The following is a 48,916-nucleotide window of genomic DNA, read 5'->3' on the forward strand; positions in this document are numbered from 1 at the left end:
GCCCCCTCAAGATGAGATTTCCCATAGCGTAAGCTAGTAAGATCCCTGAAAGATGATCAGGTTGATAGGTTCGAGGTGGAAGCATGGTGACATGTGGAGCTGACGAATACTAATAGATCGAGGACTTAACCATATAATATGTAGCAATGTTATCTAGTTTTGAAGGAATATGCCTTCATAGTTTGGTGATGATGGCAGAGAGGTCACACCCGTTCCCATACCGAACACGGAAGTTAAGCTCTCTAGCGCCGATGGTAGTTGGGACCTTGTCCCTGTGAGAGTAGGACGTCGCCAAGCAACTAAAAACACAAGTCATTTGACTTGTGTTTTTTTGTATTGTTAAAAAGAATGGGAAAGAAGTAATGGTAATACAAACACGTTGCCCAAGAGTTAATCATATTATATAAAAGATGGGTGTATATTTTTCTGTAAATTGTTAAGGATTAGAAGTATAAAATAGGTTCACTTAAATAGGGAGGGAAGGTTATGAAATTACAAAGTGAAGTTTGTATTGTTTGTGAGACGAAAAGAAAAGAAGGTATATATGTTTATAATAATTTAATATGCTATGAATGTGAAAAGGATATGGTGAATACAGAGACAGATGATCCGAAATATATACATTATTTAAAGCAGCTTCGAAAATTAGAAGTATCATATTTTTAAATAGGCATATGCCTATTATTTTTTTTGTTCTGTATAATAGATAGAGAATGAATAATAAGGAAGAGATGTAGATGAATCAAAATCGTATGCCTTTATATGAGGCGTTAATAGAGTTTAAAGAAAGAGGGCCGTTATCTTTTCATGTTCCAGGTCATAAGAATGGTTTAAACTTCCCTCAGGAGGCAATAAGAGAGTTTAAAGATATTCTATCTATTGATGTAACTGAGTTAGCAGGACTAGATGATTTGCATAGTCCGTTTGAATGTATAGATGAGGCACAACAATTATTGGCTGAAGTTTATAATACAAAGAGGAGCTATTTTTTAATTAATGGTTCAACAGTCGGGAACTTAGCAATGATTTTGTCTTGTTGCGGGGAACATGATATTGTTCTTGTACAAAGAAATTGCCATAAATCAATTATTAATGCTTTAAAACTTGCCGGAGCAAATCCCATTTTTTTAGATCCATGGATTGATGAAGCTTATAACGTACCGGTGGGAGTTCGTAACGAAATTATTAAGAAAGCAATTGAAAAGTATCCAAATGCGAAAGCGCTCATTTTAACGCATCCTAATTATTATGGTATGGGGATGGATCTAGAGGCAAGCATCGCTTTTGCACATGCACATAAAATACCTGTTTTGGTAGATGAGGCACATGGGGCACATCTGTGCTTGGGAGAACCATTCCCGAAGTCAGCATTAACATATGGTGCAGATATTGTAGTTCATTCTGCACATAAAACATTACCCGCAATGACAATGGGTTCCTATTTACATATAAATAGTCACTTAGTAGACGAAGAGAAGGTTACTACTTATTTAAGTATGCTACAATCTAGTAGTCCATCGTATCCAATTATGGCTTCCTTGGATATAGCACGCTTTACAATGGCGCGTATAAAAGAAGAAGGTCACAGTGAAATTGTTGAGTTCTTACGAAAATTTAAGGAACAATTACGTTCTATTCCTCAAATCGCCATTTTAGAATATCCGTTGCAAGATGAGTTAAAGGTCACCGTACAAACTCGTTGTCAGTTATCAGGGTACGAATTACAGTCTGTATTTGAAAAGGTCGGTATATATACAGAGATGGCTGATCCGTACAATGTCCTATTTATTTTACCCTTACAAGTAAATGGGGGATATATGAAGGTTATAGAGATGATCCGAGTAGCATTGCAACATTATGAGGTGAAAGACAAGAGGGAATCTATTCGTTATACTTATAAAGGTGAGTTCTCTCTTTTACCGTATACGTATAAACAACTAGATGGATATGAAACAAAGATAGTATCTATAGAAGATGCTGTTGGAATGATAGCGGCGGAAATGGTGATTCCGTATCCACCTGGAATTCCATTGATTATGTATGGAGAGAGAATTACTTCAGAGCATAAAGAGCAAATTATGTATTTAGAGAGAGCAGGGGCTCGTTTTCAATGTAATACGAAATATATGAAAGTGTATGATATAGAAAGTAGGTTTTAGGATGAAGGGATTATTTGTAACAATTGAGGGCCCAGAAGGTTCAGGTAAAACAACGTTAATTAAAAGCTTATTGCCATATTTTGAAAAAAAAGCACAAAAGGTAATGGCGACAAGAGAACCAGGCGGTATTGCAATTTCTGAGGACATTAGGACGATTTTACATAAACAAGAATATACGATGATGGAAGCACGTACAGAAGCGCTTCTTTATGCTGCTGGGCGCAGACAACATTTAGTAGAAAAAGTTATGCCAGCACTTAATGAGAACTACCTCGTGTTATGTGATCGTTTTATAGATAGCTCTTTAGCATACCAAGGCTATGCAAGAGGATTGGGTATGGATAAGGTATTTGAAATAAATCGTTTCGCAACAGAGGACTGTATGCCTAGTTTAACAATTTATCTAGACATTGAGCCTGAGGTTGGTTTGGCTCGGATTGAAAAAGATGCAGGACGTGAAGTAAATCGACTAGATATGGAAGATATCTCTTTCCATAAACGTGTGCGCGAAGGGTATTTACAAGTTGTAGAACGTTTCTCGGATCGTATTGTATTGGTAAATGCTGATCAGCCGATGGAAAAACTTATAGAAGAAGTTGTTCAGATTATAGAAGATAAATTGTTATAATAGAAGGAAAGAATGAAATAAGTGAGGTATGCATTATGACGAAGACGTGGGAGCAGCTTTCTGCTATACAACCCATCGGTGTAAAAATGTTGATGAATAGCATTGCAAAAGAGCGTATATCCCACGCTTACTTGTTAGAGGGAGGGAAAGGGACAGGAAAGTTTGCGACAGCAATTCAAATGGCAAAGAGTTTCCTCTGTTCTGAGCGAAATGGGGTAGAGCCCTGCCATGTATGTACAAACTGTAAGCGAATTGATTCAGGTAACCACCCTAACTTACATATTGTAAAACCAGACGGATTATCTATTAAAAAGCAGCAAATTCATGATTTACAAGAAGAGTTTTCAAAAACAGGATTAGAGGCAAATAAAAAATTATATATTATTGAGCACGCAGATCGTATGACAGCAAATGCGGCAAATACACTTTTGAAATTTTTAGAAGAACCAAGTAGTGATACAACTGCTATTTTACTTACTGAACAAAGTCATCAAATTTTAAATACGATTTTATCTCGTTGCCAAGTTGTTACGTTTAGACCGTTACCTACGGAATCTTTAATTAGAAGATTACAGGATGAAGGGATTACAGCATCTTTATCGACACTTGCTGCTCAACTTACAAATAGTTTTGATGAAGCTTTAGCTTTATGTAGTGATGAATGGTTTGCACAAGCACGAGCTTTAGTGATAAAATTATGTGAAGCGCTCGAAAAAGATAAAACCTCTATTTTTTTTGTACAAGAAAAATGGGGAAAACACTTTGGAGAGAAAGAACAATTACAGCAAGGTTTAGATATGTTACTCCTTATTTATAAGGATTTATTATATGTTCAACTTGGAGAAGAAGATCGTCTTGTTTTTCATGATCAGAAAGAGATGTTTGAATCGTTTTCCTATGCTCAGAAGCGCATTGTATCAGCTCTCTTTAATATATTAGAGGCAAAAAATAGAATCAACGCTAATGTAAATGCGCAGCTTGTGTTCGAACAGTTAGTGTTGCGGTTGCAGGAGGGATGACCGTTTTGTATGATGTAGTAGGTGTTCGCTTTAAGAAGGCCGGAAAGGTATATTACTTTGATCCAAATCAGTTCGATATCTCTGAAAATGAGTTTGTCATTGTAGAAACGGTAAGAGGTATTGAATACGGAAAAGTAGTTATTACCAAAAAACAAGTTGATGAAAACGACGTTGTATTACCGCTAAAAAAGGTTATTCGTATTGCAAATGAAAATGATCGTACCATTGTTGAAGAGAACAAACATGCTGCCAAAGAAGCATATCAAGTCTGTCAACAAAAGGTAGTAGAGCATAATCTTGATATGAAACTTGTAGATGTAGAGTATACATTCGATCGTAATAAGATTATTTTCTATTTTACTGCGGATGGTCGGATCGATTTCCGCGAACTAGTGAAGGACTTAGCCGCAATTTTTAGAACAAGAATTGAACTAAGACAAATTGGTGTTCGTGATGAAGCGAAGATGCTAGGTGGTATTGGTCCATGTGGTCGTATGCTTTGTTGTTCTACTTTTTTAGGGGATTTTGAACCTGTATCCATTAAAATGGCAAAGGATCAAAATTTATCATTAAATCCTGCAAAAATCTCTGGTTTATGTGGTCGCTTAATGTGTTGCTTAAAATATGAGAATGATGAATATGAGGCAGCAAAGGAACAACTTCCTGATTTAGATCAACGTATACAAACCCCGCATGGTACTGGCCGTGTTATCGGATTAAATATTTTAGAAAGATTAATTCAAGTGGAACTAGTAGACAAGGAACGGATAGTAGAATATACGTTAGATGAGTTAGTGAATAAAGGGGTCGTTTCGAGTCAAACCACAGATTAATGAGGTGGGTGCTTGTGGAGAAAAAAGATATTTTTGAATCGGTTTCTAGTATGGAAGAGCAAATTGGACATTTATATAAACAGTTGGGAGAGTTAAAACAGCATCTTGCAGAGTTGTTGGAAGAAAACCAGCATATAAAAATGGAAAATAACAATTTGCGACACCGTTTTGAAGAAGTGCAGAATAAAGAAAAACAAAAAACTCAAAAACGTAAAGAAGTGAAGCCGAAAACAGATATTGGTGAAGGCTATGACAATTTAGCGAGACTGTATCAAGAAGGTTTTCATATTTGCAATCTACATTATGGAAGTGTACGTAAAGAGGGAGATTGTTTATTCTGTCTGTCATTCTTAAATAAAAAGTGAAATTACCTTTCCAATTATAATTGGAAAGGTAATTTTTTATACATGAAATAGGGTAGGTTAAGGGTAAGAAAAGGAGCAGTATATGAATTTATATGAAGATGAACGTTTAGATTACTTATTAGCACAAGACATGAAGATTATACAAAGCCCATCAGTATTTAATTTTTCTTTAGATGCCGTTTTACTTGCAGATTTTGCATGGGTACCAATTCAAAAGGGGAATTTACTTGATTTGTGTACAGGTAACACGGTTGTTCCCCTTCTATTAAGTACAAGAACAAAAGGAAATATTACTGGTGTGGAAATTCAAGAACGCTTATATGATATGGGAGTAAGAAGTGTTCAATACAATGGGTTGGAGGAAAGAATTCACCTCATACATGGAGATTTGAAAGATATGCCAGAGAAACTTGGGCGTCATCAATATGATGTTGTTACATGTAATCCACCATATTTTCAAACACCTCAAACTTCAGAGAAAAATATGAATGAACATTTAGCGATAGCTCGTCATGAAATTATGTGTACATTAGAAGATGTTGTATCTGTAAGTAGTCAGTTAGTAAAACAAGGTGGGAAAGTAGCGTTTGTACATCGTCCAGGGCGATTACTAGACATTGTCACATTAATGCGTAAATATAAAATTGAACCAAAGCGTGTGCAATTTGTTTATCCTAAGGTTGGAAAAGAAGCAAATACATTGTTAATTGAAGGAATTAAGGATGGAAATGCAGATTTGAAAATTTTACCGCCTCTCGTTGTATATGAGAACAATAACGAATATACAAAGGAGCTACGTTCGATTTTATATGGAGAAGAATAAGCACTTTTTTTATGTGGTAGAGTGCTCTGATGGAAGTTATTATGCTGGATATACAAACCATATAGAAAAGAGAATTCAGACTCATAATAGCGGCAAAGGGGCTAAGTATACACGCGTCAGGCTTCCTGTTGTTTTAAAATATGTAGAGACCCACGATGATAAGCGTACAGCTATGCAAGCGGAGTATTACTTTAAGCAATTAACGAGAAAACAAAAAGAGGCATATATGCAAAAAGGAGAACGCTATGTGGCAACAAAAAAGCTTTCAACAAAATGAAAAGGGAGTTTTATATTTAGTACCAACTCCTATTGGAAATCTAGAAGATATGACATTTCGTGCAATCCGAATTTTAAAAGAAGTTGATTTAATTGCTGCTGAAGATACGAGACAAACGAAAAAACTTTGTAATTATTTTGAAATTGAAACACCTGTTACGAGTTATCATGAGCACAATAAAGAAGTAAGTGGGAAGAAACTATTAGAGAAATTAGAGGATGGAAAGAATGTAGCACTTGTTAGCGACGCTGGTATGCCGTGTATTTCTGATCCAGGTTACGATATTGTCGTTGAGGCAGTAGCTGAGCAATATCATGTAATTCCGCTTCCTGGAGCAAATGCAGCCCTTACAGCATTAATTGCATCCGGTCTTGAAACAAAGCAGTTTTATTTCTATGGTTTCTTGCAGAGAAACAAAAAGGAACGAAAGATGGAGTTAGAAAAGCTTCGTTATGTACAAACTACAATGATGTTTTATGAAGCGCCTCATCGTTTAGACGATACTTTAATTTCGATGCAGGAAGTGTTGGGAAATAGAGAGATTGTATTATGTCGAGAGTTAACGAAAAAATTTGAGGAATTTATTCGAGGGACAATCGAAGAAGCAATTGAGTGGACGAAGCAAAATGAAGTACGTGGTGAGTTTTGTATTTTAGTAGCTGGTTCAACAGAAGAACCTGCTCCAGAAGAACAATGGTGGGAATCTCTTTCGGTATATGATCATATTGAATATTATATAAATGAAAAAAGTATGAATTCAAAAGAAGCGATTAAAACAGTCGCTAAAGATCGAGATTTGTCGAAAAGAGATGTATATCAAATCTATCATGTCGATAAAAAATAAGCTTCTCATAATTGAGAAGCTTATTTTGCTGTTTCGATATAATCTTGAAGTTCGTTTAAGATTTGCTCAGCGCCTTCTTTGCTTAAGATGATTTTACCTTCAGCTAAAGAAAGGTTACCGTCAGATACTTCACCAGTTACTTGGCAAGTCATGTTTGGTTTATATTTCTTTAAGATGATTTTTTCGTCATCAACATAGATTTCAAGAGCGTCCTTTTCTGCAATACCTAAAGTACGGCGTAATTCGATTGGAATTACTACACGACCTAATTCATCAACTTTACGAACAATACCAGTAGATTTCATAATTTTTTTCCTCCTAAATAAATAGTTTATAAGTTTCGAGTCTATTTTTAGATTCGTCATTTTTCGACAAAATACCCTATGGACATATGATACCAATCATTTACATTTCCGTCAATTCTTAAATTCTATATTTTTTAAAAAGATTTATAGATTTCTTATTTCTTATATATAATAGATTGAGAGGAAATTCCACAATTATTTACATTATTTTCTGAAAAAATAATAAATTAAAAGTGGAGATTGTATATTTTTGTGAAATATGAGCAATAGATGATAAAGATATCGAGCATTAAGACCTAAATTTAAAATTAGGTTGGCGTAAAGAAGATAAGTTAGATTTGGGCTGCTCGTAAAAGCCCAATTAATGTGGGCTAATAATTAGTGGGGAGGAACAAAAACCCTACTGATTAAAGTTTCACTTTATATATGAGTTTTTGATATACTGTTTATAAATACATATGAGGTTATTCGGGAGGTTCAAAACAATGACAGAGGAAAATAAGTCCTTTTATATTACTACCCCAATTTATTATCCAAGTGGAAAATTACACATTGGACATGCTTATACGACAGTAGCAGGAGATGCGATGGCACGATATAAGCGTATGCAAGGTTATAATGTGCATTATTTAACAGGAACTGATGAGCATGGACAGAAGATCCAAAAGAAAGCAGAAGAGTTAAATATTACGCCACAGGCATATGTTGATAACATTGTTGCAGGAATTAAAGAGCTTTGGGAGAAGATGGATATTTCTTATGATGATTTTATTCGTACAACTGAAGATCGTCATAAAGATGTTGTCGAAAAAATCTTTAAGCAATTAGTAGATCAAGGTGACATTTATCTTGATGAATATGAAGGTTGGTATTCTGTACAAGATGAGACGTTCTATACAGAGCATCAATTAGTAGATCCAATTATGGAAGGCGACAAAGTAGTTGGAGGAAAAAGCCCAGATAGTGGTCATGATGTAGAACTTGTTCGTGAAGAATCTTATTTCTTTAGAATGGGTAAATATGTCGACAGACTATTAAAGTTCTATGAAGATAATCCACATTTCATTCAGCCGGAGTCTCGTAAAAATGAAATGATTAATAATTTTATTAAACCAGGATTAGAAGATTTAGCGGTTTCTCGTACTTCATTTGACTGGGGAGTTCGTGTTCCTGGTAACCCAAAACATGTTATTTACGTATGGGTTGACGCATTATCTAATTATATTACGGCGTTAGGTTATGGAACAGCAAATGAAGAGAAATATAAAAAATTCTGGCCTGCAGATGTGCATTTAGTTGGGAAAGAAATTGTTCGTTTCCATACAATTTATTGGCCGATAATTTTAATGGCATTAGATTTACCTCTTCCGAAGAAAGTCTTTGCTCATGGCTGGATTTTAATGAAGGATGGAAAGATGAGTAAGTCAAAAGGAAACGTAGTAGATCCAGTTACATTAATCGATCGTTACGGATTAGATGCATTACGTTATTACCTACTTCGTGAAGTTCCATTTGGATCTGATGGTGTATTCACACCAGAAGGATTTGTGGAGCGTATTAATTTCGACTTAGCAAATGACTTAGGTAATTTATTAAATCGTACAGTAGCTATGATTGATAAGTATTTTAACGGAGAAATCCCTGCATTTAAAGAAAATGTGACGGAATTTGATGAAACGTTAGTAGCGTTTGCACAAGATACTTTGAAAAAAGTAGAAGAAGCAATGGAGAATATGGAGTTCTCTGTAGCGTTAGGATCTATTTGGCAACTAGTTAGTCGTACGAATAAATATATTGATGAAACACAACCATGGGTATTAGCAAAAGATGAGAATGATCGTGAAAAGTTAGCTTCTGTAATGGCTCATTTAGCAGAAGTACTTCGTCAAACAGGTATTATGCTTATGCCATTCTTAACAGTAGCACCAAGCAAGATGTTTGCTCAGCTTGGCCTTACTGATGAAGCTCATAAATCTTGGGAAAGTCTATCTACAATTGGCTGCATTCCAGCTGGAACAAAAGTAGAAAAAGGAAACCCAATTTTCCCTCGTTTAGAAATGGAAGTGGAAGTAGAGTACATTAAAGAACAAATGAAAAGCTCTGCTCCTAAAGTAGAAGAGAAAAAAGAAGAAGAACCGAAGGCAGAAGAAATTACAATTGATGATTTCTTTAAAGTAGAATTACGCGTAGCTGAAGTACTATCTGCTGAACCTGTGAAAAAAGCAGACAAGTTGTTAAAAATTCAACTAGACTTAGGCACAGAAAAGCGTCAAGTTGTTTCTGGAATTGCAAAATTCTATTCGCCGGAAGACTTAAAAGGTAAAAAGGTTATTTGTGTAACAAACTTAAAACCTGTAAAATTACGCGGTGAATTATCGCAAGGTATGATTTTAGCGGGTGAAGAGAATGGCGTATTGTCATTAGCATCAATTGACCAAAATCTACCAAATGGTACAAAAATCAAGTAATTAAGACAAGAAAAGAGATGTTTCACGTGTAACATGTGTGAAGCGTCTTTTTTCTTTTTACACTCTCTATTTTTGCATTAAGATTGTAGTATTGTTATCGTTAAGTTATTAAAGAACTTATTTTTGTAGAATAAACTTGATTTCAATATAAAAGGAGTTATGTATTATGTTGTTTGATACACATTCACATTTGAATGCAGAGCAATTCGAAGAAGATTTGCAAGAGGTTATTGCCCGAATGAAAGAAGCGGGAGTTACTTATACAGTTGTTGTTGGTTTTGATGAAGTAACGATAAAAAAGGCGATGGAATTAGCTGAAGCCTATGATTTTATTTACGCTGCGGTTGGCTGGCATCCAGTTGATGCAATCGACATGACAGAAGAACATTTAGCTTGGTTAGAAGAACTTGCTTCTCATCCTAAAGTCGTTGCACTTGGAGAAATGGGCTTAGATTATCACTGGGATAAGTCTCCAAAAGAAATACAGAAAGAAGTATTTCGTAAACAAATTGCATTAGCGAAAAAAGTAAATTTGCCGATTATTATACATAACCGCGATGCAACTCAAGATATTGTCGATATTCTAGAAGAAGAGAATGCAGCTGAAGTAGGAGGCATTATGCATTGCTTTAGCGGTAGCGTAGAAGTAGCAGAGCGATGTGTTGATATGAACTTTTTAATTTCGTTAGGTGGACCAGTTACATTTAAAAACGCTAAGAAACCGAAAGAAGTTGCTACGGAGATTCCATTAGAGAAATTGTTAATAGAGACGGATTGTCCCTATTTAACGCCGCATCCATTTCGCGGGAAACGAAATGAACCGAGTTATGTAAAACTCGTAGCAGAAGAAATTGCGAATTTAAAAGGAATTTCTTATGAGGAAGTAGCAGAAATGACAACTAAAAATGCAAAAGTTTTATTTGGTGTTGAATAAAAAGAACGGGGGAAACCTGTTCTTTTTTATTTTGAGAAAAACTAGTAGAAGTAATGAAGAAAATAAATGTGAATGATGAAGTGTTACAATAAGGACAGGGAACAAAGATTTTTCTATTCTATTTTTTAAAATATAAGAATGGGGAAAATAATAATGGAAAAGTCGTCATTTTTTTGTTTTACTAAGTAGAGACGAAATGAGTGTGGAGGCAAGCATGAAAATAAAAGAGATTATCGTTGTAGAAGGTAAAGATGATACAGTTGCGATTAAGCGTGCTGTTGATGCGGATACAATTGAAACGAACGGTTCAGCAATCGGTGATCATGTTATTGAGCAAGTTAAATTAGCGCAGCAAAAAAGGGGCGTTATTATTTTCACAGATCCGGATTATCCTGGAGAGCGTATTCGAAAAATTATTTCTGACAAGGTTCCTGGCTGTAAGCATGCTTTTTTACCGAAGGAAGAAGCGCTTGCTAAAAGGAAAAAGGGTGTTGGGATTGAACATGCTTCTAATGAGTCAATTCGCCGTGCTCTAGAGAATATACATGAAGAAATGGAAGCTTACACAAGTGAAATTAGTTGGAGTGATTTAGTCGATGCAGGCTTAGTGGGCGGAGAAATGGCAAAGAGCCGCAGAGAAAGAATGGGTAAGCTATTAAAGATTGGTTATACAAATGCAAAACAGTTACATAAACGATTACAGATGTTTCAAGTTTCAAAGGAATCATTTGCAGAAGCTTATAAGCAAGTAATACAGGAGGAAAAAAAATGAAGGATATCGCAACGCCAAATCGTACAAAAGACATTGTTGAAAAGTATGGATTTTCATTCAAAAAAAGTTTAGGACAAAACTTTTTAATTGATACAAATGTATTAAATCGTATTGTCGATCATGCAGAAATTGGTTCAGAAAGTGGTGCAATTGAAATTGGACCAGGTATTGGTGCATTAACAGAGCAATTAGCGAAGCGTGCTAAAAAAGTAGTGGCTTTTGAAATTGATCAAAGACTATTACCAATATTAGATGAGACGTTAGCGCCATATGGTAATGTTACAGTTATTAATAAAGACGTACTAAAAGCAGATGTACATGAAGTATTTAATGAGCAATTTGAAGAAGGGCAAGATGTAATGGTAGTAGCTAACTTACCGTACTATATTACAACGCCAATTTTATTTAAATTGCTTGAAGAAAAGTTACCAGTTCGTGGATTTGTTGTTATGATGCAAAAAGAAGTTGGAGATCGTTTAGCTGCTAAACCTGGAACGAAAGAGTATGGTTCTTTATCGATTGCCATTCAGTACTATACAGAGGTTGAAACAGTTATGACTGTACCGCGTACAGTGTTTGTACCACAGCCAAACGTTGATTCTGCAATTATCCGCCTTCTAAAGCGTCCTAAACCGGTTGTAGAGGTGACAGATGAAACGTTCTTCTTTGAAGTAGTACGAGCAAGTTTCGCACAGCGCCGTAAAACTTTAATGAATAATTTATCAAATAATTTAAATGGTTTCCCGAAAGATAAGGAGTTATTGGATCGAATTTTAACAGAAGTAGGAATTGATCCAAAGCGAAGAGGCGAAACGCTATCTATTGAAGAGTTTGCAACATTAAGTAATGCATTAGTTCTTCATAAATTATCATAAGAATATGAAAGGGACAGTTCAAGTTGAACTGTCCCTTTTGTCACCTTTCTCTCTCTAAATTCATACTTTAAAAACAGGTAAGATGGCCTAATGAGTTTGGAGGTAGGAGAATGGTTTTACATGTTGGAGAATTAGTGGAACGATATTCTCATAAGAGGGATATTCTTTTTCGTATTATAGAAATAAAAGGCGAGATAGCTATATTGTTTGGAGAAGAAATTAGACTGGTGGCGGATGCGCCACTTGAAGATTTAATTAGTATAGATCAAAGAGAACATAAAAAAAGGGTGAAGCGTGAGAAAGAAACAATGGAGCGCACGTATCGTTTGTTTCAACAAGATTATGTACTGATGAAACAAAGGCATGAACATACTTCAGCTGGTGGATACACAAGTGAGGTAAATTATTTTCAAATGCCGGGACGTGTATTGCATATAGATGGAGACCCTTTATATTTGCGCAAGTGCTTAGATTTATATAATAAAATTGGCGTTCCTGTTCAAGGTATTCATTGTAAAGAAACGGAGATGCATGAAAAAGTAGTAGACTTAATAGATCACTTTCGCCCAGACATTCTCGTTATTACAGGACATGATGCATATACAAAATCAAAAGGAGTGAAGGGAGATTTAGCGGCATATAGGCATTCAAGGCATTTTGTACAGGCTGTTCGTGAAGTGCGAAAAAAATATCCATCATTGGATCAACTTGTTATTTTTGCTGGGGCATGTCAATCACATTTTGAGGCACTAATTCGTGCAGGGGCCAATTTCGCTAGTTCACCATCTAGAATTAATATTCATGCACTAGATCCTGTATATGTAGTTGGTAAAATTAGTTTTACTTCATTTATGGAGAGAGTCAATGTATGGGATGTCGTACGTAATACAATTACTGGTGAAAAGGGACTAGGTGGAATTGAAACGAGAGGGATTTTACGAACGGGATTACCTTTTCAACATTACGAAGAGTAAGCAGGATACATATGTATCTTGCTTTTTGTATGGAAGGATTTAAATGAATTTGGATAAAAAGAGGTAAGAACGTAAAGACTACGTAATGATACTTTTACAATATAGTATTTCTTCTATCTATTCAAACGCAGGATGATATTAACTGTGAATCGCGGTTAATAATTAGGATAGATATATCGTGCTTTAAGTGTTCAATCTAAATTACAGCGAGGTGTAGCGAAGTATATGTCAAAACGTTTAGATGAAATTAAAAGCGAATTAGATCACCATCTTGGACAGCGACTTATGTTAAAAGCAAATAGTGGAAGAAGAAAAACTGTGGAGCAATCAGGTGTACTAGCAGAAACATACCGTTCCGTTTTTGTTGTACAATTGGATCAACAAGAAGATGCGTTGCAACGTGTATCTTATAGTTATGCAGATGTTTTAACAGAGACAGTAGAGTTAACGTTTTATGGAGACCCTCATAATGAGGTCATTTTATAATCTGTATATCATTACATATATTCCCATAAATGAAAAGCTATATTATTTTGCATACTAACTATACCGTAGCAAAATAAGGAGGGACTCTGCATTGAGTAGACGAAGAGGTGTCATGTCAAACCAATTTAAAGAAGAGCTAGCAAAAGAGCTTGGCTTTTATGATGTTGTTCAGAAAGAAGGATGGGGCGGAATTCGTGCGAAAGATGCTGGTAACATGGTGAAACGTGCTATAGAAATTGCAGAACAGCAATTAATGAAACGAAACCAGTAGTTGTAAGATACTTTCTATGCTACGGTAGCCGAGGAGACATTCCTCGGCTTTTTGTACTCTAAAAGGTTCCATCATTTTACATAAGTAGTTTCATTCTGAATGCTTTTCGTTATAATTAGGGAAGTGTCATCGTCTTACTATAAATTTATGGTAAAATAAACGATAAAAGATTGAGTACATAGAGTGGGTGAATAGATTGAAGCTACTAGTGAAAGCACCAGCAAAGATTAATCTGTCGTTAGATGTACTGGGAAAAAGACAAGACGGATATCATGAAGTGAAAATGATTATGACAACCATTGATTTAGCAGATCGTCTAGAACTAACGGAGTTAGCAGAAGACCGTATTGAAATTTTATCCCATAATCGGTATGTCCCAGACGACCAACGAAATTTAGCTTATCAGGCAGCGAAATTATTAAAAGAGAAGTTTAATGTAAAAAAAGGTGTATCTATTACTATTGAAAAAACGATTCCAGTAGCAGCTGGATTAGCAGGTGGAAGTAGTGATGCAGCAGCGACATTACGTGGTCTTAATAAATTATGGAATTTAGGGCTTACAATTGATGAGTTAGCAGAGCTTGGTGCAGAAATTGGATCAGATGTATCGTTCTGTGTATACGGAGGCACAGCAATTGCCACTGGAAGAGGAGAGAAAATTGAGCATATAAAGACTCCGCCTTCTTGTTGGGTTATTTTAGCGAAACCACATATAGGTGTATCTACTGCTGATGTGTATGGAAATTTAAAGTTAAATCGAGTTACACATCCAAATGTAGATAAAATGGTTGATGTCATAAATTCTGGTGATTATAAAGGAATTTGTGATACTGTTGGTAACGTTTTAGAAGATGTAACATTTGGAATGCATCCTGAAGTTGCCCGTATTAAATCACAGATGAAGCGATTTGGAGCGGATGCTGTATTAATGAGTGGAAGTGGTCCAACTGTATTTGGACTTGTACACCATGATTCACGAATGCATCGCATTTATAACGGATTAAAAGGATTTTGTGAACAAGTCTATGCGGTACGTTTATTAGGAGAGCGAGAAACGCTTGAATAAAGACGTATAATACGTTATGATTTGTTTAGAATATTCGTGATTTGAGGTGAGAGTATGAAAATTAGAAGAAGTACAAGATTAGTCGATATGACTTATTACTTGCTACAAAACCCTCGTCAGCTAGTATCTCTCACTTTTTTTGCTGAAAGGTATCAATCGGCTAAGTCTTCCATTAGTGAAGATTTAGTTATTATTAAGCAAACGTTTGAACAACAAGGGGTCGGCACATTGCAAACGATACCAGGAGCAGCAGGAGGAGTGAAATATATACCGTATATAAGTGAAGAAGAGGCAGATCTAATTATTGATGAGCTTTGTGGCTTATTTGAAAACCCAGATCGTATTTTGCCTGGCGGTTACTTATACATGACAGATTTATTGAGTAATCCTCGCCATATTAATGGCGCAGGTCGTTTGTTTGCTTCTGTTTTTGCTAGGCAACCAATTGATGCAGTTATGACGGTGGCAACGAAGGGGATTCCACTTGCTTATGCAGTGGCAAATTACTTAGATGTACCAGTTGTAATTGCAAGGAAAGATAATAAGGTAACAGAAGGTCCGACTGTTAGTATTAACTATGTGTCGGGTTCTTCTAAACGAATTCAAACAATGACGTTAGCAAAACGCAGTCTTCCAGAAGGGTCGAATGTTTTAATTATTGATGACTTCATGAAAGCTGGCGGAACAATTCAAGGTATGATGAGTATGCTAGAAGAATTCAAGGCTAATGTTGTTGGTATTGGTGTATTAGTAGAATCCACAGATATTGAAGAACGACTAATTAATAATTTTGTATCATTAATTCGTCTATCGGAAGTTGATGTGAAAGAAAAAACGATTCAAGTGGAAAAAGGGAATTATTCTCTTGCGCCATTTGATGAAGGGCTTGTAGAGGCGGAATAAAAGATAGAGCAGATAGCTCTATCTTTTTTATTTTATTTATAGATTATAAAATAGATGGACAAACTGCCTTTCGTACACTATTTTTAAAGAGTAAAATAAATAATAAAAGGGTGAAAAGTATGAAAGTTGTTCAAACAAGCAAGGCACCACAAGCAATTGGACCTTATTCACAGGGGATTATTGTAAATAACATGTTCTATAGCTCAGGACAAATTCCATTGATGGCAAATGGGGAGCTTGTAACAGGAGATGTAACAGTACAAACAGAACAAGTATTTCAAAATTTACAAGCGGTATTAGAGGAAGCAGGTGCTTCATTTGATACAGTCGTAAAAACAACAGTATTTTTAAAGGACATGGATGATTTTAATGCTGTGAATGAAGTGTATAGCTTTTATTTCTCTACTCATAAACCAGCTCGATCTTGTGTGCAAGTAGCAAAATTACCGAAAGATGTTTCCGTTGAAATTGAAGTAATCGCCCTAGTTAAGTAACCTTTTGTAAGCGATAACCTCCACTAATCTCTATATTCAACTACTTTAAAAATTTTTATCTTAAAAATTTTTAAAAAATTAAAGGGAAAATAGAAAATTTGTGGAATTTATACAAATATATCGCTTATTTAGAAAAGGGTGGTGAACACAAGATGGAAGTGACTGACGTAAGATTACGCCGCGTAAACACAGAAGGCCGCATGAGAGCAATTGCCTCTATTACTCTAGACCATGAATTTGTTGTTCATGATATTCGTGTAATTGATGGTAATAATGGATTATTTGTAGCAATGCCAAGTAAACGTACTCCAGATGGAGAGTTCCGTGACATTGCACATCCAATTAATTCTGGTACACGCTCTAAAATTCAAGATGCGGTTTTAACAGAGTATCATCGTTTAGGCGAGTTAGAAGAGGTTGAGTTTGAAGAAGCAGGTGCTTCGTAAAATTCGAATGAAAAGGGCTTTTGACAAAAAGCCTTATAATTTTGTAGCAAACTCCTGTAAGCATTTACAGGGGTTTGTTTTTTTTTTTGCTTTATATTTGGAAACTTCATAATTTATTAACATAAAAAGAAGAAACTACTAATTTTTTCAAAATCATTTTAAATAGTATAGCTTATTTCTTAAAAAAGATACTAAAGAGTAAAACATCTTATAAGAATTATGGTAAAATTTAATAGTTAAAATGTGTTTCTTGAAATATATGATGATTTAGGATAATATCTTTAATGGATAAATAGGTTGCGATGGAGGGTCTATATGTCAAACAGATTTGCAGTGATTCTAGCTGCAGGTAAAGGCACACGTATGAAGTCAAAGCTATACAAAGTGCTGCATCCTGTATGTGGAAAACCTATGGTACAACACGTAGTCGATCAAGTATCTCAATTAGGATTGCAGAAACTTGTAACGGTTGTTGGACATGGTGCTGAAATGGTACAAGAACAGCTAGGGAACGTAAGTGAGTTTGCATTACAAGCAGAACAACTTGGTACAGCACATGCTGTAGATCAAGCTGCAAATGTACTTGCAAATGAAGAAGGAACAACTTTAGTTATTTGTGGTGATACGCCTCTAATAACTGCTGAAACAATGGAAGCATTACTTCAGCAACATAAAGAAGCAGGAGCAATGGCGACGGTGCTAACAGCATACATAGAAGAGCCTGCTGGATATGGCCGTATTGTTCGTAATGAGAATGGTCATGTTGAAAAGATTGTTGAGCATAAAGATGCAAATGAGAAAGAATTAGCTATTAAAGAAATCAATACAGGTACGTATTGTTTTGATAATAAGGCTTTATTTGCTTCACTTTCTAAAGTTTCAAATGATAACGTGCAAGGTGAATATTACCTTCCAGATGTTATTGAGATTTTAAAAAATGAAGGTCATATCGTATCAGCTTATCAAACAGAGCAGTTCGATGAAACGTTAGGTGTTAACGACAGAGTCGCTCTATCGCAAGCGGAAATTATTATGAAAAACCGTATCAATCGAAAGAACATGGTAAATGGTGTTACAATTATTGATCCAAGTAACACTTATATTTCTGCTGATGCAATTATCGGTAGCGATACAGTTCTTCATCCAGGAACAATTATTGAGGGGAACACTGTAATTGGTTCTGATTGTGAAATTGGACCGCATACAGTAATTCGCGATAGTGAAATTGGAGATCGTACGACAATTCGACAATCTACTGTACATGATAGTAAGCTTGGTACAGAAGTATCGGTTGGTCCATTTGCACATATTCGCCCAGATTCAGTTATTGGAGACGAAGTACGCGTTGGAAACTTCGTGGAAATCAAAAAAACTGTCTTTGGTAATAGAAGTAAAGCTTCACACTTGAGTTATATCGGGGATGCACAAGTTGGAGAAGACGTGAATCTTGGTTGTGGTTCAATTACGGTGAACTATGACGGTAAGAATAAATTCAAAACTGTGATTGGTAATGGGGTATTTATTGGATGTAATTCAAACCTTGTTGCTCCAGTAACAGTTGAAGATGGTGCTTATGTGGCGGCAGGCTCTACAATTACAGAGAATGTTCCATCAAAAGCATTATCGGTAGCACGTGCACGTCAAGTTAACAAAGAAGACTATGTTGATCAATTGCTGAATAAGAAAAAATCATAATAATGTGGAGGGTTAATCTAGATGTCGACTCAATATCTAAATTCTAATTTGAAAGTATTCTCTTTAAACTCTAATAAGGAACTTGCTGAGCAGATTGCAAAGCATATTGGAGTAGGACTAGGAAAATGTTCTGTTGATCGTTTTAGTGACGGAGAAGTTCAAATTAACATTGAAGAAAGTATCCGTGGTTGCGATGTATTCATTATTCAATCTACAAGCTTCCCAGTAAACGAACATATCATGGAATTACTTATTATGATCGATGCATTAAAACGTGCATCTGCGAAAACAATTAATATTGTTATTCCTTACTATGGTTATGCGCGTCAAGACCGTAAAGCGCGTTCTCGTGAACCAATTACATCGAAACTTGTAGCAAACTTGCTTGAAACAGCAGGTGCAACTCGTGTAATCACTCTAGATTTACATGCTCCACAAATTCAAGGGTTCTTTGATATCCCAATCGACCACTTAATGGGTGTACCGATTCTTTCTGATTACTTTGAAACAAAAGGTCTTAAAGATATCGTAATCGTGTCTCCTGATCATGGTGGTGTAACTCGTGCGAGAAAAATGGCAGATCGTCTAAAAGCGCCAATCGCTATTATTGATAAGCGTCGTCCTCGCCCGAACGTTTCAGAGGTAATGAACATTATCGGTAATATTGAAGGCAAAACAGCGATTTTAATTGATGACATCATTGATACAGCTGGTACAATTACATTAGCAGCAAACGCTCTTGTTGAGAACGGTGCTTCTGAAGTATATGCCTGCTGTACACACCCAGTATTATCTGGTCCAGCAATTGAGCGTATTCAAAATTCAAACATTAAAGAGTTAGTTGTAACGAACTCTATCGTATTACCAGAAGAGAAGAAAATCGACAAAGTACATGAACTTTCAGTTGCTCCATTAATCGGAGAAGCAATCATTCGTGTATACGAAGAAGAATCTGTGAGTGTATTATTCAATTAATTGGATAGAATGAGACGTAACCAAAATTGGTTACGTCTTTTCGTATCGAAAAAAGAAAGTAGTGGTACAAGAATGAAATTGATAGTAGGACTTGGGAACCCAGGTAGAGAATATGAATTAACAAGGCATAATATTGGATTTATGGCCATTGATGAACTTGCGAAGCGTTGGAACATTTCTTTGAATGAACAAAAATTTAAAGGTGTATTTGGTGCAGGGTTTGTTAATGGAGAAAAGGTAATCTTATTAAAGCCGCTAACATATATGAATTTATCTGGGGAAAGTATTCGTCCACTCATGGATTATTATAAAATTGATGTTGAGGACTTCGTTGTTATGTACGACGATTTAGACATTCCTGTAGGTAAATTGCGTCTTCGCATGAAAGGTAGTGCTGGTGGACATAATGGTGTAAAGTCAACGATTTCGCACTTAGGAACACAAGAATTTCAACGTATCCGTATGGGAATTGACCGCCCGAAAAATGGAATGAAGGTAGTCGATTATGTATTAGGACGCTTTACATCTGAAGAGATTGCGGATGTTAACCATTCTATTGAAAAAGCAGCGGATGCATGTGAAGAGTGGCTAAATAAGCCTTTTCTTCAAATCATGAATACTTTCAATAGTTAAAAATGAGATTGGGAATATTTCTCTTTTGTTTTACCCATACTAGTAGTAATTGAATTTTTAGGAGGCTAGTATGGAAGGGTATTATTATTGCAGACACTGCGGAGGTAATGTAGGCTCCATTAACGCAGAAAAAGTATATAGCGACGTTTTATTTCAACTAACGGAGCAAGAAGTAGTAGAAATGATTCATTTTCATGAGAATGGAAATATATATATAAAAACGATTTGTGAATCGTGTCAAGAAACGCTCGCATCTTATCCTGAGTATTATGAGTATGAAAAATTTCTGCAATAAAATGTTGTCGCTTTGGCATGTCCAAAGCATTTTTCTGTTTTCCTTTTCCAAAATATTTGCATAAAATAGAATGACTTGCTCTTTATGTTGAGAGGAGTTTTAAAAATGATAGGTTTATTAGAGCAATTTTATAAAAATGAAGAGATACAATCGGTTATTAATGGGTTAGAAGATGGGTTAAAAGAACAACTTATATCAGGGATGGCAACGTCTTCTCGTTCATTATTAATGGCGGCTTTATATAAAAAAACAAAAAATCACAATTAATCGTGACACATAACTTATACCAAGCACAAAAAGTACATGAAGATTTAGTGGCGTTACTTGGTGAAAAAGATGTGTGGTTATACCCAGTGAATGAACTGATAGCATCGGAAATTGGAGTTGCAAGTCCAGAATTGAAGGCGCAACGTATAGAAGTGTTAAATCGCTTGGCTGCGGGAGAGAATGGAATCATTGTAGCGCCAGTGGCAGGATTGCGTAGATTTTTACCAATAAAAGAATTGTGGAAGCAAAAGCAAGTTGAAATCAATCTAGGGCAAGAGATTGATTTAGATGCGCTCTTGCATACTTTACATCATATTGGCTATGAACGTAAGTCGATGGTAGAAGCTCCAGGGGAGTTCAGTTTGCGTGGGGGAATATTAGATATTTATCCTTTAACTGAAGAACTACCATTTCGTATTGAATTCTTTGATACAGAAGTCGATTCTATTCGATTATTTGATGTGGATGAACAGCGTTCTCAAGGTAAAAAAGAAAGCGTTAGGTTTGGTCCGGCAACAGAGTTTTTATTTTCACAGGAAGAATTAAAATCAGGAATTCAGCATCTTGAAGAAGGCTTGACTAAGACGATGCAAAAACTTTCTGATGATAAACTAAAGACTAAAGTGCTTGAGACGGTAAGTCATGAAATTGAGATGTTGAAAAACGGGCAAAGTATAGAACAGATGTTTAAATACTTATCTATTTTCTATAAAGAACCTGCTAGTCTGATAGATTATTTACCAGAAGATGGTGTTGTAATTTTAGATGAGATTTCCCGTATTCAAGAAACAGCATCACATCTTGAAACAGAAGAGGCGGAATGGTATATATCACTTCTTGGTGAAGGAACAATTATTCAAGATTTATCTTTCTCTCACCCATTCGAGGGGTTTCTTCATCATAAAAAAAGAAGTTTTGTATATTTAACGTTATTCTTGCGTCATATCGCACACACACATCCGCAAAATATTGTTAATGTAACATGTAAAACAATGCAAGATTTCCATGGACAGATGAATTTGTTAAAAACAGAAATTGATAGATGGAATGAAGGGCATTTTACGACTGTTGTACTCGGAACAGATGATGAACGTGTGAAAAAATTACAACATATTTTAAGTGATTATGATATTGAGGCAGATATTGTAGAAGGTACAGATATTTTATTGCCTGGAAGGTTACAAATTGCTGTAGGTGATTTACATGCAGGATTTGAAATGCCGATGCAAAAGCTTGTTGTCATTACTGAAAAGGAGCTTTTTCATAAGAAAGTTAAAAAATCACAACGTAAACAAAAGCTATCGAATGCTGAACGTATTAAAAGTTATTCGGAATTAAAAGTTGGAGATTATGTAGTTCATGTAAATCATGGTATAGGTAAATTTTTAGGTATTGAGACATTAGAGATTAATGGTGTTCATAAAGATTATTTAAATATTAAATATCAAGGTAATGATAAGCTATACGTTCCAATTGAACAAATTGATCAAGTTCAAAAATATGTAGGATCTGAAGGTAAGGATCCGAAAGTTTACAAATTAGGTGGGAATGATTGGAAAAAGGTTAAAACGAAAGTTGAAAAATCTGTACAAGACATTGCGGATGACCTAATTAAACTATATGCTGAGCGCGAAGCTTCAAAAGGCTATGCATATACGCCAGATACGGCAGAACAACAAGAGTTCGAATCATCTTTCCCATACCAAGAGACAGAGGATCAGTTACGTTCTATTGACGAGATTAAAAAAGATATGGAACGCGGACGCCCGATGGATAGGCTCCTTTGTGGTGATGTAGGGTATGGAAAGACTGAAGTGGCTATTCGTGCGGCATTTAAAGCGATTATGGATGAAAAACAAGTTGCAATTTTAGTACCGACAACGATTCTTGCGCAGCAACACTATGAAACAATTCGAGAGCGTTTTCAAGATTATCCAATCAATATAGGCTTATTAAGTAGATTCCGTACGAGGAAACAACAAAATGAAACAATTAAGGGCTTAAAGGATGGAACAGTAGATATTGTAATCGGAACACATCGTATTTTATCTAAAGATGTTACTTATAAAGATTTAGGGCTTCTTATTATTGATGAAGAACAAAGATTTGGTGTGACACATAAAGAAAAAATTAAACAATTGAAGGCGAATGTTGACGTATTAACATTAACGGCAACTCCGATTCCGCGGACGCTTCATATGTCTATGCTTGGTGTGCGCGACTTATCTGTTATTGAGACACCACCAGAAAATCGTTTCCCAGTCCAAACGTATGTAGTCGAGTATAATCCAGCGTTAATGCGAGAGGCGATAGAGCGAGAGCTTGCAAGAGGTGGTCAAGTTTACTTCCTATATAACCGTGTAGAGGATATTGAAAGAAAAGCAGATGAAATTTCGATGTTAGTTCCAGATGCCCGCGTAACGTACGCACATGGGAAAATGAACGAAAGCGAATTAGAGTCTGTTATGCTATCATTTTTAGAAGGACAGCATGATGTTCTTGTAAGTACAACAATTATTGAGACGGGTGTAGATATTCCGAATGTAAATACGTTAATTGTATTTGATGCAGATCGTATGGGATTATCACAGTTGTATCAGCTTCGTGGGCGTGTTGGACGTTCTAATCGTGTTGCATATGCATACTTTGCATATAAACGTGACAAAGTGCTGTCAGAGGTTGCAGAGAAGCGTCTACAAGCAATTAAAGAGTTCACGGAACTTGGATCTGGTTTCAAAATTGCGATGAGAGATTTATCTATTCGTGGAGCAGGTAATTTGTTAGGGGCAGAACAGCATGGATTTATTGATTCTGTCGGATTTGATCTATATTCTCAAATGTTAAAAGATGCAATTGAACAGCGTAGAGGAACAGATGGTGCTGAAAATATAGTTAATGTTGAAATTGACTTAGAGGTAGATGCATACTTACCAGATGCTTATATTTCAGATAGTAAGCAAAAAATTATGATGTATAAACAATTTAGAGGTGTTTCTGCAATTGAGGATATTGAAGAATTGCAGGAAGAAATGATCGATAGATTTGGCGATTATCCACAAGAAGTTGGTTATTTATTACAAATTGCAAATATTAAAGTGTTGGCAATGAAAGAACAAATTGAATTAATTAAGCAGAATAAATTTGAAGTAACATTCCTGTTTTCTGAACAAGCAAGTCAAAATATTGATGGTGGAAAATTATTCATGCTCGGAAATAGTTTTGGACGTATGATCGGTTTAGGAATGGAAGGATCACAATTGAAAATTGTTATGAAAACAAATGGCTTAGAGACATCGAAGTGGTTAACGATTGCTGAAAATTTATTAAAAGGCTTACCAGATGTAAAAAAAGAAGTAATAAATGCCTAAAATAAGATAAAAAAATACAATTCGACGTGCATAGAAGAACTAATGTGTAAAATACTATATCTAACAGTTGGTGATTTTTACATGAACAGGTAAATTCACCACTTTGATCATCAGTAGAAAGTGAGGCAGCATTAGAATGAAAGCAACTGGAATCGTACGTCGAATTGATGATTTAGGCAGGGTCGTAATCCCGAAGGAAATTCGTAGAACTTTACGTATTCGAGAAGGAGACCCACTAGAAATATTTGTTGATCGCGATGGAGAGGTAATTTTAAAGAAGTATTCTCCAATTAGTGAGCTAGGTGATTTTGCAAAAGAATATGCTGATGCTTTATATGACAGCTTAGGACATAATGTGCTTGTGTGTGATCGAGATTCTATCATCGCAGTATCAGGCGTATCGAAAAAAGAATACTTAAATAAAAGTGTTGGCGATTTAATTGAAAAAACGATGGAAGAACGAAAGTCTGTTATTATGACGGATGAAAGTGATATTTCCATTATTGATGGTGTAACAGAAAAGGTTCATTCTTATACAGTTGGACCGATTGTTGCAAACGGAGATCCGATTGGAGCCGTCATTATTTTTTCAAAAGAAGCTATTATAAGCGAGATCGAGCATAAAGCGGTTAATACTGCTGCCAGTTTCTTAGCGAAACAAATGGAACAGTAAGGGTATATTGATTTTAGAAGTAGCAATCTTTCCTAATTATGATCTTTCTTTTTGAGAAATCAATTATTTGGAGATATATGTATATTGAATGAAGGTAGCACTTTGCTACCTTTTTTCGTTGAATATTTTTAACGTGTAGGAACTCATTATTACCCGTGTTGGGAAGGGAGTTTGTTCTTTTCTTTATGATATAATACGAGAGGTGAGAATAGAAAAAGGAGTTTTCTTGTATGGAAGCGAAGAAGTATCAAGCCTTTTGGCGTGGGGCTATTATATTAACGATTGCAAGTTTCGTTACAAAAGTATTAAGCGCTTTTTACCGTATTCCATATCAAAATATAGCGGGGGATATTGGGTTTTATATTTACCAACAAATTTACCCGTTTTATGGATTTTGTTTAATTTTAGCTACTTATGGATTTCCTGTTATCATTTCGAAAATGGTTGCAGAACGACTAGAGCGGGGAAAACAAAAAGAAGCAGAAGAAATTATTTGTGTATCTTTTTGGTTCTTATTAGGAATTGGTTTTATAGGCTTCTTTACATTGTTTTTTGGGGCCGAAACAATTGCGGTAGCTATGGGCGATATACACTTAGATAAATTACTACGTGTTATTTCATTTTCATTCTTATTGATGCCATTTTTGTCTGTAGCAAGAGGGTATTTTCAAGGATTCAACAATATGATGCCAACGGCTGTTTCGCAAGTAATAGAACAAACAATTCGAGTTTCTATTATTGTATTTTTATCGCTATTCCTAATTGCTCACGGATTTGATTTATATACAGTTGGTGCAGGGGCTATGTTAGGCTCAATTGCGGGTGGACTTATTGGGATTATTGTACTTATATTGTATATGCGTCAAGATTTTCGTTCTATATTCTTCAAAAGTGCAGCGAGAATTAAGGGTAAAAGGAAGATAGTTAAAATCCTTTTTTGGCAGGGGTTAGCGATTTGTGTTAGTAATTTAGTGCTTATTTTTATACAGATGGCTGATTCAGTGTCCTTTTACAGCTTACTTATTGGTGCGGGAGAACAGGCTGAAAATGCAAAGGTATTAAAGGGTGTTTATGATAGAAGTATTCCGCTAATGCAATTAGGTACTGTTGTGACGACTTCTTTCTCGTTGTCACTTATTCCGATTATTACAGCGGCGAAGGAAAGAGGAGATCTTTCCTTTATTCAAGAAAAGGTAAAGTTAGCAGTGAAAATAACATGTGTTATTGGACTTGCAGCAGCTATTGGACTAACTTGTATTATTCAACCTACGAATATTATGTTGTTTGAAAACAGTGATGGATCAGATGTTTTATCTATTTTATCGTTATCTATTTTATTTAGTTCATTGTCAATTACGACAGCTTCTATTTTACAAGGATTGGGGCAAACGTTTAAGCCAGCATTATTTGTTGTATTTGGAGGTTGCTTAAAGTTAGCGTTAAATTATATATTCATGCCTTATTTTGGTGTGAAAGGTGCAGCCTTTGCGACTTTATGTGCGTTAATTATAATCTCTGGACTAAATACTTTGTTGCTTACGAGAGCTGTATCAGGGTCACTTATCAATAAGCGAAATATGTTAGGGATAGTAATTAGTGGTATCTGTATGGGATTTGTATTAATGATGTTCACACGTGTGTTACAGATGTCTGGATTAGTAATTGATACGGAACATAGAGGAAGCGCGACACTTGAAGCGTTGTTAGGTGTAGCCATTGGCGGATTGACATATATGTTTTTTATTTTGAAATTACGTGTATTTACAAAAAAAGAATTAGGAACCGTTATGAAACAAGAGAAAAAAGAAGGTTCATTGAAGAAGAGTGGATAGAGGTGACTGGTTGTGAGTGGAATCATTACTGTTTTAGGTTTAGGAGCTGGTGAATTAGATCAGCTAACGATGGGTGTATATCGAAAAATAAAAGAAGCAGACCATCTGTTTGTTAGAACGAAAGAACATCCAGTTATAGAAGAATTGGAGAAAGAAGGCGTACAATATACGTCTTTTGATGCTGTATATGAAGCACATGATACGTTTGAAATTGTATATGAAACAATTGCGAATAAATTGCTAGAACAAGCTGAAGGTACAGAAATTATCTATGCTGTTCCCGGGCATCCACTTGTAGCAGAAAGAACAGTTCAGCTACTGTTGGAAAAAGGAGAGGTTTCAAATGTTGAAGTGCGAATTGAGGGTGGACAAAGTTTCCTTGATCCTATGTTTGCAAGTCTAAAGATTGATCCGATTGAAGGATTCCAATTACTTGATGCTACATCATTTGAAAGAGGGCAATTAGAACTGCGTCAACATTTAATCTTTTGCCAAGTATATGATGCATTCGTTGCATCTGATGTGAAATTAACATTAATGGAGATGTTACCAGATGATTATGAAGTGTATATCGTAACAGCTGCAGGAACTTCATTTGAACAAGTAAAGAAGGTACCGTTGTACATGTTAGATCATGAAACGGAATTGAATAATTTAACGAGTGTGTACGTGCCGCCAGTTCAGGAGCGTGCGTCCTTGTATCAACAGTTTGATGTTCTTAGAGAAATTATTGCGGAACTTCGTGGTCCAAATGGTTGTCCGTGGGATAAAAAGCAAACACATCAATCATTAAAGAAATATTTAATTGAGGAAGCTTATGAAGTGTTGGAAGCAATCGATGAAGAGGATGATGATCACTTAGTAGAAGAATTAGGTGATATATTATTACAAGTTATGCTTCATGCTCAAATCGGAGAAGATGAAGGTTGGTTCTCTATAGATGATATCATTCGAACTCTATCTGAGAAAATGGTTCGTCGCCATCCGCATGTGTTTGGAAATACGGATGTAAACAACGCTGATGAAGTGATTGCAAATTGGGAAGAAATTAAAAAACAAGAAAAAGGATTCGTGAAAGAATCTGTTTTAAATGGCGTTCCCAAAAGTTTGCCGCAGTTACTACGCGCCTATGAAATCCAGAAGAAAGCTGGTAAGGTTGGATTTGATTGGGTTGATGTGCAACCGATGATAGAAAAAGCTTTGGAAGAATGGCAAGAGTTCCAACAAGAGGTTACAAATATGGATGAGAAAAAGATGCTAGGTGAGTTTGGTGATTTACTATTTGCATTTGTTAATATAGCTCGTCATTACAAAATAGATCCAGAAGAGGCGTTACGTTCAACTAATGAGAAATTTACTGGTCGTTTTTTATACATGGAGGCAAAAGTAGCTGAAATGAATAAAGAGATGAAAGATTTATCATTAGAACAGTTAGATGTTTTATGGGAAGAAGCGAAACAAACAGAGCGTTAATAGGGGGATTTGATATGCGTCTAGATAAGTTTTTAAAAGTATCACGTTTAATTAAAAGAAGAACATTAGCGAAAGAAGTAGCTGATCAAGGAAGAATATCTATTAATGGTCAAGTGGCAAAAGCGAGTTCTGATGTGAAAGTAGCTGATGAATTAACAATTCGTTTTGGTCAAAAAATAGTGACTGTGAAAATAAATGAATTAAAAGAAACAACTAAAAAAGAAGATGCAGCAAATATGTATAGCTTAGTTCGTGAAGAAAAAGTAAAAGCGGAAGAAGGCTTGTTCTAAAATCATTTATCCCCTCATACATTACTATTAGCTAGTAAAAACCTATGGGGGGATTTACGTGAATAATGGTTACTCACCTACGTCTTCTAATCAACAAAATGTTTCTGTAGAGCATGACATTATTATGCGTGGCAGGCGTATAATTGATATTACCGGTGTGAAGCAGGTAGAGAGTTTTGATAGCGAAGAGTTTTTACTAGAGACCGTAATGGGTTTTTTAACAATTCGTGGTCAAAATTTACAAATGAAAAATTTAGATGTGGAAAAAGGTATTGTGTCGATTAAAGGGAAAGTTAATGAGATGCTGTATATTGATGAAAATCAAGGGGAAAAAACTAAAGGTTTCTTTAGTAAGTTGTTTAAATGAGCTTAACAATTCAGTTGTATACAATGCTTTCAATGATTGGAATGGGTGCTTGGATTGGAGCGTCTTTAGATACATATCAACGTTTTTTAAAGCGCCAAGAACGTAAACGTTGGCTTGTATTTATACATGATATATTATTTTGGATTGTCCAAGCATTATCCGTCTTTTATGTATTGCTTCTCGTAAATGAAGCTGAGCTACGTATATATGTGTTTTTGGCATTATTATGTGGTTTTGCGGCATATCAAAGCTTACTGAAGGCACTATACATGAAGCTGTTAAATTTTCTCATCTATATTTTTATGCAAACAACATATTTTTTTGTTCGAATTATACAGCTACTCATGATAAAACCTGTTATTATTATAGCGCAGCTATTTATTGCATTTATATTATTCTTATTTCGTATACTGCTTTCAATTGGACATGTGTTATGGAAAATGGTGATTTGGATATTACTTTTCATATGGAAAGTTTTTTTCTGGCCTGTTCGATTTATTGCTTCGCTCATATGGAAACTTCTCCCTAATCGTGTTAAACTTTTTATAGTGAAACATATAGGGTTCCTGCAATATATAGCAAAATTGAAGGGACATATCTTCCAACTATGGGAGCATATAAAAAAGAAGTTAGGGGGACCTCGGAAATGAGGGAACTGAGACAAAGAACAATCGAAAAACAGAGTCCAAATCCTGTTAAAGAGCATATAATACAAACGGATGAGAACAGGAAGCGACTTTATCGCCGTTTAGCGGTTTTTCTTGTCTTTACTTTTACAATTATTGCGAGTATTAGTGTAACGTTTTATCAACAAAACAGTTCCATTAAAGCAAAAGAAGCAAAAGTTAAGGACATGAAAAAAGAACTGGATTCATTAACGAATAAAGAAAAAAGTCTAAAAGACGAAGTTCAAAAGTTAAATGATGAAGAGTACGTATTAAAGATTGCTAGAAGGGATTATTTCTTCTCTGGTAAAGGGGAGATAATTTTTCCTGTTTCTAAGTAGAGTATGTCTTATTGACACTATATTTTAGGATTATATATAATAAAGTAAAATTTGACTTTTTAACCACTAAGGAGGAGCATTTTTTTTATGTCAATCGAGGTAGGCAGCAAGTTACAGGGTAAAGTAACAGGTATTACAAATTTTGGGGCTTTTGTGGAGCTGCCAGAGGGCTTAACGGGTCTTGTTCATATTAGTGAAGTTGCTGATAACTATGTAAAAGATATTAACGATCACTTAAAAGTGGGCGACCAAGTAGAAGTAAAAGTTATTAATGTTGAAAAAGATGGAAAGATTGGTTTATCTATCAAAAAAGCGAAAGAACGTGAAAAAACAGAAGGAGATCGTCCACGCGGTGAATACCAACGCGGTGGTGATCAACAACGTTCTGGACGTCCACAACGTAATAATCGCTCTTTCAACAGAGATAATCGCGGTGGCGGTAACGACCGAGCTCCGAAAGAAACATTTGAGCAAAAGATGGCACGCTTCTTAAAAGATAGCGAAGATCGTTTAACTTCTTTAAAGCGTAACACAGAGTCTAAACGTGGTGGCCGTGGCGCGCGTCGCGGATAATAAGGACGTTTAGTTTTTAACATATAGAGAGGTACCCAGAGTGATGGCTCAGGGTGCTTTTTTATATGTTAAAAATATTTTTAAAAAAGTTTTTGAGATGTGTTGACTTTAATTAGTATCTGATGTAAGATACTAATTGTCCGTTAAATAAGACGACATGGCGGTGTAGCTCAGCTGGCTAGAGCGTACGGTTCATACCCGTGAGGTCGGGGGTTCGATCCCCTCCGCCGCTATATTTAATTTAACGGCCCGTTGGTCAAGTGGTTAAGACACCGCCCTTTCACGGCGGTAACACGGGTTCGAATCCCGTACGGGTCATCTAAAAAGATCATGCAAATTTGCATGATCTTTTTTTGTTAAATAAATTAAGATATACAACACTTCTACAAAATCACCCTATATTTTCTGAATATTTAATTAAAATCTCGAAAATAACTTACATACCGTGTATATCTGTAGAGTTATTTCGAATAAAAAGTCGAACGATTATAAAAGTGAAAACTGTTGTTTTGACAAAAAAACCAACAATCATCTTTTATAATGACAGTAATTAAACTATGCAGGTGGTGTTAAAAATATGCCTAAAGCAGGAAGGAATACTATGAATACAAGTGCATTGGCAATGAATGAGAGTCAGCTTGGAGGAATAAAGTGGACGAGTAAGTTGCGAATGAAATTTGAGCAAGTTTTCTTTAGATGGGGATTTATTATTGTTGTTATTGGTTTTCTTTTGGGACGAGCATATATATTAACAAATATTTTACCGTTTGCACTCCCATTTTTTGCTGCTGTTTATGTTATGAAGCGGGATAAGATGCCGCTAGCATTTTTAGCTCTAATGGGAGGAGCTCTTTCGGTATCGATAGATAATTTGTTTTTTACCTTTGCATCTATCTTTACCTTCTTCATTTATAATATCTTCTTTAGTCGATTTACACGTAAAACTGTTGGACTTGTTCCATTTCAAGTATTTATCTCCGCATTAACCGCACACTTAGTTGTTGTATATTTTGCGCAACAAACTGTCACCATGTACGATTTACTCGTTAGTACCATTGAGGCTGGGCTTAGTTTCGTACTAACTATGATATTTTTACAAAGCGTCCCGCTTTTAGTGGAAAGGAAAGGAAAACAACAGGCATTAGAGACGGAAGAAATTGTTTGTTTGATTATATTATTAGCATCTGTTTTAACGGGTACAACAGATTGGTTTGTATATGATGCTTCTATTCAACATATTTTTACAAGGTATTTAGTGCTAGTATTTGCATTTATTGCGGGTGCTGCCACAGGATCCACAGTAGGGGTTGTAACAGGACTAATATTAAGTTTAGCAAATGTGTCTAGCTTGTCTCAGCTTAGCCTTCTTGCTTTCTCTGGATTGCTTGGTGGATTGTTAAAAGAAGGGAAGCGTTTAGGTGTTAGTTTAGGTTTATTAATTGGGACAAGCTTAATTACATTATATGTGGACAAACAGACAAATATTGTAACAACTTTAATTGAGTCAGGTGTAGCGATTGTTATCTTCTTATTAACACCGAAGCTTGTTTTGGATCGTATTGCTAAATTTATGCCAGGTACACAAGAGCATTCGCAAGATCAACAACAGTATTTAAGAAGGATGCGTGATGTTACAGCAAATAAAATCAACCAATTTGCAAATGTATTTGCTGCTTTATCTAATAGCTTTTCTGTATATGGGTATGTAGAGGAAGAAGATAAAGAGACAGAAGCAGATTTGTTTTTGAGTACAATTACTGCGAAAACATGTCAAACATGCTTTAAAAAGGATCAATGCTGGGTAGTGAATTTTGATAAAACGTACGATTATATGAAACAAATAATGAATGAAACGGAAGAAGGAACCCTGCAACATAATCGTAAATTAGTTCGTGAGTGGGACAAGCATTGTGTGAGAGGGAAAAAAGTGACGGATTTAGTAGCGGGTGAATTAGATCACTTCTATGAGGGACAAAAATTACGAAAACAAATGAAGGAAAATCGTAGAATAGTAGCGGAGCAATTATTAGGTGTATCAAAGGTTATGGAGGATTTTGCTAAGGAGATACAACGAGAGCGTGAAAATCATCAAGTGCAGGAAGAACAGATTATGCAAGCATTCCGTGATTTTGGTGTCGAAGTAGAGCATGTTGATATTTATTGTTTAGATAGAGGAAGTATTGATATTGAAATGTTAATTCCAGTTGCATCTAATGAACATGGTGAATGTGAAAAGTTAGTTGCACCGATGCTTTCGGATATCCTTAAAGAAAATATTGTCGTTAAACATGAAGAAAAGTCTTCTTATCCAAATGGCCATAGTTTAATATCATTTGGTTCGGCGAAGACGTATTCTCTTGATACAGGATTGGCTACAGCTGCAAAAGGCGGTGGATTTGTTTCGGGTGACTCTTATGCGATGATGGATTTAAGTGTTGGTAAATATGCACTTGCAATTAGTGATGGTATGGGGAATGGGCAAAGGGCTCATATGGAAAGTAAGGAAACGGTGAAATTATTACAAAAAATACTCCAATCGGGCATTGATGAAGAAATAGCAATTAAGTCTATCAATTCAATTCTTTCTTTGAGAACGACAGAAGAGATGTTTACGACGTTAGATTTAGCTATGGTAGATTTGCGGGATGCGAGTGCAAGGTTTTTAAAGATTGGATCGACGCCGAGTTTTGTTAAACGCGCAAATAATATTTTGAAAATTGAAGCAAGTAATTTGCCGATGGGAATCATTGAAGATGTTGAAGTTGATGTGGTGGGTGAACAATTAAAAACGGGCGATATTCTTATTATGATGAGCGATGGGATTTTTGAAGGAGCACAGCACGTGGAGAATCATGAATTGTGGATGAAACGAAAAATTAAAGAATTGCAAACCGAAGACCCGCAAGAAATTGCTGATATCATTATGGAAGAAGTGATTCGCTCTTGTGATGGTTATATAAATGATGATATGACTATTGTAGTGGCAAAAGTGAAGAAAAATATGCCGAAGTGGGCTACGATTCCGATTGTAGGAATGCAGGCGCAGTAAAATGTAAGTGGAATGTTTATCTATAATTTGATTTTAAAAACCTAGGTGAATACCTAGGTTTTTTTGTGGAAAAAGGTAATGTTATTAATTTTGTGAATATACACGGAGGATGTAAGATAAAAATGTAATTTTTGTATATCTTTTTTTTGCACAATGTTTGTAAAAGTTGTACCATTGTAGACAAGGCAACTAACGTTGCTGTTCTTGTTTAATGAAAGGTGATTACGAAGTTGAAAGATACATTTGTTGAAAAAGTAGATGACTTTGTAAAGCAGCATGATGTATTAAAGAATGATTCAACAATTGTTGTGGGAGTTTCTGGTGGTCCTGACTCGTTAGCGCTTTTATATTATTTATTAGAAAAAAGAGCGGAAAAACAGTTGGAAATTGTAGTAGCTCATGTGGATCATATGTTTAGAGGTGATGAATCTCATGAGGATTTACGGTTTGTGCAGGGCCTTTGTGAAGAACTGGGAATTATTTGTGAAACGATAAGGATTAATGTATCACAATATCAACAGCAATACGGAATGAATGCACAGGTTGCTGCTAGAGAATGCAGATATGCATTTTTGGAAAGAATAATGAAGAAATATGATGCAAGATATGTTGCTCTTGGACATCATGGAGATGATCAAGTCGAGACAATTTTAATGCGTCTTGTAAGAGGGAGTACTCCGAAAGGATATGCAGGAATTGCAGTGAAGCGTCCTTTTCATAATGGGTATTTAATTAGGCCGTTACTTGGGGTAACGAAGGAAGAAATTGTTGATTACTGTAATAAGCTAAATTTAATGCCACGTATAGATCCGAGTAATAAAAAGGAAGTATATACAAGGAATCGATTACGTAAATATGTCCTTCCTCATTTGAAAGAAGAAAATCCACAAGTGCATGAGAAATTCCAAAAATTTAGCGTGCAGATGCAAGAGGATGAGGCTTATTTGCAGGAATTAGCTTTTGAGAAAATGAATAAAGTAATTACAAAAAAAGTGATAAACAAATTAGCTTATCAATTCCTGCCTTTGAATCCATGTCTATGCCTTTACAAAGAAGAGGGATTCAACTAATATTAAACTATCTTTATGAATATAAGATTCCATCTTCTCTTTCTTCCATACATATTGACAAGGTGATTGAGTTTTTTAAGCGGACACAACCTTCAGGTTCACTTGATTTTCCAGGTGATTTGAAAATTGTTCGTACATACGAGGAGTGTAGCTTTAGATTTAAACAAGAAATTGTTTCTCCTTTTTTACAAGATTTATCAGTACCCGGGACCATTACGCTATTGAACGGGGATGAATTTGTAACAGAGGTGAGCGAAGATATACCAAGTAACATGAATGAAACAGTATTTGTTGCTAAGTATAATGATATATCATATCCACTTCGTATTCGTTCTAGGGAAAATGGAGATCGCATGTCAATACAAGGTATGAATGGCACGAAAAAGATAAAAGCTATTTTTATCGAAGCAAAAGTACCGAAAGAAAAAAGAGAAGAATGGCCGGTCGTTTGTGATGCAAGTGGGACCATTATTTGGGTACCCTTGTTGAAGCGATCTGCATTTGCAATTTCGAAAGAGATGGCAAAGAAGGATAAATATATGATTATTCACTACAAAAGCAAGGAGTCTTCCGGGAGGATAATGAAATGATGAATCAAGATATCGAAAAAGTATTAATTTCTGAAGAGCAAATACAAGAAAAGGTGCGCGAACTAGGTGCAATTGTTGCAGAGGATTATAAAAACACAGTACCTCTTGCAATTGGTGTATTAAAAGGCGCAATGCCATTCATGGCAGATTTATTAAAGAGAACAGATACATATCTTGAAATGGATTTTATGGCTGTATCTAGTTACGGTCACTCTACAGTTTCAACAGGCGAAGTGAAAATTTTAAAAGATCTTGATACTTCTGTAGAAGGTCGCGATATTTTAATCGTCGAAGATATTATTGATAGTGGTCTTACACTAAGCTACTTAGTAGACTTATTCAAATATCGTAAAGCGAAGTCTGTAAAAATTGTTACATTATTAGATAAGCCAACAGGCCGTAAGGTTGATCTGAAAGCGGATTATGTTGGATTTACTGTTCCACATGAATTTGTAGTAGGATATGGATTAGATTATAAAGAGCAGTACCGTAATCTTCCTTATGTAGGCGTATTAAAACCAAGCGTTTACTCAAATTAATTAAATATAGGCTTCACAATTGTATAGGAAAGTTTTTCTATGTTACGATTTACTATAGTGTTTATGCCGTGAGAGGAGGTTAGGAATGAATCGTATCTTCCGTAATACCATCTTTTATTTACTGATATTCTTAGTAGTAATTGGAATCGTGAGCTATTTTAATGGTTCGACACAAAAAACGACATCAGTTAGCTACGACAAATTCATTACTAAACTAGAAAGCGGTGAAGTGCGTAATGTGCAACTTCAACCGAAAAATGGTGTATTTGAGGTAAAAGGACAATTTAATAACTCTAGCCAAGGAGAACAATTTGTTACTTATGCACCAAATACTGAGGAATTACAAAAGAAAATTAATGATAAAGCGAAAGGTGCCGAAGTTAAGTATCAACCAGCAGAAGAAACAAGTGCTTGGGTAACATTCTTTACTTCAATCATTCCATTTGTCATCATCTTCATTTTATTCTTCTTCTTATTAAACCAAGCTCAAGGCGGCGGTAGCCGTGTTATGAACTTCGGGAAAAGTAAGGCGAAGTTATATAATGATGAAAAGAAAAAAGTTCGTTTCAGAGATGTTGCTGGTGCGGATGAAGAGAAACAAGAACTTGTTGAGGTAGTTGAATTCTTGAAAGACCCTCGTAAGTTCTCTGAAGTTGGTGCTCGTATTCCAAAGGGTGTCCTATTAGTTGGACCTCCAGGTACAGGTAAAACTTTATTAGCACGTGCTGTTGCAGGTGAGGCTGGCGTTCCATTCTTCTCTATCAGTGGTTCTGACTTCGTAGAGATGTTTGTCGGTGTCGGTGCATCACGTGTACGTGATTTATTTGAAAATGCAAAGAAAAATGCTCCTTGTATCATTTTCATTGATGAAATTGATGCAGTAGGGCGTCAACGTGGCGCAGGTCTTGGTGGTGGCCATGATGAGCGTGAGCAAACGTTGAACCAATTACTTGTTGAAATGGATGGATTCGGTGCAAACGAAGGTATTATTATCATCGCTGCGACAAACCGTCCTGATATTCTTGATCCAGCATTATTACGTCCAGGTCGTTTTGACCGTCAAATTACAGTAGATCGTCCAGATGTAAATGGCCGTGAAGCTGTACTGAAGGTGCATGCTCGTAATAAACCGCTTGATGAGAATATCAACTTAAGAGCAATTGCAACTCGTACGCCAGGATTCTCTGGTGCTGATCTTGAAAACTTATTAAACGAAGCTGCTTTAGTAGCTGCGCGTCAAGATAAGAAGAAAATTGATATGAGTGACATTGATGAAGCAACGGATCGCGTTATTGCAGGTCCGGCTAAGAAAAGTCGTGTTATCTCTGAAAAAGAACGTAATATCGTTGCTTTCCATGAAGCGGGTCATACTGTAATTGGTGTTGTTCTTGATGAAGCTGATGTCGTTCATAAAGTAACAATTGTCCCTCGTGGTCAAGCTGGTGGATATGCAGTAATGCTTCCGAAAGAAGATCGTTACTTCATGACAAAGCCAGAGTTACTTGATAAAATCACTGGTTTACTTGGTGGTCGAGTAGCTGAGGAGATTGTATTTGGTGAAGTGAGTACAGGTGCTCACAACGACTTCCAACGTGCGACGGGCATTGCAAGACGTATGGTTACAGAATTCGGTATGAGTGATAAGCTTGGACCAATGCAATTTGGTAGTTCGCAAGGTGGTCAAGTGTTCTTAGGAAGAGACTTCCATTCAGAGCAAAACTACAGTGATGCAATTGCACACGATATCGATGTAGAAATGCAAACGATTATGAAAGAATGTTATGCTCGTGCAAAAGACATTCTTACTGAAAATCGTGATAAGCTAGATCTTATTGCAAAAACGTTACTTGAAGTAGAAACGTTAGATGCTGAGCAAATCAATCATTTATGTGATTACGGCAGATTGCCAGAACGTCCAACATCTTCAGATGATGTGAAAGTAAACATCAACATGAAGAAAGACGATGAAGATAAAGAAGATAAGTAAGAAACGAAGGAGTGACTATCGTCACTCCTTTTTTGTTTGTTAAAACCTTTGTTAATTACTATTGAGAACTTAGTGGATAAAGTAATTTAAGTAAAACTAGTATTAAAAATTGAAATAGAGAGCAATCTTTTTGTAAAATGATGAGGATAGGAAAGCTGATTATATAAGTATGTGTGATATGATGTTTTTATAAGTTTTATACATACTGCACAAATATAGATTAAATAAGATAAGTGGTGAGAATATGATTTTTGTATTGGATGTAGGGAACACAAATGCTGTACTAGGTGTGTTTGAAGAGGGGGAACTTCGTCAGCATTGGCGCATGGAAACAGATCGTCATAAGACAGAAGATGAATATGGAATGCTTGTAAAGCAATTGCTTGAGCATGAAGGTCTTTCGTTTGAAGATGTGAAAGGTATTATTGTGTCTTCAGTCGTACCACCAATTATGTTTGCTTTAGAGCGCATGTGTGAAAAATATTTTAAAATTAAACCGCTTGTAGTAGGGCCTGGGATAAAAACAGGGCTAAATATTAAATATGAAAATCCGCGTGAAGTAGGCGCAGACCGAATTGTAAATGCAGTAGCAGGAATCCACTTATATGGAAGTCCGCTTATTATTGTTGATTTTGGTACGGCTACTACATATTGTTATATTAACGAAGAAAAGCATTATATGGGTGGAGTTATTACGCCAGGAATTATGATTTCAGCAGAGGCTTTATATAGCAGAGCAGCAAAACTTCCTCGTATCGAAATTACAAAACCAAGCAGTGTAGTTGGGAAAAATACAGTAAGTGCGATGCAATCGGGTATTCTTTATGGTTATGTTGGACAAGTGGAAGGTATTGTTAAGCGTATGAAAGAAGAAGCTAGACAAGAACCTAAAGTTATTGCAACAGGTGGATTAGCAAAATTAATTTCCGAAGAATCGAATGTAATTGATATTGTAGATCCATTTTTAACGTTAAAAGGTTTATACATGTTATATGAACGTAATGCAAATTTACAGCATGAGAAAGGTGAATAAATACGTATGAAAGATTATTTAGTAAAAGCGTTAGCGTTTGATGGAGAAGTGCGTGCGTATAGTGTACGTACAACAAATACAGTAAGTGAGGCGCAAAGACGTCATGATACATGGAGAACAGCTTCAGCGGCACTAGGGCGTTCTTTAACTGCGGGTACAATGATGGGCGCAATGTTAAAAGGTGAGCAAAAGTTAACGATTAAGGTAGAAGGTAACGGTCCGATTGGTCCTATCTTAGTAGATGCTCATGCAAATGGAGATGTACGTGGTTATGTAACGAATCCGCATGTTGATTTTGAAGGAACAGAACAAGGGAAGTTACGTGTATATCAAGCGGTAGGTACAGAGGGGTTTGTAACTGTAATTAAAGATATTGGAATGCGTGAGCCGTTTATTGGTCAATCTCCAATCGTTTCAGGAGAATTAGGAGAAGACTTTACGTATTATTTTGCAGTTTCTGAACAAACGCCTTCTTCTGTAGGTGTTGGTGTTCTTGTAAATGGAGATGATAGCATATTAGCGGCAGGTGGATTTATCCTTCAAATTATGCCGGGTGCGCAAGATGAAACGATTTCATTTATTGAAGACCGTTTACAAAAAATTCCCCCTGTATCAACGTTGATTGAACAAGGCCTTTCTCCGGAAGAGCTACTATATGCAGTTCTTGGAGAAGATAAAGTAAAAGTATTAGAAACGATGGATGTTCAATTTAATTGCACATGCTCACGCGAGCGTATTGAGAGTGTATTAATTAGTTTAGGTAAAACAGAGTTAGAGCAAGTTCGTGAAGAAGAGGAAGAGACAGAAGTGCACTGTCATTTCTGTAATGAACGATACAAGTTCTCTAAAGAAGATATTACAAATTTAATCGAGAATTTGTAATAAGGGAATTAAGAGGAGCAATCCTCCAAATGAATTGACAAACAGGGAATTTTCTGACAAAATCTAAATATAGATAAAACCAATAAAAATACTCGGTGTTAGGAGTGACAGGAATGCGAGTGGCACAATCAGTTTCAGAATTAATCGGGAAAACGCCGATCGTCAAGTTGAACCGCATCGTAGAATCAGACAGCGCAGATATATACTTAAAATTAGAATTTATGAATCCGGGGAGTAGCGTTAAAGATCGTATCGCATTAGCTATGATTGAAGATGCTGAAAAAAATGGATTATTAAAAGAAGGCGATACAATCATTGAGCCGACAAGTGGTAATACAGGAATTGGTTTAGCGATGGTAGCGGCTGCTAAAGGATATAATGCAATCTTAGTAATGCCAGAAACAATGAGTATTGAGCGTCGTAATTTATTACGTGCTTACGGTGCGGAATTAGTATTGACTCCAGGGCCTGAAGGAATGGGTGGAGCAATTCGTAAAGCGACTGAATTAGCAAAAGAGCATGGCTACTTTATACCACAACAGTTCAAAAACCAATCGAATCCAGAAATTCACCGTTTAACAACAGGTCCAGAAATTATTGAACAAATGGGCGACCAATTAGATGCGTTTATTGCAGGTATTGGTACAGGTGGAACGATTACTGGTGCGGGTGAAGTACTGAAGGAAGCATATAAAGATATTAAAATTTATGCAGTAGAACCTGCAGATTCACCAGTATTATCTGGTGGGAAACCAGGTCCACATAAAATCCAAGGAATTGGGGCGGGATTTATTCCGGAGACGTTGGATGTAGAAGTATATGATGAAATTATTCAAGTGAAAACAGAGCAAGCATTTGAATATGCGAGAAGAGTGGCTAAAGAGGAAGGTATTTTAGTTGGTATCTCTTCAGGTGCAGTTATTTATGCAGCAACAGAAGTTGCGAAAAAGTTAGGTAAAGGGAAAAAGGTACTTGTTATTATCCCGAGTAACGGTGAACGTTATTTAAGTACACCACTTTATCAATTTGAATCATAATTAAACGCGATTGAAAAAGCATCCTTGAAAAAGGGTGCTTTTTCTTTTGGGATTGGAAATAGGAAAAGAGTGAATGACTAGAAAACTTCATGTAAAATAAGAGGTAGTATAATTAAATTATTTTCACTAGCCTTCGAGTATAATCAATCTCTATATAAATAACTTATGTAGTTTGAGCTGGTTAATCTAAGAGGGTGGGATAAAAGAAGACGGGGTGTTGATATGCAACGAAGAAAATCTTTAGCGCTTTCTATTCCATATCAGTTAGATTTCTTTAAGCAATATAAATTTCTTTCTCAGGGTAAATCGCAACATATTTTGTTAGAAAGCGGCCGTGGCGGTCGTTATAACATTGTAGGGCTGAACCCAGTAGCGGTAATCCGAGGGAAGGATGAAACGTTACATATAAGTGAAAGTGGTAAGGAAACAATAAAACGAGGGAATCCGTTAGATTTAATGCAAGAATATATGGAACAATGGAAGACGGACTATAACCCAGAGTATCCGCCTTTTCAAGGTGGTGCAATTGGCTATTTCAGTTATGACTGTATCCGTTATATTGAAAAGCTGCCTTCTCTTGCGGAAGATGATATTAATATACCTGACATCTTCTTTTTATTATTTGATGACGTATTTGTCTATGATCAAAAAGAACAAGTGTTATGGGTTATTACGCATTATGTAGATAAATATGAAGAGGCAAAAGAACGGCTAAATGAGTGGAAGAGTCTTTGGATGACAGAAGCGCCTGAAGTGACTGTGCCCTTTGAAAGTCCTGAAAAGAAAAGTGAAGCAGTTGCTTTTACTGAAGCCGGCTTTATGAAGGCAGTTGAATGTATTCAAGAATATATTGGGGCGGGTGATGTGTTCCAAGTAAACTTGTCGACGAGACAAGAAAGAACGTTACAGACACACCCACTAGAAATTTATACAAGTCTTCGTGAAATTAATCCATCTCCATATATGGGTTACCTGGAGCTTGGGGATTTTCAAATTGTTAGTGGATCGCCAGAGTTGTTAATTAAGAAACAAGGAACTGAAGTAAGTACAAGACCAATTGCTGGAACGAGATCTAGAGGCGCGGATGAGCAAGAGGATGAAGAATTAGCAAGAGAATTAATTGAGAACGAAAAAGAAAGAGCAGAGCATGTAATGCTTGTGGATTTAGAAAGAAATGATTTAGGACGTGTTTGTAAATATGGCACTGTAGAAGTGGATGAATTTATGGTAATTGAGAAATACTCACATGTTATGCATATTGTTTCTAATGTGCGTGGTGAGGTGGAAGAAGATAAAGATGCTTTTGATTTAGTGAAGGCTGTATTCCCTGGGGGAACAATTACTGGTGCCCCGAAAATACGTACGATGGAAATTATTGAGGAATTAGAACCTGTTCGAAGAGGGATTTATACAGGTTCAATCGGTTGGATTGGTTATTCTGGAGATACAGAATTGAATATTGTAATTAGAACGCTTCTTGCTAAAGATGGAAAAGCTCATGTACAAGCAGGGGCGGGAATTGTAATTGATTCAAATCCAGAAAATGAATATAAAGAGTCGTTAAAAAAGGCGATTGCTTTATGGCGTGCAAAAGAACGTAGCGAAGAAACGGTTAGGTGAGAGAAATGATATTAATGATTGATAATTATGATTCTTTTACATTTAATTTAGTGCAGTTTCTTGGAGAACTTGGACAAGAGCTCGTTGTTAAACGTAACAATGAAGTGACCATTTCAGATATTGAGAATATGAAACCAGATTTTCTAATGATTTCTCCAGGTCCATGTAGTCCTAATGAAGCGGGGATTAGTATGGAAGTTATTAAATACTTTGCTGGAAAGATTCCGATTTTTGGAGTTTGTCTAGGGCATCAATCCATTGCACAAGTGTTTGGTGGAGAGGTTGTCCGTGCAGAACGATTAATGCATGGGAAAACGTCGCTTATGCATCATGATGGAAAGACGATTTTTTCGGATATTCCTAATCCGTTTACTGCGACGCGCTATCATTCCCTTATTGTTAAGAAAGAGACGTTACCCGATTGCTTAGAGGTAACATCTTGGACAGAGGAAGGAGAAATTATGGCACTTCGTCATAAGACATTGCCGATAGAGGGTGTGCAATTCCATCCGGAATCTATTATGACTTCTCATGGGAAAGAGTTGTTACAGAATTTCATTTGTAAATACAGTCCAAGTGCAACGTTATGTTAATTTACGTAAATGGTCAGTATGTAGAAGCAAGTGAAGCGAAAATTTCTCCTTATGATCATGGTTATTTATATGGTCTTGGAGTTTTTGAAACGTTTCGTATTTATAATGGTCATCCTTTCTTATTGGATGATCATTATAACCGTTTAATAGAAGCGCTGGATACATTGCAAATTAAATGGACAATGACAAAAAATGACGTGATGCTTATTTTGAAAGATTTACTCGCTAAGAATGAATTGAAGCATGCATATGTACGTTTTAATGTATCAGCGGGTATAGATGAAATAGGATTACAAACGGAAATGTATGAAGAGCCTTCGGTTATTGTTTTTATAAAACCTTTAACAGCTCCAGGAGATGTAGTGGAAAAAGAAGGTGTTATTCTAAAACAAGTGCGAAATACACCGGAAGGAACATTTCGTCTGAAGTCTCATCATTATTTAAATAATATTTTAGGGAAGCGTGAAATTGGAAATGTTGTGAGTAAGGAAGGTATTTTTCTTACTGAAGCAGGTTATGTTGCAGAGGGTATTGTTTCCAATCTATTTTTTGTGAAAGGTGATGTTTTATATACACCTTCGTTAGAGACAGGGATTTTAAATGGTATCACTCGTGCGTTTATTATAAAGAGTGCTGAAGAATTAAATATAGAAGTAAAGGAAGGTTTCTTTACAAAAGATGAGCTACTTTCAGCGGATGAAGTCTTCGTAACAAACTCCATTCAAGAAATTGTTCCGCTTTATCGTATAGAAGCGCAGGATTTCCCGGGTAAAGTAGGAGTGGTTACAAAAAGTTTAATGTACCTTTATGGAATGCAAAGAGAGAAATTATGGAGCAGAAATGAATTACGAAGAGGAGATGTGTAGTTTGAAGTGGGATTATGATTTACGCTGCGGCGAATATACATTGAATTTAAATGAAAAGACATTAATTATGGGGATTTTAAATGTAACACCAGATTCGTTTTCTGATGGTGGGAGTTACAACGAGGTAGATGCTGCGGTACGTCACGCAAAAGAAATGCAAGGTGAAGGTGCTCATATTATTGATATTGGTGGCGAATCTACTCGCCCGGGTTTTGCTAAAGTATCAGTAGAAGAAGAAATAAAGCGAGTTGTCCCGATGATTCAAGCAGTTTCAAAAGAAGTAAAATTGCCTATATCTATCGATACATATAAAGCTGAAGTTGCAAAGCAAGCAATTGAGGCTGGTGCTCATATTATTAATGATATTTGGGGAGCGAAGGCGGAGCCGAAAATTGCTGAAGTCGCAGCTCATTACGATGTACCCATCATTTTAATGCATAACCGCGATAACATGAATTATCGTAATTTAATGGCGGATATGATTGCTGATTTGTATGACAGTATTAAAATTGCTAAAAATGCTGGTGTGCGAGATGAGAATATTATTTTAGATCCAGGTATCGGTTTTGCTAAAACACCTGAGCAGAACTTAGAGGCGATGCGTAATTTAGAACAGTTAAATGTGCTAGGTTATCCGGTTCTCTTAGGTACTTCGAGAAAGTCCTTTATTGGGCACGTATTAGATTTGCCAGTAGAGGAACGCCTTGAGGGAACGGGAGCTACTGTTTGTCTTGGTATTGAAAAGGGCTGTGAGTTTGTTCGTGTCCATGATGTGAAAGAAATGGCGCGTATGGCTAAAATGATGGATGCGATGATTGGTAAGGGGGTAAGGTAATTGGATAAAATTTATATCCATGATATGGAGTTTTATGGTTATCATGGCGTGTTCCCAGAGGAGAATAAATTAGGTCAGAGATTTAAAGTTGACTTAACGGTGGAGTTGGATTTAAAGCGTGCAGGGGAAAGTGATGACTTAGAGCATTCGGTCAATTATGGAGAGCTTTTCGAATTATGTAGAAAAGTTGTTGAGGATAGAAAGTATAAGCTTGTGGAGAGTATCGCTGAAAATATTGCTGCAGATATATTAAAACAATATGAAAGTATTTCGCGCTGTACAATTAAGGTAATTAAGCCGGATCCACCGATACCGGGTCATTATCGTGCTGTAGCAGTAGAAATTACGAGAGAACGTCCATGAACAATATAGCTTACATTGCATTAGGGTCAAATATTGGAGAGCGTTATACGTATCTAACCGAAGCGATTCAGTTTTTAAATAAAAATCCTTATATTCAGGTTGATGATATTTCATCTGTATATGAAACTGAGCCAGTTGGCTATACTGACCAAAGTTGCTTTTTAAATTTAGTTATAAAAATTTCTACCAATTTATCACCACAAGAATTATTGAAAGTAACACAAAAAGTAGAAAATGACCTAGGAAGAAAAAGGGAAATTAGGTGGGGGCCGAGGACTATCGACCTTGACATTTTACTTTATAATCAAGAGAATATTGAAGCAGAGAATCTTATTGTTCCGCATCCGCGGATGTTTGAAAGAGCTTTTGTTATCGTTCCGTTGTTAGAAATTAATCAAGACATAAAACAAAACATTTCATGTTCACAAGTAGAAGAAATGAAAAGGCGAGAGGGAGTAACGGTATGGAAGCAGAAAAATGGGGAAGACGCATTCGTGCTTTTCGAAAGCTAAAAGGTTACACACAAGAAGGTTTTGCTAAAGCACTAGGGGTATCTGTATCTGTTTTAGGTGAGGTTGAGAGAGGGAATAGATCGCCTTCTCAAGATTTTGTAGTAGAAGTTGCTAAGGCATTAAATGTTTCGATAGAGGAATTAATGCCAAAGTGATTGTACAGGAAGGAGTAGATTGATTGTTAAAGATTGCAAATATCGAGATGAAAAATCCGGTTGTACTAGCACCGATGGCGGGAGTGTGTAACTCTGCATTCCGTTTAACAGTAAAAGAATTTGGTGCCGGCTTAGTTTGTGCTGAAATGGTAAGTGATAAGGCAATATTGCTTAATAATAAAAGAACATTAGATATGTTATATATCGACGAGAGAGAAAAGCCATTAAGTTTACAAATTTTTGGTGGAGAGAAAGAAACTCTTGTAGATGCTGCGAAATATGTAGATAAATATACGACAGCAGACATAATTGATATTAATATGGGTTGTCCAGTGCCGAAAATCGTTAAATGTGATGCTGGAGCAAGGTGGCTTTTAGACCCGAATAAAATATATGAAATGGTAGCAGCGGTTGTAGATGCTGTTGAAAAGCCGGTTACAGTTAAAATGCGTATCGGTTGGGATGAAGAACATATTTTCGCAATAGAAAATGCTAGGGCTGTTGAGCGTGCTGGTGGCCAAGCTGTGGCGGTTCACGGACGTACACGAGTGCAAATGTATGAAGGAAAAGCGGATTGGGATATTATTAAACAAGTAAAACAATCTGTAAATATCCCGGTTATCGGAAATGGTGATGTCGCAACGCCGCAAGATGCAAAGCGTATGCTTGATGAAATTGGTGTAGATGGTGTTATGATTGGTCGTGCTGCTCTTGGAGATCCGTGGATGATTTATCGTACGGTAAAGTATTTGGAGACAGGTGAATTAATGCCGGAACCAACAGTGCGCGAGAAAATTGATGTATGTATGTTGCATCTAGATCGTCTTATCGACTTAAAGAATGAAAGTGTCGCTGTAAGAGAGATGAGAAAACATGCAGCTTGGTATTTAAAAGGTGTTCGTGGTAATGCGAGTGTACGTAATGGTATTAATGCTTGTAACACACGGGAAGACCTTGCGAATGTGTTAGGTACATTTGTAGAAGAAGTGGAAGCGAAACAACAAACAATTTACGTTGGTTAATAATGGACATAGGAGATTGACATTCTTCTATACACTTCCTATAATTACGTGAAAGAAAGAAGAGCTGCCAGTTAGTTGCTGGCAGTTTTTCTAGTTGAGTAGAAAATGCTATACTGTATATATTATAAAATTAAATAGAGCTGGAGTGATATCAATATCATGGATAACATGAACCACGAAGAATTAAACGACCAATTGATTGTTCGTCGTGAAAAGCTACATAATTTACGTGAACAAGGAATTGACCCGTTCGGTAAAAGATTTGAACGCACAAATTCAACAACTGACTTAGTGAGTCTATATGGAGAGTTCTCTAAAGAGGAATTAGAGGAGAAGGAAATCGCTGTTTCTATCGCTGGTCGTATTATGACAAAACGCGGAAAAGGGAAAGCTGGATTTGCACATGTTCAAGATTTACATGGACAAGTTCAAATTTATGTTCGTAAAGATGCTGTTGGAGATGACGAGTACGAATTATTTAAAACAGCAGATTTAGGTGATTTAGTAGGTATTGAAGGTAAAGTGTTCAAAACAAACGTTGGAGAACTTTCAGTAAAAGCAACAGGCTTTACGCTATTAACGAAATCTCTTCGTCCATTACCAGATAAATACCATGGATTAAAAGATGTTGAACAACGCTACCGTCAACGTTACTTAGACTTAATTACAAGTATGGAAAGTCGTGAAACGTTCGTTACTCGTAGTAAAATCATTCGTGAGATGAGAAGATACCTAGATGACAACGGTTATCTTGAAGTGGAAACACCTATGATGCATGCAATTGCAGGTGGAGCTTCTGCGCGTCCTTTCACTACACACCATAATGCGTTAGATATGGAATTATATATGCGTATCGCAATTGAGCTACATTTAAAGCGTCTTATTGTGGGTGGTTTAGAAAAAGTATATGAGATCGGCCGTGTATTCCGTAATGAGGGTGTATCAACTCGTCATAATCCTGAGTTTACGATGATTGAATTATATGAAGCATACGCTGATTATAAAGATATTATGAAGTTAACAGAAGATATGGTTGCTCATATCGCGAAAAAAGTACTGGGTACAACAACAATCCAGTATGGTGATTATGAAATTAATCTAGAACCAGAATGGACACGTCTTCATATGGTAGATGCGATTAAGCAATACTCTGGAGCTGATTTCTGGAATCCGATGAGTGTAGAAGAAGCGCGTGAACTTGCAAAAGAACATAATGTAGAAATTAAAGATACAATGGAAGTTGGTCATATTATAAATGAATTCTTCGAACAAAAAGTAGAAGATAAATTAATCCAACCAACATTTATTTACGGTCATCCGGTAGAAATCTCGCCGCTTGCGAAAAAGAATGATGAAGATCCAAGATTTACAGATCGTTTCGAATTATTTATCGTTGCGCGTGAACATGCAAATGCATTCACTGAGTTAAATGATCCAATCGATCAAAAAGAACGTTTTGAAGCGCAATTAAAAGAGCGCGAACAAGGTAATGACGAAGCTCACATGATGGATGACGATTATATTGAAGCTCTTGAGTACGGTATGCCTCCTACGGGTGGATTAGGAATCGGTATTGATCGTCTAGTTATGTTATTAACAAATGCACCATCTATTCGTGATGTATTATTATTCCCTGCTATGCGCCATAAACAAGACTAAGCTTTGGAGATTTCTCCAAAGCTTTTTTTATTTGAGCATGAGTTGCGTGGGTATAGTAAATCTTGATAGTGCGAGAAATTATATTTATATAGAAGAAATGTGCTGTTTTTATACTTTTTTACTAAGTTAAAAATTTTATTAGAAAAACTATTGCATTTTAATAATCAAACTGGTATATTTATATTCGTTGCCACGAAAGGTAACAAACAAAACAAACGAAAAACAACTTATTGAAAAAAGTTGTTGACGAAAGTATAACGAAATGTTATATTGATAAAGTCGCTTCTGAGCGACAAAGTAGTTCTTTGAAAACTGAACGAAACAAACAACGTGAAACGTCAATTTTTATTTTAGATGCTAGACAAACTAACTTTATTGGAGAGTTTGATCCTGGCTCAGGATGAACGCTGGCGGCGTGCCTAATACATGCAAGTCGAGCGAATGAATTAAGAGCTTGCTCTTATGAAGTTAGCGGCGGACGGGTGAGTAACACGTGGGTAACCTGCCCATAAGACTGGGATAACTCCGGGAAACCGGGGCTAATACCGGATAACATTTTGAACTGCATGGTTCGAAATTGAAAGGCGGCTTCGGCTGTCACTTATGGATGGACCCGCGTCGCATTAGCTAGTTGGTGAGGTAACGGCTCACCAAGGCAACGATGCGTAGCCGACCTGAGAGGGTGATCGGCCACACTGGGACTGAGACACGGCCC

At 36.1% G+C, this 48,916-nt stretch carries 48 protein-coding genes, 2 tRNA genes, 3 rRNA genes and 2 pseudogenes; 54 read left to right on the forward strand and 1 reads right to left on the reverse strand.

Features of this window, described 5'->3' with window-relative positions:
• The 11 genes from HMPREF1014_RS28355 to rsmI form a co-directional block, all read left to right on the forward strand.
• Positions 1-133 (forward strand): 23S ribosomal RNA (locus HMPREF1014_RS28355); the annotation flags it as partial.
• Between the two features lie 48 nt (positions 134-181).
• Positions 182-297, forward strand: a 5S ribosomal RNA gene (gene rrf, locus HMPREF1014_RS28360).
• 189 nt (positions 298-486) lie between these two features.
• Entirely contained in the window at positions 487-666 is a 180-nt protein-coding gene (locus HMPREF1014_RS28365) for a sigma factor G inhibitor Gin (protein WP_000776279.1), read from the forward strand.
• 71 nt (positions 667-737) lie between these two features.
• On the forward strand, positions 738-2,159 hold the full coding sequence (locus HMPREF1014_RS28370; RefSeq protein ID WP_001075294.1) for an aminotransferase class I/II-fold pyridoxal phosphate-dependent enzyme: 1,422 nt from the start codon (positions 738-740) through the stop codon (positions 2,157-2,159).
• Position 2,160: 1 nt separating this feature from the next.
• Positions 2,161-2,787: a dTMP kinase gene (gene tmk / locus HMPREF1014_RS28375; protein WP_000677215.1), complete on the forward strand. Its 627-nt coding sequence runs from the start codon at positions 2,161-2,163 to the stop codon at positions 2,785-2,787.
• A 35-nt stretch (positions 2,788-2,822) separates the two neighbouring features.
• Positions 2,823-3,806, forward strand: coding sequence for a DNA polymerase III subunit delta' (holB, locus tag HMPREF1014_RS28380; RefSeq protein WP_000169563.1), 984 nt, complete (start codon positions 2,823-2,825; stop codon positions 3,804-3,806).
• Positions 3,807-3,811: 5 nt separating this feature from the next.
• The gene (locus HMPREF1014_RS28385; protein ID WP_000272429.1) at positions 3,812-4,639 is read left to right on the forward strand and encodes a PSP1 domain-containing protein; all 828 of its coding nucleotides are present in this window, start codon (positions 3,812-3,814) and stop codon (positions 4,637-4,639) included.
• Between the two features lie 14 nt (positions 4,640-4,653).
• Complete coding sequence (gene yabA / locus HMPREF1014_RS28390) at positions 4,654-5,004, forward strand: DNA replication initiation control protein YabA (RefSeq protein ID WP_000412063.1); 351 nt, start codon at positions 4,654-4,656, stop codon at positions 5,002-5,004.
• A gap of 82 nt (positions 5,005-5,086) precedes the next feature.
• Positions 5,087-5,827, forward strand: a complete 741-nt coding sequence (locus tag HMPREF1014_RS28395; protein ID WP_001055370.1) for a tRNA1(Val) (adenine(37)-N6)-methyltransferase — start codon at positions 5,087-5,089, stop codon at positions 5,825-5,827.
• Complete coding sequence (locus tag HMPREF1014_RS28400) at positions 5,814-6,104, forward strand: GIY-YIG nuclease family protein (RefSeq protein WP_000414350.1); 291 nt, start codon at positions 5,814-5,816, stop codon at positions 6,102-6,104. The genes HMPREF1014_RS28395 and HMPREF1014_RS28400 overlap by 14 nt, the downstream gene beginning before the upstream one ends.
• Positions 6,073-6,948, forward strand: a complete 876-nt coding sequence (gene rsmI / locus HMPREF1014_RS28405) for a 16S rRNA (cytidine(1402)-2'-O)-methyltransferase (RefSeq protein ID WP_000267821.1) — start codon at positions 6,073-6,075, stop codon at positions 6,946-6,948. The genes HMPREF1014_RS28400 and rsmI overlap by 32 nt, the downstream gene beginning before the upstream one ends.
• Positions 6,949-6,968: 20 nt before the next feature.
• On the opposite strand, the gene abrB is transcribed toward rsmI, so the two are convergent.
• Positions 6,969-7,253, reverse strand: a complete 285-nt coding sequence (gene abrB / locus HMPREF1014_RS28410) for a transition state genes transcriptional regulator AbrB (protein ID WP_000843036.1) — start codon at positions 7,251-7,253, stop codon at positions 6,969-6,971.
• A gap of 485 nt (positions 7,254-7,738) precedes the next feature.
• Here abrB and metG point away from each other — a divergent pair, with 485 nt between their 5' ends.
• The 43 genes and pseudogenes from metG to HMPREF1014_RS28625 form a co-directional block, all read left to right on the forward strand.
• A complete protein-coding gene (gene metG, locus HMPREF1014_RS28415; RefSeq protein WP_000134135.1) occupies positions 7,739-9,721 on the forward strand; it encodes a methionine--tRNA ligase in 1,983 nt (660 codons plus the stop codon).
• A gap of 166 nt (positions 9,722-9,887) precedes the next feature.
• Positions 9,888-10,655, forward strand: coding sequence for a TatD family hydrolase (locus HMPREF1014_RS28420; RefSeq protein WP_000895843.1), 768 nt, complete (start codon positions 9,888-9,890; stop codon positions 10,653-10,655).
• A gap of 214 nt (positions 10,656-10,869) precedes the next feature.
• The gene (rnmV, locus tag HMPREF1014_RS28425) at positions 10,870-11,427 is read left to right on the forward strand and encodes a ribonuclease M5 (protein WP_000692835.1); all 558 of its coding nucleotides are present in this window, start codon (positions 10,870-10,872) and stop codon (positions 11,425-11,427) included.
• Positions 11,424-12,302 carry a 16S rRNA (adenine(1518)-N(6)/adenine(1519)-N(6))-dimethyltransferase RsmA gene (rsmA, locus tag HMPREF1014_RS28430; RefSeq protein ID WP_000651548.1) on the forward strand — a complete coding sequence of 293 codons (879 nt, stop codon included), beginning with the start codon at positions 11,424-11,426 and terminating at the stop codon, positions 12,300-12,302. Before rnmV ends, rsmA begins: the two co-directional genes overlap by 4 nt.
• A 110-nt stretch (positions 12,303-12,412) precedes the next feature.
• On the forward strand, positions 12,413-13,276 hold the full coding sequence (gene yabG, locus HMPREF1014_RS28435) for a sporulation peptidase YabG (RefSeq protein WP_000242867.1): 864 nt from the start codon (positions 12,413-12,415) through the stop codon (positions 13,274-13,276).
• Positions 13,277-13,501: 225 nt separating this feature from the next.
• Entirely contained in the window at positions 13,502-13,762 is a 261-nt protein-coding gene (gene veg / locus HMPREF1014_RS28440; RefSeq protein WP_000044347.1) for a biofilm formation stimulator Veg, read from the forward strand.
• A gap of 91 nt (positions 13,763-13,853) precedes the next feature.
• Positions 13,854-14,033 carry an acid-soluble spore protein SspF gene (gene sspF / locus HMPREF1014_RS28445; protein WP_002094215.1) on the forward strand — a complete coding sequence of 60 codons (180 nt, stop codon included), beginning with the start codon at positions 13,854-13,856 and terminating at the stop codon, positions 14,031-14,033.
• Positions 14,034-14,229: 196 nt separating this feature from the next.
• Positions 14,230-15,099: a 4-(cytidine 5'-diphospho)-2-C-methyl-D-erythritol kinase gene (gene ispE / locus HMPREF1014_RS28450; protein WP_000772104.1), complete on the forward strand. Its 870-nt coding sequence runs from the start codon at positions 14,230-14,232 to the stop codon at positions 15,097-15,099.
• 54 nt (positions 15,100-15,153) lie between these two features.
• Positions 15,154-16,002, forward strand: a complete 849-nt coding sequence (purR, locus tag HMPREF1014_RS28455) for a pur operon repressor (RefSeq protein ID WP_000702466.1) — start codon at positions 15,154-15,156, stop codon at positions 16,000-16,002.
• A gap of 119 nt (positions 16,003-16,121) precedes the next feature.
• Entirely contained in the window at positions 16,122-16,496 is a 375-nt protein-coding gene (locus HMPREF1014_RS28460) for a RidA family protein (protein ID WP_000869810.1), read from the forward strand.
• A gap of 152 nt (positions 16,497-16,648) precedes the next feature.
• Positions 16,649-16,942 carry a septation regulator SpoVG gene (spoVG, locus tag HMPREF1014_RS28465; protein ID WP_000454041.1) on the forward strand — a complete coding sequence of 98 codons (294 nt, stop codon included), beginning with the start codon at positions 16,649-16,651 and terminating at the stop codon, positions 16,940-16,942.
• 315 nt (positions 16,943-17,257) lie between these two features.
• The gene (glmU, locus tag HMPREF1014_RS28470; RefSeq protein ID WP_000071033.1) at positions 17,258-18,637 is read left to right on the forward strand and encodes a bifunctional UDP-N-acetylglucosamine diphosphorylase/glucosamine-1-phosphate N-acetyltransferase GlmU; all 1,380 of its coding nucleotides are present in this window, start codon (positions 17,258-17,260) and stop codon (positions 18,635-18,637) included.
• Positions 18,638-18,658: 21 nt separating this feature from the next.
• Entirely contained in the window at positions 18,659-19,612 is a 954-nt protein-coding gene (locus HMPREF1014_RS28475; protein ID WP_000107420.1) for a ribose-phosphate diphosphokinase, read from the forward strand.
• A gap of 72 nt (positions 19,613-19,684) precedes the next feature.
• Positions 19,685-20,245, forward strand: coding sequence for an aminoacyl-tRNA hydrolase (pth, locus tag HMPREF1014_RS28480; RefSeq protein ID WP_003311537.1), 561 nt, complete (start codon positions 19,685-19,687; stop codon positions 20,243-20,245).
• A 70-nt stretch (positions 20,246-20,315) separates the two neighbouring features.
• Entirely contained in the window at positions 20,316-20,540 is a 225-nt protein-coding gene (locus HMPREF1014_RS28485) for an anti-sigma-F factor Fin family protein (protein ID WP_000399438.1), read from the forward strand.
• Between the two features lie 105 nt (positions 20,541-20,645).
• Positions 20,646-24,175 (forward strand): annotated as a pseudogene (gene mfd, locus HMPREF1014_RS28490) (transcription-repair coupling factor).
• Positions 24,176-24,311: 136 nt separating this feature from the next.
• Positions 24,312-24,848: a stage V sporulation protein T gene (gene spoVT, locus HMPREF1014_RS28495; RefSeq protein WP_000648302.1), complete on the forward strand. Its 537-nt coding sequence runs from the start codon at positions 24,312-24,314 to the stop codon at positions 24,846-24,848.
• Positions 24,849-25,078: 230 nt separating this feature from the next.
• Positions 25,079-26,680: a putative polysaccharide biosynthesis protein gene (locus HMPREF1014_RS28500; RefSeq protein WP_000387590.1), complete on the forward strand. Its 1,602-nt coding sequence runs from the start codon at positions 25,079-25,081 to the stop codon at positions 26,678-26,680.
• A gap of 12 nt (positions 26,681-26,692) precedes the next feature.
• On the forward strand, positions 26,693-28,153 hold the full coding sequence (gene yabN, locus HMPREF1014_RS28505) for a bifunctional methyltransferase/pyrophosphohydrolase YabN (RefSeq protein ID WP_000014279.1): 1,461 nt from the start codon (positions 26,693-26,695) through the stop codon (positions 28,151-28,153).
• A 14-nt stretch (positions 28,154-28,167) separates the two neighbouring features.
• Positions 28,168-28,443: an RNA-binding S4 domain-containing protein gene (locus HMPREF1014_RS28510; protein WP_001234876.1), complete on the forward strand. Its 276-nt coding sequence runs from the start codon at positions 28,168-28,170 to the stop codon at positions 28,441-28,443.
• Positions 28,444-28,501: 58 nt separating this feature from the next.
• Positions 28,502-28,810 carry a sporulation protein YabP gene (yabP, locus tag HMPREF1014_RS28515; protein ID WP_001059104.1) on the forward strand — a complete coding sequence of 103 codons (309 nt, stop codon included), beginning with the start codon at positions 28,502-28,504 and terminating at the stop codon, positions 28,808-28,810.
• On the forward strand, positions 28,807-29,460 hold the full coding sequence (gene yabQ, locus HMPREF1014_RS28520; RefSeq protein WP_000059777.1) for a spore cortex biosynthesis protein YabQ: 654 nt from the start codon (positions 28,807-28,809) through the stop codon (positions 29,458-29,460). Before yabP ends, yabQ begins: the two co-directional genes overlap by 4 nt.
• The gene (gene divIC, locus HMPREF1014_RS28525) at positions 29,457-29,816 is read left to right on the forward strand and encodes a cell division protein DivIC (protein WP_001208739.1); all 360 of its coding nucleotides are present in this window, start codon (positions 29,457-29,459) and stop codon (positions 29,814-29,816) included. Before yabQ ends, divIC begins: the two co-directional genes overlap by 4 nt.
• Before the next feature lie 87 nt (positions 29,817-29,903).
• Positions 29,904-30,389 (forward strand): S1 domain-containing RNA-binding protein, encoded by a 486-nt coding sequence (locus HMPREF1014_RS28530; protein ID WP_000021451.1) that lies wholly within the window; start codon positions 29,904-29,906, stop codon positions 30,387-30,389.
• A 159-nt stretch (positions 30,390-30,548) separates the two neighbouring features.
• Positions 30,549-30,622: transfer RNA gene (locus tag HMPREF1014_RS28535), tRNA-Met, on the forward strand.
• 13 nt (positions 30,623-30,635) lie between these two features.
• Positions 30,636-30,707: transfer RNA gene (locus HMPREF1014_RS28540), tRNA-Glu, on the forward strand.
• Between the two features lie 259 nt (positions 30,708-30,966).
• Positions 30,967-33,438 carry a stage II sporulation protein E gene (spoIIE, locus tag HMPREF1014_RS28545; RefSeq protein ID WP_001123552.1) on the forward strand — a complete coding sequence of 824 codons (2,472 nt, stop codon included), beginning with the start codon at positions 30,967-30,969 and terminating at the stop codon, positions 33,436-33,438.
• Positions 33,439-33,668: 230 nt separating this feature from the next.
• Positions 33,669-35,098: pseudogene (gene tilS / locus HMPREF1014_RS28550) on the forward strand (tRNA lysidine(34) synthetase TilS).
• Complete coding sequence (gene hpt / locus HMPREF1014_RS28555) at positions 35,095-35,637, forward strand: hypoxanthine phosphoribosyltransferase (protein ID WP_000981844.1); 543 nt, start codon at positions 35,095-35,097, stop codon at positions 35,635-35,637. Before tilS ends, hpt begins: the two are co-directional and overlap by 4 nt.
• 85 nt (positions 35,638-35,722) lie before the next feature.
• The gene (ftsH, locus tag HMPREF1014_RS28560) at positions 35,723-37,624 is read left to right on the forward strand and encodes an ATP-dependent zinc metalloprotease FtsH (RefSeq protein WP_001079672.1); all 1,902 of its coding nucleotides are present in this window, start codon (positions 35,723-35,725) and stop codon (positions 37,622-37,624) included.
• Positions 37,625-37,868: 244 nt separating this feature from the next.
• Positions 37,869-38,657 carry a type III pantothenate kinase gene (locus HMPREF1014_RS28565; RefSeq protein WP_000578368.1) on the forward strand — a complete coding sequence of 263 codons (789 nt, stop codon included), beginning with the start codon at positions 37,869-37,871 and terminating at the stop codon, positions 38,655-38,657.
• A gap of 6 nt (positions 38,658-38,663) precedes the next feature.
• Positions 38,664-39,539: a redox-regulated molecular chaperone HslO gene (gene hslO / locus HMPREF1014_RS28570; RefSeq protein WP_000656372.1), complete on the forward strand. Its 876-nt coding sequence runs from the start codon at positions 38,664-38,666 to the stop codon at positions 39,537-39,539.
• Between the two features lie 113 nt (positions 39,540-39,652).
• The gene (cysK, locus tag HMPREF1014_RS28575; RefSeq protein WP_001261718.1) at positions 39,653-40,576 is read left to right on the forward strand and encodes a cysteine synthase A; all 924 of its coding nucleotides are present in this window, start codon (positions 39,653-39,655) and stop codon (positions 40,574-40,576) included.
• 222 nt (positions 40,577-40,798) lie between these two features.
• Positions 40,799-42,196 (forward strand): aminodeoxychorismate synthase component I, encoded by a 1,398-nt coding sequence (pabB, locus tag HMPREF1014_RS28580; protein WP_001189719.1) that lies wholly within the window; start codon positions 40,799-40,801, stop codon positions 42,194-42,196.
• 5 nt (positions 42,197-42,201) lie between these two features.
• Positions 42,202-42,789, forward strand: coding sequence for an aminodeoxychorismate/anthranilate synthase component II (gene pabA / locus HMPREF1014_RS28585; protein WP_000602309.1), 588 nt, complete (start codon positions 42,202-42,204; stop codon positions 42,787-42,789).
• Positions 42,783-43,655, forward strand: coding sequence for an aminodeoxychorismate lyase (gene pabC / locus HMPREF1014_RS28590; RefSeq protein WP_000909877.1), 873 nt, complete (start codon positions 42,783-42,785; stop codon positions 43,653-43,655). The genes pabA and pabC overlap by 7 nt, the downstream gene beginning before the upstream one ends.
• Complete coding sequence (folP, locus tag HMPREF1014_RS28595; protein ID WP_002103948.1) at positions 43,630-44,490, forward strand: dihydropteroate synthase; 861 nt, start codon at positions 43,630-43,632, stop codon at positions 44,488-44,490. The genes pabC and folP overlap by 26 nt, the downstream gene beginning before the upstream one ends.
• The gene (folB, locus tag HMPREF1014_RS28600) at positions 44,491-44,853 is read left to right on the forward strand and encodes a dihydroneopterin aldolase (protein ID WP_000358062.1); all 363 of its coding nucleotides are present in this window, start codon (positions 44,491-44,493) and stop codon (positions 44,851-44,853) included.
• Positions 44,850-45,365 (forward strand): 2-amino-4-hydroxy-6-hydroxymethyldihydropteridine diphosphokinase, encoded by a 516-nt coding sequence (gene folK / locus HMPREF1014_RS28605; protein WP_001059447.1) that lies wholly within the window; start codon positions 44,850-44,852, stop codon positions 45,363-45,365. The genes folB and folK overlap by 4 nt, the downstream gene beginning before the upstream one ends.
• Positions 45,317-45,520 carry a helix-turn-helix domain-containing protein gene (locus HMPREF1014_RS28610; protein ID WP_000387024.1) on the forward strand — a complete coding sequence of 68 codons (204 nt, stop codon included), beginning with the start codon at positions 45,317-45,319 and terminating at the stop codon, positions 45,518-45,520. The genes folK and HMPREF1014_RS28610 overlap by 49 nt, the downstream gene beginning before the upstream one ends.
• A gap of 23 nt (positions 45,521-45,543) precedes the next feature.
• On the forward strand, positions 45,544-46,542 hold the full coding sequence (gene dusB / locus HMPREF1014_RS28615; RefSeq protein WP_000912251.1) for a tRNA dihydrouridine synthase DusB: 999 nt from the start codon (positions 45,544-45,546) through the stop codon (positions 46,540-46,542).
• 159 nt (positions 46,543-46,701) lie between these two features.
• Positions 46,702-48,201, forward strand: a complete 1,500-nt coding sequence (gene lysS / locus HMPREF1014_RS28620) for a lysine--tRNA ligase (protein ID WP_000369668.1) — start codon at positions 46,702-46,704, stop codon at positions 48,199-48,201.
• Positions 48,202-48,573: 372 nt separating this feature from the next.
• A 16S ribosomal RNA gene (locus HMPREF1014_RS28625) occupies positions 48,574-48,916 on the forward strand; the annotation flags it as partial.

The sequence above is a fragment of the Bacillus sp. 7_6_55CFAA_CT2 genome (assembly GCF_000238655.1).
GTDB classification, from domain to species: domain Bacteria; phylum Bacillota; class Bacilli; order Bacillales; family Bacillaceae_G; genus Bacillus_A; species Bacillus_A cereus.

Coding starts and splice junctions, on each gene's coding strand:
- HMPREF1014_RS28365 (WP_000776279.1), top strand. CDS start 487: ATGAAATTACAAAGTGAAGTTTGTATTGTTTGTGAGACGAAAAGAAAA.
- HMPREF1014_RS28370 (WP_001075294.1), top strand. CDS start 738: ATGAATCAAAATCGTATGCCTTTATATGAGGCGTTAATAGAGTTTAAA.
- tmk (WP_000677215.1), top strand. CDS start 2,161: ATGAAGGGATTATTTGTAACAATTGAGGGCCCAGAAGGTTCAGGTAAA.
- holB (WP_000169563.1), top strand. CDS start 2,823: ATGACGAAGACGTGGGAGCAGCTTTCTGCTATACAACCCATCGGTGTA.
- HMPREF1014_RS28395 (WP_001055370.1), top strand. CDS start 5,087: ATGAATTTATATGAAGATGAACGTTTAGATTACTTATTAGCACAAGAC.
- HMPREF1014_RS28400 (WP_000414350.1), top strand. CDS start 5,814: ATGGAGAAGAATAAGCACTTTTTTTATGTGGTAGAGTGCTCTGATGGA.
- rsmI (WP_000267821.1), top strand. CDS start 6,073: ATGTGGCAACAAAAAAGCTTTCAACAAAATGAAAAGGGAGTTTTATAT.
- abrB (WP_000843036.1), bottom strand. CDS start 7,253: ATGAAATCTACTGGTATTGTTCGTAAAGTTGATGAATTAGGTCGTGTA.
- metG (WP_000134135.1), top strand. CDS start 7,739: ATGACAGAGGAAAATAAGTCCTTTTATATTACTACCCCAATTTATTAT.
- HMPREF1014_RS28420 (WP_000895843.1), top strand. CDS start 9,888: ATGTTGTTTGATACACATTCACATTTGAATGCAGAGCAATTCGAAGAA.
- rnmV (WP_000692835.1), top strand. CDS start 10,870: ATGAAAATAAAAGAGATTATCGTTGTAGAAGGTAAAGATGATACAGTT.
- rsmA (WP_000651548.1), top strand. CDS start 11,424: ATGAAGGATATCGCAACGCCAAATCGTACAAAAGACATTGTTGAAAAG.
- yabG (WP_000242867.1), top strand. CDS start 12,413: ATGGTTTTACATGTTGGAGAATTAGTGGAACGATATTCTCATAAGAGG.
- veg (WP_000044347.1), top strand. CDS start 13,502: ATGTCAAAACGTTTAGATGAAATTAAAAGCGAATTAGATCACCATCTT.
- purR (WP_000702466.1), top strand. CDS start 15,154: ATGAAAATTAGAAGAAGTACAAGATTAGTCGATATGACTTATTACTTG.
- HMPREF1014_RS28460 (WP_000869810.1), top strand. CDS start 16,122: ATGAAAGTTGTTCAAACAAGCAAGGCACCACAAGCAATTGGACCTTAT.
- spoVG (WP_000454041.1), top strand. CDS start 16,649: ATGGAAGTGACTGACGTAAGATTACGCCGCGTAAACACAGAAGGCCGC.
- glmU (WP_000071033.1), top strand. CDS start 17,258: ATGTCAAACAGATTTGCAGTGATTCTAGCTGCAGGTAAAGGCACACGT.
- HMPREF1014_RS28475 (WP_000107420.1), top strand. CDS start 18,659: ATGTCGACTCAATATCTAAATTCTAATTTGAAAGTATTCTCTTTAAAC.
- pth (WP_003311537.1), top strand. CDS start 19,685: ATGAAATTGATAGTAGGACTTGGGAACCCAGGTAGAGAATATGAATTA.
- HMPREF1014_RS28485 (WP_000399438.1), top strand. CDS start 20,316: ATGGAAGGGTATTATTATTGCAGACACTGCGGAGGTAATGTAGGCTCC.
- spoVT (WP_000648302.1), top strand. CDS start 24,312: ATGAAAGCAACTGGAATCGTACGTCGAATTGATGATTTAGGCAGGGTC.
- HMPREF1014_RS28500 (WP_000387590.1), top strand. CDS start 25,079: ATGGAAGCGAAGAAGTATCAAGCCTTTTGGCGTGGGGCTATTATATTA.
- HMPREF1014_RS28510 (WP_001234876.1), top strand. CDS start 28,168: ATGCGTCTAGATAAGTTTTTAAAAGTATCACGTTTAATTAAAAGAAGA.
- yabQ (WP_000059777.1), top strand. CDS start 28,807: ATGAGCTTAACAATTCAGTTGTATACAATGCTTTCAATGATTGGAATG.
- divIC (WP_001208739.1), top strand. CDS start 29,457: ATGAGGGAACTGAGACAAAGAACAATCGAAAAACAGAGTCCAAATCCT.
- HMPREF1014_RS28530 (WP_000021451.1), top strand. CDS start 29,904: ATGTCAATCGAGGTAGGCAGCAAGTTACAGGGTAAAGTAACAGGTATT.
- spoIIE (WP_001123552.1), top strand. CDS start 30,967: ATGCCTAAAGCAGGAAGGAATACTATGAATACAAGTGCATTGGCAATG.
- hpt (WP_000981844.1), top strand. CDS start 35,095: ATGATGAATCAAGATATCGAAAAAGTATTAATTTCTGAAGAGCAAATA.
- ftsH (WP_001079672.1), top strand. CDS start 35,723: ATGAATCGTATCTTCCGTAATACCATCTTTTATTTACTGATATTCTTA.
- HMPREF1014_RS28565 (WP_000578368.1), top strand. CDS start 37,869: ATGATTTTTGTATTGGATGTAGGGAACACAAATGCTGTACTAGGTGTG.
- hslO (WP_000656372.1), top strand. CDS start 38,664: ATGAAAGATTATTTAGTAAAAGCGTTAGCGTTTGATGGAGAAGTGCGT.
- cysK (WP_001261718.1), top strand. CDS start 39,653: ATGCGAGTGGCACAATCAGTTTCAGAATTAATCGGGAAAACGCCGATC.
- pabB (WP_001189719.1), top strand. CDS start 40,799: ATGCAACGAAGAAAATCTTTAGCGCTTTCTATTCCATATCAGTTAGAT.
- pabA (WP_000602309.1), top strand. CDS start 42,202: ATGATATTAATGATTGATAATTATGATTCTTTTACATTTAATTTAGTG.
- pabC (WP_000909877.1), top strand. CDS start 42,783: ATGTTAATTTACGTAAATGGTCAGTATGTAGAAGCAAGTGAAGCGAAA.
- folP (WP_002103948.1), top strand. CDS start 43,630: ATGAATTACGAAGAGGAGATGTGTAGTTTGAAGTGGGATTATGATTTA.
- folK (WP_001059447.1), top strand. CDS start 44,850: ATGAACAATATAGCTTACATTGCATTAGGGTCAAATATTGGAGAGCGT.
- HMPREF1014_RS28610 (WP_000387024.1), top strand. CDS start 45,317: ATGGAAGCAGAAAAATGGGGAAGACGCATTCGTGCTTTTCGAAAGCTA.
- lysS (WP_000369668.1), top strand. CDS start 46,702: ATGGATAACATGAACCACGAAGAATTAAACGACCAATTGATTGTTCGT.